We start from the raw sequence: 51,960 nt of genomic DNA on the forward strand, positions 1-51,960 counted from the left end.
CTAAACGACTGATTAGGCAGGGAAGTAATCCTGTTTGTATTGGACAAAAGCAAAAGTGGTTTTTATTGCAACTGGTCTGTGAAGAAGATGATGTCGATTTACTGCATTCGAGTCATCCTGAATTTGACGGTTGGCGCTGGGTTAGTTATTGGTATCCAGTGCGGAATGTGGTTTCTTTCAAGCGGGACGTGTATCGTCGTGTTATGAAAGAATTTTCACCTACTGCTATGCCCGAACATAGTGGACAAAATCAAGGTAACTATCAAAAATCAAAGCGACGCAGGAAGGCTTAACTAAAGCAGAAATACCCAAGAGATAAACAGGTCTTATGTTAACCGAGCTTAAACGTATCGTTCAAGAAGTGAATCAAATTCCTGTATTTGACGATGCATTAAGCTGTTTGGCGACTAGATTGATAGAAGCTTTGAAAGTCGATTCTTGCAGTATTTATTTGGCCGATTACGAACAACAGCATTTTATGATGGTCGCCACCGAAGGATTAGCCAAGGCAGCGGTAGGCCATGTGTCTGTAGGCTTTTCTGAGGGGTTAGTGGGCTTAATTGGTCAACGTGAAGAGCCCCTTAATATTAGCGATGCGCATCGTCACCCTCGTTTTAAACATTACCCAGAAGTGCAAGAAGATAATTACCACGCTTTTTTAGGTGCGCCGATAATTCATCAGCGCAAGGTATTAGGTGTACTCACCCTGCAACAACAAAAAAAAAGGCGCTTTAGTGAGGATGAAGAAGCGTTTTTGGTGACCCTTGCGATGCAGTTGGCGGTTGAAATTGCTAATGCCAAAGCTCGGGGGGCGATTAATGTTTTACAAGATAATATTCCAAAAGACTGGCAAAAATCTTTAAAGGGCGTCCCGGGTTCATCAGGGTTAGCCTGCGGTGTGGGCTATCTGCAAAATATGATGGTGAGCATTCGTAGTCATGTGCCTAAACGTAGTGAAAACCAACAAGTTCAAATTCAAAATTACCGCCACGCAGTAAGGCAAACTCAGGCTGATATGGCTGTGTTGTCTGAGCGAATGCAAGGAGAAGTGCCTGACGATGTACGTGCCATTTTTCAGCTTTATTATCATTTACTCGATGCAAATAGTTTGGGCCGGGACGTTGAAAAAGAGATCAAATTAGGATGGGACGCAGCAACATCATTGAAAATGGTTGTAGATAGTTATATTCGCCAGTTTCAAGCGATGAAGGATCCCTACATGCGTGAACGCGCAGTAGACGTTGAAGATATGGGAAATAGAGTTTTAGCAAACATCTTGGGTATTACCGCCGACGAACACGAAAACCGAGAGATCCCTCAACATAGTATTTTAGTGGCAGAAGAAGTTACAGCTGTGATGTTGGCCGAGTTCCCAAGTGAAAAACTAATGGGCATAGTGTCGATGCGTGGCTCAAATAATTCCCATGCAGCTATAATGGCCAGAGCCATGGGCGTGCCTGCTGTGATGGGATTAACTAATATCCCTATCGCATTATTAAACGACAAAGAAATTTTGCTCGATGGTTATACTGGTGATGTAATTGTGTCACCAAATATCACTATCAGGCGTGAGTTTGAGCAATTATTGCTTGAAGAACAACTGTTGTCTGAGCGTATTCATGCAGAAGACTCATTGCCTGCTATTACCACAGATAATTGTGAAATTCGGTTGTTAACGAATGCAGGCTTATCACTCGAAGCAGAAAAGAATGACAGCCCACATTCTGACGGGGTAGGTCTGTTTCGTACCGAAATTCCATTTATGATGCGCGAGCGTTTTCCAACTGAACTTGAACAAGTTGCCTTATACAAAAGTCTACTTGAAGCTGAGCCCGAAAAGCTATTTACTATGCGTACTTTGGATGTGGGGGGAGATAAACCTCTATCCTATTTTCCGATTTCAGAGGAAAACCCTTTTCTTGGTTGGCGTGGGATCCGTTTAACTCTAGATCATCCTGAGATTTTCTTAGTACAGATCCGCGCCATGTTACGTGCCAGTATTGGTTTGAATAATTTGAGCATCATGCTACCCATGATAACCTCGGTGAGTGAAGTCAGTGAGGCAAAAAGGCTGATTAGACAAGCATTTTACGAGGTTGAAGAAGAGGCGCAAGAGAAGGGTGAAAGCCTAGTGATGCCCCAAATAGGGGTGATGCTTGAAGTACCAGCTGTGCTTTATCAGTTACCTCAATTATCTAAGATTGTTGATTTTTTCTCAGTTGGAAGCAATGACTTAACCCAATATTTATTAGCGGTCGATCGTAACAATGCCCGAGTAGCCAGTTTATACGATAGTTATCATCCAGCAGTGTTGACAGCGCTAAATACTATTGCAAAGCACTCTGACCTGTTGCGAGTGCCAGTTACCGTCTGTGGAGAATTAGCTGGAGAGCCTGGTGGTGTTGTGTTACTAGTTGCTATGGGGTATCGAAAACTTAGTATGAATAATCACAATTTACTTAAAGTTAAATGGATTATTCGCAATATTCAGCGAAGCAGCGCCGAGCAATTATTGGCTAAAGTGTTGACCTTAAACAACCCACAAGATGTGCGTGAAGAAATAAACCTGTATCTTGAATCTGTTGGGTTAGGCGGCTTAGTACGCGCTGGAATTTAATAGTATATTTAAAGAAAAAGAAGTAAGAGATAATAAACAATGCAGCAGTATTTACAGCTCATGCGCCATGTTTTAGAGACGGGTGTGAAAAAAGAAGATCGTACCGGAACAGGTACACTTAGTGTATTTGGCTACCAGATGCGCTTTGACCTAAATGCAGGGTTTCCACTTGTGACCACAAAAAAGTGCCATCTTGGCTCTATCATTCACGAGTTGTTATGGTTTTTAAAAGGTGAAACTAACATAGCCTACCTAAAGGAAAATAATGTCAAAATTTGGGACGAGTGGGCCACAGATGAGGGTGAACTAGGCCCTGTTTATGGCAAGCAGTGGCGCAGTTGGGAAGGCGCCAACGGACAGGTTATCGACCAAATAAGTGAGTTGGTTGCACAAATCAAAACTAATCCAGATTCAAGACGTTTAATAGTCAGTGCATGGAACCCCGCTGTGTTGCCCGATACCGCTTATTCACCAAAAGAGAACGCCGAGCAAGGCAGACAGGCTTTACCACCATGTCATACTATGTTTCAGTTTTATGTTTTAGAAGGCAAACTTTCTTGTCAGTTGTATCAACGCAGTGGTGATATATTTTTAGGGGTGCCATTTAACATTGCCAGTTATGCGCTGTTGACTATGATGTTGGCTCAAGTCTGCAATTTAGAATTAGGTGACTTTGTACATACCTTAGGTGATGCTCATTTGTATGTTAACCATCTAGAACAAGCGAATTTACAGCTTTCGCGTCAACCTTACCCATTACCGAAAATGACAATTAATCCAAACAAAGATGATATCTTTGGTTTCCAATTCAGTGACTTTGAATTAAAAGGCTATCAGTCACATCAACATATCAAAGCACCTGTGGCGATTTAATGTGTATCAATACAAATTAACATTAGGTAATTACCCCTTATGACTACTCCTGTACTTATTTGTGATGATTCGAGTTTTGCTCGTAAGCAAATGCAAAGATCTATTCCAGATGGATGGGACGTTGAGATTAGTTTTGCAGAACATGGACAACAAGCGCTAGAAATGATCCGTGCAGGTAAAGCTGACGTGATGTTTCTTGATTTGAATATGCCGATTATGGACGGCTATCAGACCATGCAAGCCATTAAGGATGAAGATTTACCTACTATGGTGATAGTAGTGTCGGGAGATGTGCAACCTGAAGCTCGGGCGCGTATGTTGGCATTAGGTGCCCTAGAATTTATCCGTAAGCCCACCGACAATGTTAAGTTGGTTGAAATACTTTCGCAATTTGGCTTGTATTCGGGTGAAGCGTCAGCCACAAAACGTGCCGAAACAGTTAAGCCGACCACAAAAAATTCTCGAGCTGAAAAACTCGATGCCTATCGTGAAATGGCCAACGTAGCTATGGGGCAAGCGGGTGAAAGCCTAGCTAAAATGTTAGGTGAGTTTATTGATTTACCTATTCCTAATGTTAATTTAATTACCCAAACTGAATTACATATGGCGATGGCTGATATTCAGCGCAACGAGAGTGTCTCAGCTGTATCTCAGGGATTTATCAGCGCCGGTATCAATGGTGAAGCACTGGTAATTTTCAACGATTCAAACTTTGATAATATGATTAAGCTTCTTAAATACAACAATGAAAAGAGCAGTGCTTCTTTAGAGCTGGAAGCTTTGATGGATGTATCAAATATTCTTATTGGTGCATGTTTACGAGCACTTTCACAGCAATTGCATTCGGTGTTTAGTCATAATCATCCAATTATATTGGGTAGGCATTGTGATTTGGATGAGATTCTCAAAAACACAGTCCAGAGAAAAGAAGATATGTTGGCCATCGAAATTGCTTATTCGATTAAGAGTCAAAATATCAATTTTGACTTATTATTGTTATTTCCCGACAAATCTATCGATTTGGTATTCGATAAACTTGTTACATCCACTTCTTAAGGTTAGGTTTTATGGCAGTTGACAGCAGTTTGGCAGAAATGCATTGGAAACATGACCTGCTTGGGTCAATTGAAGTGGGTATTGTGGTGCTGGACAAAAATTTTGACGTGCAGGTGTGGAACCAGTTTATGGAAAATCACAGCAGCATAGTACCAAGCATGATCCAAGACAAAAACTTGTTTGAGTTTTTTCCTGACATTGACAAAGAGTGGTTTACTCGTAAAGCGGCGCCAGCATTTTCACTGAAAAGCCCAGTGTTTATTATTTGGGAGCAGCGCCCTTATTTATTTCACTTCAAATGTAACCGTCCTATTACTTCTCAAGCCGATTATATGTTCCAAAATATCACTATCTTTCCGCTGGCATCTTTGTCAGGACAAGTGGAGCAGGTATGCTTAGTCATATACGATGTGACAGATGAAGCGGTGAGTCGCATGGGAATGCAGGCACTCAATAGTGAATTAGAAAAGGTGAGTCGTATTGATAGCTTAACAGGGCTCAACAACAGAGGTTTTTGGGAAGAGCAGTTTGTGATGGAGTACAAAAGAAAAGTACGTAGCGATAGCCCTTCATCGCTGTTGATGTTGGATATCGACCATTTCAAAAAAGTGAATGATACTTATGGTCACACTGCGGGTGACGAAGTGATTAAGGCTTTTTCGAATATCATCAAAAAATCCATCCGAGAAACCGATTGTGCCGGGCGTTATGGTGGAGAAGAGTTTGCCATAGTGTTACCCGATACACCTGTGGCTAACGTCGAATTTGTGTCGGAGAGGATTCGCCGGTTAGTTGAAAAATGTACCTTAGTGTATGATGAGGTAGAAATTTCATTTACTGTGAGTATTGGCATTGCAGGTTTTAAAAATACCTTCAAAGATAGTTCCGAATGGTTGAACGCTGCCGACAAGGCATTGTACCAAGCCAAAGAGTCCGGTAGAAATCGCGTTGTATTGGCGCAGTAAAGCTCTGCCAATTGCACACATCCTTTAAATTATACCAATAAAAACAGTACTTTTTCATGACCCACAAAACCTTTAAACAAGCCCTCCTGAATAAACGGATGTTAATTTGCATTATGACGGGCTTTTCCTCTGGCCTTCCCCTGTATTTACTTATTCAATTTGTACCAGCATGGCTGCGTTCTGCCGACATCGACCTGTCAACAATTGGGTTAATTAATTTGGTTTTGTTTCCATACACTTGGAAGTTTTTATGGTCGCCGGTGATGGATCGTTTTGTCTTACCATTTTTTGGACGGCGTCGAGGGTGGATGTTTGTCACCCAAATTATGTTGATAGCACTAATGAGTGCCTTGTCACTATTTGATCCTGCCTCCCAAATGTCTCAGATTATCTTGATTGTTGCGGCAATCGCATTTTTCAGTGCCAGCCAAGATATTGTTATCGATGCTTATCGCCGAGAGATATTACCTGATGATGAATTGGGCGCTGGTAATGCTTTTTATGCCCAAGCTTATAGGTTGTCGTCATTTGTACCGGGTTCTTTGGCCATGATACTAGCGGGATTTTTTCCATGGTCTGTGGCTCATTTGAGCATTGCTGCTTTTATGTTAGTGGGGTTAGTTACCACTTTATTGATAAAAGAATCTTCTAAACCTGGCGATGAACCACAAACTTTACGTATTGCTGTTATCGAACCATTTAAGGAATTTTTTAGGCGCGATGGATGGCAGCAAGCAGTGTGGATCTTGTTGTTCCTTATCCTATATAAGCTTGGTGACAGCATGGCGACAGCGCTAGAAACGCCATTTTTTATGGATATGGGTTTTTCTACCGTTGAAATAGGATCTATTGCAAAAGTATCTAAGACTATAGGCGCGACTGTTGGCACGATTTTAGGTGGACTCGCCATGATTAAGCTTGGTATAAACCGTAGCTTATGGGTGTTTGGCATCTTCCAATTGATATCGATTTTAGGTTATGTGCTGTTGTCTGTGGTGGGTTATAACCATTTTGTGCTGGCATTAGCGAGTGGCTTTGAGTATTTAGGTGTTGGTTTGGGCTCAGTCGCATTAATTGCCTATATGGCTAAGTCTACCAATAAAAACTTCACCGCTACTCAGTTTGCACTGTTTTCTAGTATTGCGGCTATCCCACGTACCTTTGTTAGTGCGGCAACCGGATTTATAATAGAGTCGGTGGGTTACACCCAGTTTTTTATTATTTGCTTTGTTTGCGCCTTGCCTGGCATGTTGATGTTACTAAAAATTGCTCCGTGGAGTGGCAAGCAAGATCAGGAAAATAACAAACAAGAAGGTAACAATGCTGCCTACCCTAAGTAATTATCCCGAGTTCGAGTTAATTAAGGCCTGATACCAATGCAATCTAAAGGAAGTGGGTAGCAACCTTCACTTTCTAAGCAGTCAAGGCAAGTTTCTAATTCACCTCGTAAATAGGGGTCTTCTATTAGTGTGCGGTGAGGCCAATAATGCACTTGATGCAGTATGTGCCAAAAAATTTGTTCTGTTTTTTCGTAAGGCAGGTTTTTGCCTTTTTTAATTTGTGCCCACTCTTCCATGGTATCCCAAAAAAATAGATCCAATTCCGAATAAGGAATTTTTTGATGTAAAAAGCCTCGGACAAAATATGTCAGCTGCTTGGATTTACGATGTACAAAATGACTGACAGTGGACACTAATAAGACCGCCGAAATTTACCCTGATGAATGGGCTCAAGTATAGCTAGAATTTTTATTTTTTCAGAAAATCGCCGTGTTTTTATAAATACACAGGTATTTATCGGTAGCTTTTATACCCATGAAAATATGCAAAGCCAGTTATCATGACTGATGAGCTACCATCCCATATGACTGACCCAGCCATAAATTTCCTTACTAATGTAAGCATTTTGCTGTTTATTCAAATTGAACCCGAGTAACTCTCTTTGGCGATATTGTAGTTTTAGGGATTTGACTGCTGTTATTTCTCTTTGTGAAACGGTGTTTTTTGCCCACCCGTTATCGCTATTACTGTACAAATCTAATACTGGCATAGGTGTGCTGGCAATCCATTGTGGCAGACGCTGGTTATGTTTTCGGTCGGGCCAATAAGGACTAATGGCAACAAAGGCATCTGGTGTACCTAGCTGTTTTTCGGCATAAATTTTACTCAGCCATGCGGCACTTGTACCTTTACTGATAACTAAGAAAAAACCTGGATATTCCTTGGACTTTTCAATAACGGCTTGTAAAAGAGATACCAGTTGTTGTTCGTGTTTTATAAAGGCTTGATCATCTATGGTGGTAACAGCCATCTTGTTAATATTGATGGGTGTAGTGGCCGAACTTTGCGCCCCTAGTTGGGTCTCGGTTGTGGTTTTATTGTCAAGAGGCGTGGTACTGGCTGTTGTTGGGTCATTGTCCGCAATAGATTCTGGTTCAAGAATAGGCAAAAATCCTGCATCCGGAGCGGGCAGTAATATAGTCACCCAGCCAATTTTATTGAGTTCTTTGGCCAAAGTAGCAAAACCTTCTTGGCCTGCTATTGGAATGCCACTATCGGCTACCATAACGGCTACACCACGAGTAATAGCCGTTGTGTTTTCTTCTAATAGATAGATGATTGGCTGATCGTCCACTTCGAAACTTTGATAGCTATCTGCAAATAAGCCACGTTGAATATCCAACTGCCTTAGCAGTTGTTTATCGAGGGCAGCAAAATTGTTGAAACTCAGCCCAGTCAGAAGAATAACAAACAGAAATTTAATAGGGTTCAGCACTCTGAAAATATGTCGCAATTAGGTTATCGGAAAGTATTCAGCAGTTCTTTAATTTTGACTGATTTTTGTTTGGTATAGGTTACAGATGCTGAGTTTAAAAAGGAACGGGCGATTCAAAACTTAGGGTTTGTTCTGTTGCTGGATGGCGAAAACTTAAAAACATAGCATGTAAATTAAGCCTGTTTGCCATATCTAAAGCTTGCTTATGAGCATATAAACGATCACCAATAATAGGGTGTTGCATACTTAGCATATGGACTCTGAGTTGGTGCGAACGCCCGGTAATAGGTTTAAGCTCCATCCGAGTAGTATTGTTTGTGCGTTCTATCACCCGCCACAGCGTCAGTGCTTTTTTGCCCCGTTCATGATCAATCATTTGTTTTGGGCGATTAGGCCAGTCACAAATTAAAGGTAAGTTAACTTCCCCTTTGTCTTGTTGTACTGTATCAAACACTATGGCTTGATAGGTTTTGGCGGTTTCCCTTAGTTCAAACTGCTTAGAAATATGCCTATGGGCTGCCTTATTTAAGGCCATCACCATTAATCCAGAGGTGGCCATATCTAAACGATGCACCACTGTTGCCGTTGGAAATACTCGCTGAGCCCGGCTTTGTAAGCAGTCTGCATGCTCTTTTGCCTTGCCAGGAACACTCAGCAATCCACTGGGTTTGTTTAATACCAAGATGTCGTTATCTTGCGCAACTATATCCAAGTACGGACGAGTAGGTGGATTGTAATTAATAATAGCCATAAGTTGTTACTGTGGGTTGTTCACAACAAGCCTAATGGCTTCGAGGTTTAAACGCGCTTCGCTCATAATCAGTTTAAGGCTCATGATTTGATTCGCCACATGGTCAATTTCCTCATCACGAATTGCGGGGTTCACTTTTTGTAAGTGTTGTAATCTGGCAAGCTCATCGCCCAACAACTCCTGCATCTGATCAATCCGCTGGGTTTTCACTAGTTCAGCTTGCTGTTCGGCCTGTTGCTGGGCATGGCGTAAGCACTTTTCTATTTGAGGTTTGAGAGCGCTAATTAATTGATTGCCCATTTTAGGGAGTACGGCATCTAACTGGATAAAATGCTTATCTACAGGCTGCGAACTGGCATCAATGCAAATCTTTATAGGTGTAGGGGGCAGAAATCGCGATAGTTGTAATCCTTGAGTGCCTTTAGTAGAAAGTACAAATAAGCACTCTAACCAGTAGGCGCCGGCTGGCTTAGTTTGGTCGCGACAAAAGGCCATAGAACTCTTGCCAATAACATCGGTCGTTAACATATCCATGGCATGATGGATCATCGGGTGATCCCAACTTAGAAACGTCACATGTTCTAGTAGGGTGGCAGTGGTGCGCTCATAGGTGACTGTCATGCCTTCTTCGTCTAGGCCTGGAAGTGGGCTGATCATGGTTTCGGTCGGGCGAAGCACATAACAACTTTCGCCATTGTCTTCTTGTAGTAATCCTATTGCATCAAATAGGCGAGTCATAAAGAGTTCCAGTGTAGGAGACTGCTCGGCCTGTAATATTTGCTGTAAAAAGCCGTCAATTCTGCCTTGCCCTGAAGAATTGAGTTCCAGCAGTTTATCTCTGCCTTGCTCTAATTTTAGCTTGAGTTCACGGTGCAAAGTGGCGGTTTGATTAATCAATTGCTCTGACAACGCAGTGTCTTCGGGCGCTTGAATGCAAGCATGTAGCATTTCTTGGGTTTCTTCGTACACAGTCATGCCGGTAGGGCAGGTATGTTCGAATGCGCCTAGGCCTTGGTGGTACCAATCCAGCAATACCTGTTGGGCGCTCATGTCAAAATATGGGACATGAATACACACATCATGCTTTTGACCAATTCTATCGAGGCGACCGATGCGCTGTTCTAAAAGGTCAGGCACTAAAGGTAAATCAAACAATATAAGGTGATGGGCAAATTGGAAATTACGCCCTTCGCTGCCTATTTCGCTGCAGATAAGCACTTGGGCGCCATCTTCAGACTGGGCGAAATAATTGGCCGCTTTATCTCGATCAACAATACTCATACCTTCATGGAACACAGTGGAGCGTGTCCCCGCTTTTACCCGTAAGGCTTCAGATAATTGCAATGCGGTGCTGGCATTGGCGCAGATTGTTAGGACCTTTTCGCCTTTTAAGGATTTTAAATGGTGAATAAACCAGTCGACTCTAGGATCGAAATTCACCCAAGAATTGACAATGTTAGGGTGCCTTTCTGGGGTCAATTGTAGTTGTAAATTGTTTGGGTCGTCAGCGAGTAGCAAGGAATATTCGATTGGTTGCAGTAAGGAATAGCTATAGAGTTTTCTACTTGGAAAGCCACTTACCCCAGCGCGACTGTTTCTAAATAGCAGTCGTCCGGTGCCATGTTGATCTAAAAGTGTATGCAGCAGCTTAGTTTTGGTCTGTGCATCAGAGGCATTGATATCTGTTAACATCTCAGCTTCGGCAAACTGACTGATGGCTTGAACATCCTGATCACTTAGCTTTGCACCGCTCAGTAAGGGGCCAATAGCCGTGGCGAGTTGACTGTATTGATGCTCTTCGGCTACAAAGCTTTGATAATCATGAAAACGAGCGGGATCGAGTAATCGCAATCTGGCAAAGTGGCTTTCATGGCCAAGCTGATCCGGTGTAGCGGTAAGGAGCAATACCCCTTTAGTGGCATTAGCTAAGCCCTCTATTACTTGATATTCCTGAGAAGGCTGGCCTTCAGACCAAATGAGATGATGGGCTTCATCTACCACCATCAGGTCCCACTGAGCTTCCAGTGCTTGTTGATAATAACGACTATTGTGAGTTAAAAAATCCAGGCTACAAATAACTAATTGTTCTGCCTCAAAAGGGTTGCCTGCGTCTTCAGACATAGCTTCACAGCGTTGCTCATCAAATACCGAAAAAGCCAAATTAACCCGGCGTAACATCTCTACTAGCCATTGGTGTACTAAGCTAGAAGGCACCACTATCAATACTCGCTGCGCTCTGGCTGTTAGCAATTGCTGGTGGATAATCAACGCCGCTTCAATGGTTTTACCTAAACCCACTTCATCAGCCAGTAATACTCTAGGGGCATGGCGGCCACCTACTTCAGAGGAAATATGTAATTGATGAGGGATTAAATCGACCCTCGCCCCTACAAACCCCAACAACGATGAGGTGCTATGTGCAAATTGATGTGACAGGCATTGCTCACGAAGGTCGAACCATTTGGGGTGGTCAAATTGGCCATTTAATAAACGTTGTTCTGGTTGATTCAGTTGAAAGTGGTGATCGACGAAAGTTTCTTTTAAGACCACAGCTTGAGTGGTATCGATGCGCTGGCCAATATATGTCAGCTGTTGGTCTTTCTGTTGTACTTGTTCAACCACCATCTCCCAGCCTTCATGGCTTTTTACCGTATCGCCAACCGCAAACTCTATTCGGGTTAAAGGGGCTGTTTGAGCTGCATAAACACGGCTTTCACCTGTGGCGGGAAATAACAGGGTAACTGTGCGAGATTCGATCAGCACTATTGTGCCTAGGCCTAAATCAGTTTCAGTATCACTGAGCCAGCGTTGCCCTAAGGCAAAATATTGTTGCTTAGCCATTTTCTTTTCCTTCGCTGTGTAATGTCTGCTGCAAAACGGGCGCGCATTGTAGCAAAAATTTAATCATCTACTGTTTAAAAGTAGATGATTGTCTACAGAAAGTGTTTTATTGTAATCCTAACGTTAAGTGTGTTTTGGATTCTGCGTTAACTTAGTCAAATGGACTCGAAACATGAATTAGCGGCTAGGTTTGTGATCTAAATCCAAAGAGGAGCGCCGGATGCCCAGAAAAAAAGCACTAAGTTCAAAAGTTTATGTGTTAGATACCAATATTCTGCTGCATGAACCCCTTGCCTTTTTATCCTTTAAAGAAAACGATGTAGTGGTTCCCATGACAGTGCTTGAGGAACTAGATTACATTAAGGACAGTAAAAAAGACGTCGCCCGCGACGCACGAGTTTCCATTAGAGCGATGGAAGATCTGCTTCATGACGCAACACCAGAAGAGCTGATGCAAGGGGTATCTATGCAAGGCTTAGGTGCTGGAGAAGCTGCGCCTACAGGTAAGCTTTCGATTTTTGTCGATCATGGTATGCCTGTATCCCAACAAGTGTTTACCAGCAATGAAAATGATAACCGCATTATCAATAGCGCCCTATATTTACAAAAATCTCATCATCCAAAACAAATAGTTTTGGTGACAAAAGATATCAATATGCGCTTAAAAGCCAAAGGCGCTGGCTTAGCCCACGTAGAAGATTACCGCACCGATCAACTCGTTACAGATATCAAATACTTATCAAAAGGTTATCATCAATTTTCAGGTGAATTTTGGGACATTGTGAAGGCTGTAGACAGTCGTACCGAAGGACGTGACACTATTCATACTATCGATAGAAATGTGCTGCCCGAGGCCTATGTAAACGAATTTTTATTAGACGATAGTCAACATTTCGCCGGTTTAGTGGAATCCATAGATGGCGAGCATTTAGAGGTATTAGATTTAGGTTATGAGCGTTTAATGGGTCGTAAAGCGTGGGGCATTCAACCTAAAAATATTGGTCAAGCTATGGGACTACATGCATTGCTCGACCCCCATATTGATTTAGTCATATTAACTGGCCCTGCTGGCAGTGGTAAGACCTTACTAGCGTTGGCGGCGGCGCTCGAAATGGTGATTGAGAAAAATATGTACGATAAGATCATCGTCACCAGAAGCACCCCTGAAATAGCCGAATCTATAGGCTTTTTGCCCGGTACCGAAGAAGAAAAAATGGCTCCTTGGTTGGCCGCTATTACCGACAGTTTAGAAGTGCTGCACAAAAATGATGAAAACGTAAAAGGATCGATGAGCTACATCATGGAAAAGGCCAACATTCAGTTTAAGTCAGTGAACTTTATGCGTGGTCGAAGTATTCAAAATGCCATAGTGATTTTAGATGAGTCACAAAATCTCACAGCTTCACAATTAAAAACCATTATTACCCGCTGCGGTGAAGGCACTAAGTTGATTTGTAGTGGTAATTTGGCTCAAATCGATAGTAATTACCTAAGCGCAGTGACCTCGGGTTTGACTTACCTAGTTGAGAAATTTAAGAACTTCTCTGGCAGCGCCACAATGACGTTAGACGGAGTGGTACGCAGTCGACTAGCGGAATTTGCCGAAGAGCAATTATAAGCTGACAATAAATAGAATATAAGCAAATGCCGCAAACTTGTGGCTACTGCACTTCCTCCACGCTAAACATATTCCCGGCTATGGCCTGGGCACTGCTAGTGGCAATTTTTCCTAGTGGAATTTTTGCTGGCCCTGTTGGCTCCATCAACAAATATTCAGCCCCGCCGAAATATAAGGTTTGTTCATTGGTTCTAAAAGGCAAAACTATGCCCAGTAAGGCATGGTTGGGCAAGAACACCATGGCCATTTTCACTTCTGGCAAAAGCGAGCGAATTAGGCTTGCCATCAATACCGTTTTACTATCGCAGTCACCTTGATTATTGGCAATCACAGACAAGGGGGGTAAATATCCCGCACCATTAGATGTTAGGCGATTCTCTAACTCATTGTAGGGGATACTTTGTACCCAGCTTAGTACCAAATTTACGTATGAGCGCGTACTACTATTGGTAGGTAGTTTGTTGTACATAGCTTGAGCTACAGGTAATAAGGCTGCTTTATTCTCAGCAATATAACGCAGGTGATCGGGTTTTACCGCTTTTTGGCCTAAGTAGGAGCGAAAGTGGCTGTAGTAATTGTCATCAAGATACTGATCGAATGCTTTTTCTTGGCTTTGATCCATGGAACGTTGCCATTTATCAAAGAGGTTCTGTGATCGGCTCGTAACTTGAATATGAATATTCTCCCCTCTATGCTGAATTTGCACGCGAGCTTCTTTGGGGTTGATTTTTCGAGCGGCTTTATGCAGCTCAATAAAGACATACTGTTGCGCCAATTCGGGAATGAATTTTCTATGGCTTTGCCGGTTTAATGCGAATAGCGGCAACGAAAATGCTAAATCTGTTGCTTGCTCTTGATGATTTGACCAAGTGTAACTGAAGTGGGTCTCTTGGCTTTGTTTAGCTTTATTGAATGTTAACTGTTGGGCATAGCTAGAAATAGGCATGCTGATAACAGCTAATGCAAGCCATCTGAAAGCATTGCGAGGGATTCTGAACATAAATTCTACTTGGACTCACCTGAAGAGAAACACACCTAGACTATCACCAAGTTTGCATTATTGGTAATTTGCCAATGCTATTCTCTATCGGTGGTAGCAATGATATTAAACTTGTCGTGAATGCCGGTGGTGACCACTACCTCAATAGGAGAACAGCAAATGCGACAATCGACAATTTGCTGTTGGTTTAAATCATTTTCTTCATCAATTTCTAGATCATTAGTGACCATACAATAAGGGCAACTGAACTCTGCGCTTGCGGTTAGGCTCATTTTAATCCTTAAAAACCAACAAAAAGGGTAATGTGATTGTAGGTCAATAATTTACTAAATGATCACTTTTTATAAGGGCTAACTCAAACTAGCAATATATTGTTTAAAGGCCACATTGGCGACTTTTCTATCTTCGGCAATTTTCTTGACGTCTTCTCTTTGATTCAATTTGGCCATGAGCTCTTTCGCACCCGGTGCTAAAGCTAATAAATCGAAGTCAAATAACTTACCTGCAACTAAAGCCGCGAGATCGGCGCTGTATAAAAATACTATGTCTGCTGCCGTAAGCTGCTCGCCCGCTAGATACGGACTAAATTGAGCACATCGCGCCATGCCTTCAATGCCTTTGTACAAGGCACGTTTTGCCTGTTTTTTAGTGAGTTCATCGACTTCTTGACCAAAAAATACTGCTGGATGGCAACGCCTGGCAGGTAATTCCAAATAAAGCTCCGCCATTTTAACCATCTCTCTTATCTTGGCCTTTGCAAACGCATCACCAGGATATAAAGGATTGTTAGGATAAGCCTCATCGAGATATTCAAGAATGACATTGGTTTCAGTTAAAACACCTTGCTCGGTTTCTAAAGCAGGTACTTTGCCCATAGGACTTTTATCAAGGTATTCAGACGACTGGTTGGGATATAAAATGACGGTTTTATATTCGATGCCCTTAATTGCGCAGCCTAGTTTGATCATATTAAAGTAGTTACTGACGTCAAAACCATAGAGAGTTAACATTTTTGCACCTTTTGGTGGGTTGTTGAGGTGGGTATCTTGGTATAACTATGTACTGTACTCAACATCGTTTTATTGATGATTTGCCATTAATTTACGCTATAATCCGCCCAATTAAAATTTGGGGAAAATATTATGCGCGTTATAGGTGTTGAATTAAGTGGTAATGATGCCAATGTTTGTTTGTTGTCTTTAGAGGAAGAAGTGTTTCAAATTCCCGATTGTCGTACCCGTAAATTATCTCTACCTAAGAACGCGATCGCCAAGGACCTACGGTATTTTCAAAAGACCGTTGCCCAATTAGTGCAAGACTACAAAGTCGAACAAATCGTGATTCGTCAACGCCCCATGAAAGGCAAATTTGCTGGTGGAGCAATCGGCTTTAAATTAGAAGCGGCCTTAGAGTTGTTAAATGATGTTGAAGTCACAGTATTGTCGCCCACAGAAATCAAAGAATCGTTAAAACGTAATCCTGTATTAGTGCCAATGGCCGAAACCGGTTTAAAGATGTTTCAAGAAGTCGCCTTTAATACCGCCTTTGCTTTTTTGATGAAAGATAAATACGCAGAGTAATACAGCGACGATTTTTAGTATTACTCGCTAGTTTAAAGAAAGTCCAAACACGGCGTTATTTTAATAAATAGCGCCGTTTTCGTTGTTTGTAATGGTCTAATTATTTCCGCTCTGGGATTTTTTCCTGTGGTGTAAACCGCGACCCACTAAATAGATTAATAGAACGGCTACGCTGAAAAATATGCTCCACTTTATGGCTGTGATAAATCCAACAGTATCGGCGATGTGATTATGTTGCTTAGGGTAAGCACTGAGCAGAAAAATTAGGAAGCCGTTCTCAGTTAAATCAAAAAGTACCACAATATAAGGTATCAAAATGATTTTTTGTGGGCATGGAATGGTCAGCTTTTTGATGATTACAGCCATGATCATCGATAACAACGTGCCATAATAAATTGGATAGGCTAAATCGACAGTAAGTAATCCCATAATATATCTAGTGCGAATGGCTTCACCGTATGCGCTTAACATCTGATATAGCGTATCGTGGTTATACCATAAGAGTAAATCGAGAGGCCCTACACTGCCTGAATTAATAACTTGAGGTAAAAGAAGTAGTGGGAATACTAGATAGATCGCGCACATTCCAAGTATCAATCGAAGGTTTGCGACCTTAAAGCACCAAGCAAGCATACTGTCCATTTTTCGCCTTTATTTAATAGGCTAAGCTTCTTCTGCTTTCACCCGCCATTGTCACTTTTAGAAATCTACAGCGATATACCACTCTCTGGCAAATAGTTTATGGCATGGCGAAGAGATTTAGTAATACCGTAAAGCTTGCGCTTTCCCCCAAAAAACGCGATATGAAAATACCGTATAAGCCAAAATACAAGGAATGACGATAACCGCGCCATACAAAATAAAACCTAAGGATTCCGGGGCGCTGGCTGCCTGCCAAATAGTTAGTTTGCCGGGCACCACATAAGGGTAAAAGCTAAAGGTAAGGCCACAGAAACAAAACACATACACCACAACTGTAATTAAAAATGGGAGCCAACAGCCGCTGTCACCTTCTAAGGGTAATTGTTTTAGGACTAGATTGCCTAAGTACAACAAGACAAAACACGCAAAAGGTACTATGGCCATAAAATAGGCGAAAGGCGGGCTAGTCCAGCGCTCAAAAACAAACTGATTGATCAATGGATTGACAATACACACGGCAAGAATCCCTAAGAAACTTACTTTTCCTGCCAGTTTTGCCCATTTAATGGCCTCCAATTGTAACTCGTCGCTGGTTTTTAATATTAACCAGGTACTGCCAATAAGAGCGTAGGCACAAGTGACGCCTATTGCACTTATTGTGGCAAATACATATGCACTCACTGAGTCTTCAAAACCCATCACAAAACTACCTAACATATAACCTTGGCTGGTAGAGGCAATACATGATCCCAATTTAAAGATGCGGTTCCAATGATGTTTATTAACTTGTGCCACCTTAGCCCGAAAGTCAAAAGCCACTCCCCGTAGAATAAGCCCTACCAACATAATGGCTGTTGGAATATATAGTGCTTTTAAAATTACATTGTGGGCGCTGGGAAAAGCGATAAGTAGTAAGCCTACCGCCAATACTAACCAGGTTTCATTGGCATCCCAAAAAGGTCCGATTGAGGCAATCATTTGGTCAGCTTGTTTATCATTGCTAAGGGGTAACAGTATACCTACTCCTAAGTCATAGCCGTCTAAAATGGCATAAACAATGACTGACAGCGCCATAAGCCCAGCAAAAACAATGGGCAAGTTAATGTCGGCGATCATAATGTTGCTCCTTGATTGGTATTCTTTAGGTGATGTCTGCTTTGCCGAGGTTTTTCTTCAGGTTGAATTTCTTCTATTTCCACAGCTTTTCGCGCCATCAAAAATAGCGTATGTAAATAGGCAATCAGTAAAATTACGTATACGGATAAGTACAATATAAAACTAAATACTACGTTTTCTGGTGCAATATTGGTGACAGCATCTGATGTTTTTAACAGACCCGACACCAGATAAGGCTGGCGGCCTATTTCTGTGACATACCAACCCGCCAATGTGGCTATCCACCCAGAAAAACTCATAGCAACAAGGCAATATAGCAGACCTCTACTTAACTGATGTTGACGGAGTAATTTGTAACTACTGATCCATGCAACAATTAGCATCAACATACCCATTGCCACCATAATGCGAAAACCATAAAACACTGGAGCCACGGGCGGATGGAGGCCCTTAAAATCGTTGAGACCTTGAACTTCTCCCTCAGCATCATGGGTCAAGATAACACTGGTCACTTTGGGGATAGCTAGTTCAAAATGGTTAGTGCGGTTTTTCTCATCTGGTATCGCAAACAACAACAGTGGCACACCTTTTTGTGTGTCCCATATCCCTTCCATTGCCGCTATTTTCTGGGGCTGGTGTTGCAGAGTATTTAGGCCATGTAAGTCGCCTACAAATATTTGTACAGGCACCAAGAGTGCTGCCACCAAGATTGCGGTTTTGAGTGCTAACTTAGGAGCTTGTTTATTATCTCCCCTAATGATGCGATAGGCTGAAATCCCGGCAATTAAAAACGAAGCAGTGAGCGCCGACGCCAACAATACATGCGTCAAGCGGTATGGAAAGGAAGGATTAAAAATGACTGCCCACCAGTCAACCGCATGGGCAACGCCATCACGCATTTCAAAACCTGTAGGTGTTTGCATCCAAGAATTTAGTGCAATAATCCAAAAAGATGAAAGGGTGGTGCCTACCGCTACTAATAAGGTGGCTAAGGTATGTAACCAGCCCGGTACACGATGGATACCAAATAACATCACCCCTAGAAATGTGGCTTCTAAGAAGAAGGCGGTCAGCACTTCATAGCCTAAAAGTGGGCCCGCTATATTGCCTACTGTCTCCATATAACCCGGCCAATTTGTACCAAACTGAAATGACATGGTGATACCACTTACCACACCTAAGGCAAAAGTTAGGGCAAACACTTTTACCCAAAAACGGTAGATCCGCATCCACACAGGATGCCCGTTAAGTGAAAAACGTAGTTTGAAATAGAACAGAAACCAGCCTAACGCAATAGTGATACTGGGAAATAAAATATGAAAACTAATATTGGCCGCAAATTGCAGACGAGACAATAGGAAGACGTCAGCCATAGGACACCTCATAAGTTGTGTTAGAAAATTACTATCTTTGGTTTTAAGTTTCTCTTGCGTTATTCATTACTGCGCTTTAGCAGCTTGTCTTTCATATTGAGTACCTTGCCAACACCTGAGCCCAATTTCATCAGCGCATCGAGTTTCTCAGGGCTCAACCGCTGTAACTCGCTTGACCATTTAGTGATGCCTTCTAGTAGATCATGTACTTCTTGGAGTTTTTCCTGAGCATGTTGTTCTTGTTCGTTTGCTGGGGTGTCTAGCAGAATATCCCGCAGTAACGATAGGGTAGGATCCATTTCCCGTTTACGGCGCTCTTCAAATACTCTGTTGGCCATATCCCAAATACTGCCATTGGTTTGAAAATATTCTTTACGATCTCCGGCTTTGTGGTGCATTTGAATAAGGCGCCAAGACTGTAACTCCTTTAAACCCATACTCACGTTACCACGAGAGATACTTAGTGTTTCCGCTATTTCATTGGCGCTCATGGGATCTTCGGTGATCACCAACAAGGCATACATTTGACCAACCGTGCGATTAAACCCCCAGCGGCTACCCATCTCACCAAAATGCATTACGAAGGTTTCGATCATCGGAGTCATATTTATCATTAACCTTTTAAAGTTTCAGTAATTACTGAAACTTTAAAAGGTTTGCTTGGCTGGGTCAAGAGGTATTTACAACTAAACCTAATTATCCGCCTAACTTAAGGGAGAAAAGAAAAATATTAAAGCAGGGCAATGTCGACCATATCAAGCAGATTTCGATTAACAATCAGCTTTTTGGCATCTTCAATGTCGGGTGAAAAATACCTGTCTTTGTCGTAAAAGGGGACTCTAGTGCGCAGCAGTGCTTTCACCGATTTGAGTGTGTCACTGGTTTCAAGGGGGGCTCTAAAGTCTAATCCTTGGCTGGCCGCTAACCATTCGATGGCTAAAATGCCTGCTACGTTGTCAAAAATATCCCCTAAACGTCTGCCCGCAAAGGTTGCCATAGAGACATGATCTTCTTGGTTGGCCGATGTAGGCAGTGAATCTATAGAAGCGGGGTGAGCTAAGGTTTTGTTTTCACTGGCAAGGGCGGCGCTGGTGACTTGGGCAATCATAAAGCCTGAATTAACACCGCCGTTGTCTACCAAAAATGGCGGTAAACCGCTGAGGTGTGAGTCAATCAAGAGCGCCATTCGTCTTTCAGATAAAGCGCCCATTTCTGAAAGTGCAATGGCTAACATGTCGGCTGCCATCGCCACGGTTTCGGCGTGAAAATTGCCTCCAGAGAGAATGTCGCTGCTGTCGGCAAATACTAAGGGGTTATCGGATACGCCATTGGCTTCAATGATTAGGGTCTCGGCAGCAAAGCGCAACTGCTGTAAACATGCACCCAAAACTTGCGGTTGGCAGCGCAATGAGTAGGGGTCTTGAACTTTTTCACAATGATCGTGTGAATGACCAATGCTAGACTCTTTTAACAAAGTCCGATAGGCCGTGGCGACGTCTATTTGTGCTTGATGACCTCTGGCTGCATGAATACGGTTATCAAATGGCACCCGTGAGCCTAAAGCAGCTTCTACACTTAAAGCACCAATAGCAATACTACTGTAGAGTGCATTTTCGGCGCTGAATAATCCCTTCAATGCAAATGCCGTTGACGCTTGCGTACCATTTAGTAAGGCTAAACCTTCTTTTGGGGCGAGGGCAATTTTTTCTAATCCGGCAATGTTTAAGGCGTGTTGTGCAGAGATTTTGGTGCCTTGATAAATCACTTCGCCTTCGCCTAATAACACCGCGCTCATATGTGCCAGCGGCGCTAAATCCCCCGAGGCCCCCACCGAGCCTTTTTCGGGAATAGCCGGATAGACTTCTTTGTTATACAAGGTGATCAAGGCTTGGATAACCTGTAAACGAATTCCTGAGTACCCTCTAGATAGAGAATTGATTTTAAGTAACATTAACAAACGTACTACGTCTTCTGTCATAAAGTCGCCTATACCAGCGGCGTGAGACAGCACGATACTGCGCTGCAGCAATTCGAGCTCAGATACCTCAATTTTGGTATTGGCCAATAAACCAAAACCTGTGTTGATACCATATACAGTACGGCCTTGGGCAATCACGTCTAATACAATTTTCTCAGCCTTATGGATGGCGCTAGAAGCCTCGGGCGACAAGGTAATAGGGATGTGCTGTCGCTGCACGTCGCGCAACTGTGAAAGGCTGAGGTGCCCCGGTTCAATAACAATACTTTGCATTACTTATTTTCCTAAATATCTAACATGGGCAGGTCTAGGTTGTTGTTTTTAGCACAGGTTTTGGCGATATCATAACCGGCATCTGCATGGCGCATCACGCCAGTAGCTGGGTCGTTATGTAACACCCGAGCAATACGTTTATCCGCTTCTTCAGACCCATCACATAAAATAACCACACCAGAATGTTGACTAAAGCCCATACCCACGCCGCCGCCGTGATGCAAACTTACCCAAGTCGCACCGCCCGCTGTGTTGAGCATGGCGTTAAGAATAGGCCAATCTGAGACTGCGTCTGAGCCATCTAGCATAGCTTCGGTTTCACGATTAGGTGAAGCAACAGAGCCTGAATCAAGGTGATCGCGGCCTATGACTATGGGCGCTGATAGTTCACCGGTTCTCACCATTTCATTAAAGGCCAAGCCTAACTTTTGCCTTTCACCTAAGCCCACCCAGCAGATACGGGCGGGCAAACCCTGAAATTGAATGCGCTCTTTGGCCATATCCAACCAGTTATGCAGCTGTGGATTATCGGGTATCAGCTCTTTTACCTTGGCATCGGTTTTATAAATATCTTCAGGATCACCAGACAAAGCCACCCAGCGAAATGGCCCTATGCCTTGGCAAAATAGTGGCCTGATGTAAGCAGGTACAAAGCCAGGAAAATCGAAGGCATTTTTTATACCTTCTTCTAAAGCCATTTGCCTGATGTTGTTGCCGTAATCTAAGGTGACTGCACCTTTAGCTTGCAGTGCTAACATGGCTTTCACTTGTATGGCCATGGATTGTTTGGCTGCTTTTACCACCGCAGATTCGTCTGATAAACGTATGCTGGCGGCCTCTTCTAAACTCCAGCCTTTTGGTAAATAACCGTTTAAGGGATCGTGGGCGCTGGTTTGGTCAGTCACCACATCTGGGATGATATTGCGTGTTACCAATTCAGGAAAAATATCCGCAGCATTAGCAAGTAAACCAACAGAAATAGCTTCACCCGCCAATTTGGCTTGATTGATTAGTTCAATTGCGTGGTCGAGATTGTCGGCTTTTTTATCTAAGTAGCCGGTTTTGATCCGAAAATCGATGCGGCTTTCGTCCACTTCAATGGCTAACATAGAAAACCCTGCCATAGTGGCGGCCAATGGTTGTGCCCCGCCCATGCCACCTAAGCCACCTGTTAATATCCAGCGGCCTTTCGCCTCGCCATCAAAATGTTGTTTGGCCACACTGACAAAGGTTTCATAAGTGCCCTGCACTATGCCTTGAGAACCAATGTAAATCCAAGAGCCTGCAGTCATCTGCCCATACATCATCAGCCCTTGTTTATCTAACTCATTAAAGTGCTCCCAGTTTGCCCAGTGAGGTACTAGATTAGAGTTAGCAATAATCACTCTTGGGGCATTTTCGTGAGTAGGAAACACCCCTACAGGTTTGCCACTTTGTACCAGCAAGGTTTCATCGGTATTGAGGCGTTTTAACACTTCAACTATTTTGTCGTAACTTTGCCAATCTCTGGCTGCCCGACCTATGCCTCCGTATACCACTAAACTCTGTGGGTGTTCGGCCACTTCCGAGTCAAGGTTATTCATTAACATTCTAAGAGGCGCTTCTGTTTGCCAGCTTTTAGCATTGAGTTGTTTGCCTCTAGGTGCCCGAATAATGCGCTTGGGATCATGTCGATTCATAATCATTTCCTAATCTGCGTGATGAAAATCAAGGTGTCCGCCTATGCGGTAGCGGTTACCTGGGTGATATAAACGGGCATAACTCACCACTCCTTTGCTTGAATAGGTGCGACGACTTATCTTCAAACAAGGTTGAGCAATAGGAATGTCCAGTATGTGAGCTAACTCATTGTCGGGCAAAATGGCCTCAACAGAATGATCAGCTTCAGTAAGGGGAGCAATTTTCGTTAAATAATGATTGGCCGTAGTAAGCTTAAAATCTTGTTCAATATATTGCTGCGCCAAAGTGGGGTTAACCAAGCGGTCTTCTAACTGAATGGCAAGGCCGTTTTCTTTATGCACTATCTTAGTTTGAAAGACCACACTATTTGCCTGAACACCTAACCAAACACTTTGTTGTTCAGACGCAAGTACTTTATCTACAGTTAACACTTGGTTGGAATAACTATGTCCACGCTGAACAATTTCGTCATCTATGCTGCGAATTTCAAGGATCGAACTCATAGGCCTGCTATCAGACACAAAAGTACCTAGACCCTGAGAGCGAACTAAAATTCCCTCAGTCACTAATTCGGTCAACGCCCGCCTAGCCGTCATGCGGCTAACGCCAAAGCTTTCTGCTAATTGGTTTTCTGACAGCACTTTGTCTCCAGGGCACATTTCACCGCGCTCTATTTCGTCAAGCAAAGCAGATTTTATTTGTACAAATCTGGCCTGCACTGGGGATTTTTTATTCATCATTAACCGCTCCGCTCAGATGGCGTATAATCTATAGCAACACACTTGTATATACAAGTGTGTGTGAGTAAACTAATTCATATCAAAACGCTAAGAGAATAGTCATGGCTGAATTGTGTGATCTGGTAATAAACAATGTGCGCATTGCTTCAATGCAAAACAATGGACAAGCTTACGGCCAACTTTCTCAATCTTCTGTTGCCATTAAAGACGGCAAAGTGCTGGCTATATTCGATGCTTTAGACGCGACCTATCAAAGCATCAAAAACGTCGATGGCGAAAATAAATGGTTATTGCCTGGTTTTATCGACTGCCACACTCATCTGGTTTATGGTGGCAACAGGGCCAACGAGTTCGAGCAACGTTTGCAAGGCAAAACTTACACGGAAATAGCCCAACAAGGCGGTGGTATATTAGGTACGGTCAATGCCACAAGAGCAGCATCCGAACAAACTCTGCTCAGCCATGCCATTAAACGCGCGGCTAGATTGACTGAAGAAGGTGTGACTTGTATTGAAGTCAAATCAGGCTACGGTTTGGATAGGGATACAGAGCTAAAAATGCTCAAGGTGGCCAAACGCATTGCTGAACATTTGCCTGTGAGTATTGAAACTACCTACCTTGGTGCCCACACTGTGCCGAAAGAATATCGCAGCAACCCAGATGATTATGTACAATTTATTTGTGAGCAAGTGATCCCCGTTGTCGCCAAACAAAAACTTGCCAGTTGTGTCGATGTATTTTGTGAAAGCATAGGCTTCTCAGCCGCACAAAGTCGCAAAATATTTGCAGCAGCAAAAGCTCAGCAACTTAATGTGAAAGCGCACGTTGAACAACTCTCAGATTTAAAAGGGGCCAAATTGGCGGCTGAATTTAATGCACTTTCAGTTGATCATATCGAATATTTAGATCCAAAGGATATTCCCGCAATAAAACAATCTGGCACTGTGGCGGTATTATTACCCGGCGCGTTTTATTATCTAAATGAAAGCCAAAAACCCCCTGTCGCTGCATTAAGAGCCCATAGTATTCCTATGGCAATTGCCACAGATCTCAACCCTGGTAGTTCTCCCATAGCATCCCTGTTAACCATAATGAATATGGCCAGTGTATTGTTTTCTTTAACGCCAGAAGAAGTGCTCTATGGGGTAACTAAAAACGCCGCACAGGCCTTAAGACTTGCCAACAAAGGCCAAATAAAAGCCGGCTTAGATGCAGACTTATGTTTATGGGATATCGAACATCCTGCCGAGCTAGTGTACGGCATTAACCATCATAGACCAGCAGCTAAGTGGTTTGCGGGTAAGGAGTGTTAAACCACATGCAAACATTAGATAAAAGCTACCTATGGCAAGGCCGAGAAGATAGCGAAGAAGGTCAAAACGGCTTACGTTGGCATCAGGTAATGGGTAAAAAGCAGCATAACAAAAGTGTCAGTTTACTTGGTTTTGAATGTGATTTAGGTGTTATCGCCAATAAAGGTAGAGCGGGAGCCGCAAAAGGTCCTACTGCAATACGGAATTCGCTAGCAAACCTAGCTTGGCATGCAGATTGTGATGTATACGATACAGGCAATATACTTGCAGAAACAAGTTTGCCTGCAGCCCAGAAAGCCTATGCTGAGCAAATTGCAAAAGATCTCAGTGAGCATACTCTTGTTATTGGACTGGGAGGCGGACATGAAATTGCGTGGGGCAGTTACCAAGGATTAGTTCACGATCTTGCCACTCAGCCCAACAAAAAAATTGGCATAGTCAATTTTGACGCACATTTTGATCTGCGTAATCCGGCGCAAACAACTAGCTCAGGCACACCTTTTAGACAGATAGCAGAATTTTGCCAAAGTCAGCGCCAGTCGTTTCATTATGCCTGTTTAGGTATAGCTGAATCGTCCAACACCAGTGCACTGTTTAATTATGCCAAACAAACTAAAACCCGTTATTTACTGGATATCGACTGCAATGTTCACGCTGCCACAGCGCTACTAGAACCCCTGTTAAATGAGGTGGATGAAGTCTATGTCACCGTCTGCCTTGACGCTTTCCCTGCAAATCGTGCCCCTGGCGTAAGTGCTCCTAGTGCATTGGGTATTTCAGTTGAGTTTGTGATCCATATGTTGCGCTGGGTTGCTCAGTCACAATCTTCTTTTCATTATAATTGGCGGTTAACAGACATCGCCGAAATGAATCCTTACTATGATATTGATAACAGAACCGCAAAGCTAGCGGCACGCCTAGTGCATGAGATGGTAAGATGCCATGCTCAATAAGAGTAGCCACACCCCTTTAACGATTGCCTCTGAGTGACTAATTGTTAGGATGAATTGGTATAACGCCAATTTAATTTGCTATTCCTTTGATTAGAATGGCATTCCTCAATATATCTGCTAATTCTTTAACTGTACCAATTATGCATTTAAGGAAATATGACTTGGCCTACCAGACTATTGTAAACATTTCATTGAGCTTAGTAAGATGTTAGGCGCAGTTTCAACATCTTTGCTTAATGTCCGCAGTATGCCCACGTCCAGTGGCGCTATTCTTGGCCAACTCACAGAAGGCATGGTGGTGAAAGGCGATGGGCCTTTTGATAATTGGTTGCAACTTGAATATAACAATGCCTTTGGCTTTGTTTCGTCTCATTATCTAAGGCCAGTAAATGACTTGTCTAGGCTGGTTGGCACAGTCAACACCCATAAACTAAATGTACGTCAAGCCCCTTCATCCAGTGGCAAACAACTCGCGACTATCAGTCGTGGTGCATCCGTTAAAACCTTAGGGATCCTAAATCATTGGTTAGAAATCGAATTTAACGGGGCAACGGCTTTTGTGGCGGCTCGCTTTGTTGACTTGGTATATGTATCAAAGGGCTACTATGCAAAAGTGAGTGCAGATATCTTAAATGTGCGTTCGGCGCCACTTTTAAATGCCAATATATTGGGTCAACTCGCTATGGGCGGGAAAATTTGGGTTGAAGCAACGCAGCAAAAATGGAGTCAGATTCGTTTTAATGGCAACCGAGCTTATGTCGCCAGCCGATTCTTGACGCCACTACAGGATTTAGACGACATTCAGGAAGATCCCATTGCTTTATCTGACCATCAAGATGATGTTGTCATCCCCGTTGCCCAGCAAGGCCAAATGCTGTCTCGCCTAACCCCTACTACTATATTAACAGTGACAGGCAGTAGCGAACAGCGCAATGTTGCCGCCACTTGGAATAGATGGGGCGCTTTGTTGACCGATTTAAGTAAACAAAAAAAATTGGATGTAGCCTGCGCTTTAGCCGTTTTGTGCGTAGAAAGTTCAGGTAAAGGCTTTGAGCAAAACAATAGCGACCGCATGATTATTCGTTTTGAAAATCATAAGTTTTGGAAGTTTTGGGGTAAACATAACCCACAACAGTTTCGGCAGCATTTCAGATACAGTAACGATAAAGTATGGCAAGGTCACCAGTGGCGCAAAGAACCCAGTGGCGAGTGGCAAAGGTTTCATGGTCATCAAACCAACGAATGGCAAGTTTTTGAGTTTGCCCGCTTGCTAGATGAAGACGCAGCTATATTGTCTATTAGTATGGGGGCGCCACAAATTATGGGGTTTCATTTTGAGCGCATTGGCTTTCAATCCAAAGTTGAAATGTTTGATACTTTCGCCGCTAGTATTCAAGGTCAAATAAACGGCTTATTCGACTTTTTCTCTCCCAAGATGCTGCAGTATTTGCAAGATTTAGCCTTTGAAGATTTTGCCGGAATGTACAACGGTCAGGGTCAGAAAAAAGTCTACGGCGAGAAAATCAAACAACACTATATGGCATTCAAAAAGATAATGCCGAATATAAAAAACATGCATTCCTAGGGGGGAATATGAACGTTTTTTCTTTTATCAGTAACATTTTTGAACCAGCGGTAAAATTGATTGATGATATCCATACTAGCGATGAAGAAAAGCTGCAACTTCAGGCTCAGATAAAGGCGGTTGAAAATGAATTATTAGCCAAGGTTATTGATTACGAAACTAAACTGCTTGAGGGTAAAACCGCCATCATCACAGCAGAAGCAACGGGGCAATCATGGATACAGCGTAACTGGCGTCCCATTACCATGTTGACATTTTTAGCGTTAGTGGTGCTCGATAGCTTTGGTTGGTTACCTAACCCCCTCGCCAAAGAAGCATGGACCTTGTTGCAAATTGGCTTGGGTGGTTATGTGGCGGGTCGCTCTGCAGAAAAAATGACCCAGCAATACTTAAAAGCCCGCCCCGCCGAAGATAAAAACAGCGGCATGGCCAAAGGTTAACAACACTTAGGGACTTAATGCGCCAATATTATTGGCGCTTCCCTGGGTGATATTGCTCAACCGCTCGTTGCAACACATCTTCTTTGTAATAGGCTACATCTTTAAATTTTCCTTGGGCGTAACGCTTAGCTTGATCGTAAAAATGGGGAGAGGTGGGATCGCCACTCTGACCGCCGGCCAAAAGCGATTTAGCCTTCACCTTGTCACCAAATTCCACCACAGCCACAAAGCTATTGCCTCTATATCCATATAGCTTTTTACTGCCATTTACACTACGAGCACCAAAAGCGGCCAATGCTCCCCAACGTCCTGATGCCATACCGATTGGAATGCTTGGTTGACTGTCGTCTACTGGTAAATCAATATCGCCAGTAAGCCTTTGTAGTCGATTAATGTCTCCCCAAGGTGTTTGCCACTTTCCGAAATCTGCTGTCAATTTTTCAATGGCCTTTTCAAAAATATTGAGTCGCACAGAGCGTAATGAGTCAGTGCCAAAGTGTTCTATGGTTTGCATCAAGCTGTAACCTTCTGGACGCAGGCCGTCTTTTAGGTATTGCATGCCATAATAATGGGCCAGCGACATGGCGACAGAATCTACCGATACGCGATAATCCCATTGGCGCAATTGCTCAATAGGCTCAGCTAATCCTACAGGCGCGCGATGATAAGTATCATAAGCACTGATAAGGCCAGAAATCAGGGATTTGAATCCTGGTAAATAAGGATCGTAGGCAATCTCAATTAGTTTATCTAAGGTAATCTCAGATTGTTCACTGAGTACTTGAACTGCGTGAATTCCTCTAAAATTTTCAGGGTCGGGTGCCATGTAAGTGGGGTAATCCGTAGCACGAGGACTAGACTCACCTGCTGCTGTAAAGGGGGTTGAATTGGCGTTTTGGATCCAGCCGTTAGCAGGATTAACAATGTGAACTGTTTCTTCTACTGAATGAAGACCATTCCAGTCTGTATCTTTAGTAGAGCCAATAACCGGCTGTGAATAATCAAAACTGGGATCTCGCCTTGGAATAAAATTACCATGGTAATAAGCAATAGTACCATCGGCATCCGCGTAAACTGTGTTGTTAGATGAATTGGTTCGCATATCCATCATCTTGCGAAATTCATCATGATTGCTGGTTTTTGTGCGAGTAAAAGACTGCATTAGCGCACTAATTGGAGTCCAATTTATTCTTGTGGTCACCCATTGGCCTTTCTCCATATGGGTGACTGGACCGTGATGAGTACGATAACTTGGGAAGGTTTTATACTTATAGGTGTCTGCGTCACGATACTTTAAGGTGATGTCAGCAGTTTCAACCTTTAATTTGTTGCCATCATATAAGTAATATAATGCATCATCCTGTTCAATAATGGTTTCAAGATATTCATCCATAAAATCTACTTTGGTTGAGGTGTGCATCCAGCCATTTTTGTCATTAAATCCCTGATATACAAAAAACTGGCCCCAAGTTACGGCACCATAGGCATTTAAGCCTTCTTCGCTGACCATATGGACTTCGGGCCGAAAGTAAAAAGAAGTGTGAGGATTGATAAGTAGCATGGCATCACCAGACTGAGTCAACTTACCCGAAATGGCGATGCCATTTGAACCGCTTGGTTCAGCCATATGTGTATCCACTTTGTCTGGGCTAGCCAATCTACTGCCATAAAACGCTTCGATACCCTTAACCGAAATTTGCTCGATATCACCTCCAATTGAACCTTCAGAGAAAAACATCGGCATCCAAGGTTCAAATCGCGTCAAAAGAGCCGGTTTAACGTTTGGGTGGGTGGCAAGGTAATAGTTTAGGCCATCGGCGAAGGCATCACATAGTGCTTTTAATGAAGCGGGCGCATTTTGATAGGCCAATTTTGCCTGAGGGATAGTCATAAACAAACGTGCCCGCAGATCACTGTATAAGGCTTTTTCACCTTCTACTTCTGCAAGTCTCCCAATGGCCCAAATATAGTTTCGTTCAACCCGTTTAAAGTCATCTTCGGCTTGCGCATACAACAACCCAAATACAGCGTCGGCGTCGGTTTTACCATAAATATGCGGTACGCCAAAGTCATCACGAATAATCTCAACCTGTTCTGCTCTTGTGGTTAGCCGCTCGATCTCGCTAATTGGCTTTGGTGGCGGCGGTGGAGACGCACAGGCAGCCATAAAAAATATCGAAAAAACAATTAATTTAAGGTTAGTACTAGAGTTCATAAATAATCCGTCAAAAAGTAACTTGCCTAATCATGCTACCAAGCAGTTATTCGAAGTACAATCAAACCAGCTTGTATAAATAAACACCAATTCAACTCGACTTCAATTCAGTATTTCCGTATGATGCGCGGCCTTTGTTTGCTCGATGGTAAACAATTCAAATTCACTTTACTTTTCTGGACGAGCTACTTTTGATTTCTACCGCAAATATCACTATGCAATTTGGCGCTGAGCCTTTGTTTGAAAACATCTCGGCTAAATTTGGCCATGGCAATCGTTATGGGCTAATTGGTGCTAATGGCTGTGGAAAATCCACCTTTATGAAAATCCTCAGTGGTGAGTTAATACCCAGTGCCGGTAACGTATCTGTTACCCCAGGAGATAAAGTAGGGACATTGAGCCAAGACCAGTTTGCTTTTGAAGAATTTACAGTAGTTGATACTGTGATTATGGGCGACACCAAGCTCTGGGAAGTGAAGCAAGAGCGAGACGCTATTTACTCAAAGCCAGAAATGAGCGAAGCAGATGGGATGCATGTGGCCGAGTTAGAAACCCAATTTGCTGAAATGGATGGCTATACAGCAGAAGCCAGAGCCGGTGAAATACTGTTACAAGCAGGTATCGCCGAGCATTATCATTTTGGATTGATGTCACAAGTCGCACCCGGTTGGAAATTGCGGGTTTTACTGGCCCAAGCGTTGTTTTCAAATCCTGATATTTTGCTTTTAGATGAACCCACCAACAACTTGGATATTTACACTATCAATTGGTTGGGTGAGGTGCTTAATGAACGTAAATGCACCATGATTATCATTTCTCATGACAGGCACTTTTTGAATTCTGTATGTACTCATATGGCCGATATCGATTACGGCGAATTGCGTATTTATCCCGGTAATTATGAGGCCTATCAGGCCGCGTCCTCTTTGATCCAAGAACAATTACACACCGAAAATGCCAAGAAAAGCGCTGAAATTGACGAATTACAAGCCTTTGTTAATCGTTTCTCGGCTAATGCTTCAAAGGCTAAACAAGCATCTTCTCGCGCCAGAAGAATGGAAAAAATCACCTTAGACGAAGTGAAATCCTCAAGCCGTCGCACCCCTAAAATCATCCTTAAACAACATAAAAAGTTACATCGCCAAGCTTTGACACTAGAACAGATGGGCCATGGTTTCGATGATAAACCCCTGTTTAACAACGCTGATTTGATTTTAGAAGCAGGCGCTAAGCTGGCAGTAATAGGAGAAAATGGCGTAGGTAAAACCACATTTTTACGTTGCTTAGTAGACGACCTGCAGGCCAGCGCCGGCGTAGTGAAGTGGTCTGAAAATGCCAGCATTGGTTATTGTCCGCAAGACAGCAGTGCCGACTTTGACAATGATCTTAGCCTATTCGATTGGATGTCGCAGTGGCGCACCCCTAAACACGATGATTTAGCCGTTCGAGGTCTATTGGGCAGTTTATTATTTAGTGCCGACGACTTTAACAAAAAAGCCAAAGTTTGTTCGGGCGGAGAGAAAAACCGCTTGTTATTTGGTAAGTTAATGATGACGGACATCAATGTGCTGATAATGGACGAACCTACCAACCATATGGATATGGAAGCGATTGAAGCCTTAAACAACGCCTTGAAAAAGTTCGATGGAACTTTGATTTTTGTGAGTCATGATAGGCAATTTGTTTCCTCACTAGCCACCCGCGTGATTGAAATTTGTGATCACCAAGTGATTAATTTCCAAGGTACATACAACGAATATCTAGCCAGTAGAGAGGCGGCACTAAAAGTTGCGTAAATAAAATGGACGGACCTTGTGATAGAGATACTAAGACAAGGTCTGCTTTAAATGTAGCGACCCAAGATATATTTTTCTGTCAGGCATCTGGTGATTAGGTGGAGCTGAAATTGCAATCTAGGGAATTATTGTTCAGCGGTAGTCTAAAACGTATTGTGCAGCAATTGCCTAGCATTTTTGTACGGGTACATCGCTCCTATATTGTTAACCTTGATAAAGTGGTCAGCCTTAAACGTGATGGTGAAAGCGGTTATCTTATTTTGACGAACGATACCCACATACCCGTTAGTCGCAGAATGATGCCGCAAGTGAAAGAATCACTCAATGCTTACTAAATTCACCCTCAGCCTAGCCAATCCCGCGCATTTCAAATACATTAATGGTATATAAATTTAGTTCTGGATTGACGAGTGCAAAATCACCAAGCTTCACCATTAAACGATTTTATTGAATATTCATTAGACGACATGCTGGCGCGATCTGAGCAGTTTTATGCCGATATAAAACGCCGCCATAGTATTCGTAGTTTTAGTGACAAAGCGGTACCAAGAGCCATCATAGAAAACTGTATTAAATCGGCAGGCACAGCGCCAAATGGAGCCAATCACCAGCCTTGGCACTTTGTAGCGATTCACTCACAGGATGTTAAGGCGCAAGTACGAGAGCAAGCCGAAGCCCACGAGAGAGGCTTTTATGATGGGCGAGGTGGTGACGAATGGTTAGGTGCTTTAAAACCCTTAGGTACAGATGCCGATAAACCCTATTTAGAAGAAGCTCCGTGGCTGATTGCTATTTTCAGTCAAAAAAATTCTGAAAAAGAAGATGGCAATACACAAACCAATTACTATGTTCACGAATCAGTAGGGATCGCCACAGGCTTTTTGATTAATGCCTTGCATCATTCAGGATTAGTCACCCTAACTCACACCCCAAAACCCATGAGCTTCTTGTCAAAAATATGTGGCCGCCCAGATAACGAACGACCATACATGCTTTTAGTTGTTGGTTATCCCAGCAAAGAAGCCACAGTGCCACACCACGCGAGTAACAAAAAGCCACTCAATGAGATTTTGAGCTTTTTGTAGATAAACTAATCCTTATTCAATAACCCTTTTACTTTATCTTTAAGTTTATCTTGCACTTTCTGCTTGGCTTGTTCCGCTAGGCGTTTTTTAGCTTCGGCTTTGGCGGCTTTAATAACGTTATCAAGCATGGCTTTAACTACTTCTAAACCCACTTGATTGGCTGGCATGCCATTTGGTTGGCCAATTGAGCCAGCACTAAATGTAGGTAAGGTTATTTCGTAAGATTTAGTATCTAGTTTTAGATCCCCTGTAGGCAGTTGTTCAAAATCTAGTTTTAGACGTACCTTACTGATCTCCACCTTTTCGACAATCACTAGCGGGTTGGCGGCTGCTTGCTCTGAGGTTTGTGGCTCACTTTTTGATTCAGAAAGTTTTGCAATTAAATTATTTTTTAATTCTAATAAGTTACCTTCACCTGATTGATTTACTTCATATAGGACTTCGGGGGCATTTATGCTAACTGTCTGGACAACATAAGGTTGGTTGATGATTTTACCCAAATCTAAGGTGATGTTATCGACACTCAATGCATCTTTATCGTTAAATCCCTGAGGATTTTTTATATGCAAGTCGATAATGCTCATACGCCCCTCAGCTAACGAAAGCTCCACTGCGGAAACTGACACAGGTGTTGCCAAGTATTGGCTGCCTTGTTTTTCTATTTGAGCCGCAATAAAATCCCCCGCGCCACTAAATATGTAGTAAATACCACTAGCGATCAGCAAAATAACTAACACAAAAATTCCAAGTACCTTTTTCATAAATATTTCCTACTAAGTTTTAGTTAAACCCGTTCCGGATAGCAACGCCTATAAATAGCGCTATTTTTGCCCTTACCTTAGCCTGCAACCAGTAAAATTCCAACTCATCAAGAGTTTGCCGCTAGTAATTACTTGGCAAAGTACGGATAATTGAGGCTAACTATATTTAGTATATTTATCATAAGGATTTTTCCATGAGCGATTTGCCCCAATGTCCTCAATGCAATTCTGCATTTACCTATGAAGACCGCGATATGTATGTGTGTCCAGAGTGTGCACACGAATGGCCTCAATCGGGTGAAGTAGATGAAGATACAAAAGTTATCAAAGATTCAAACGGCAATGTGTTGACTGATGGCGATACTATTACCGTTATCAAAGATCTTAAAATTAAAGGTTCGTCATCTGTAGTTAAAGTGGGTACTAAAGTTAAAAATATTCGTTTAGTCGATGGTGACCATGATATCGATTGTAAAATCGATGGGATTGGAGCGATGAAACTTAAATCGCAGTTTGTTAAAAAAGTATAAAAATAGCTGCTCGCGACGAGCTTCGAGTGGCTAGCAGGGAGTCAAAAACGCATAAAAAATGTGCTCAGAATATTAGTTTTTAAAACGCATTTTAAGGCATAATTGCGGCCTAGAAAATTGGGTTATTACCCACAACTTAGCAGGGGTCAAATGCAACAGATTACAATCACTACACCAGACGACTGGCATTTACATTTTAGAGACGGCGAGATGCTTGGCGAAACTGTGCCTGCTACTGCTAGGTGTTTTTCTCGGGCGATTGTGATGCCTAATTTAGTGCCTCCTATTGTGAACGCTAAATTGGCAATGGAATATAAAAATCGAATTTTAAATGCCCGTAATGAAGGGAGTCGTTTTGAACCTTTAATGACCTTGTACCTAACCAATCAAACTAGTCAACAAGATATCATCGACGCCAAGCAAGCAAGTGTAGTCGCTGCCAAGTTGTATCCAGCTGGCGCGACCACAAATTCTGCCGAAGCGGTGAGTGGGATTGAAGCTTTATATCCTGTTTTTGAAGAGATGCAAAAGCAAGGAATGTTACTGCTAGTGCATGGTGAAGTAACCGAAAACCATGTAGACATCTTTGATCGTGAAAAAGTTTTTATCGATCAATATATGGCGAAAATAGTCAAAGATTTTCCGGCATTAAAAGTGGTATTTGAACATATTACCACCCGCGATGCGGCAGAGTTTGTCTTAAGCAGTAGTCATAAGGTTGCAGCCACTATCACACCGCAACACTTGTTGTTAAACCGAAATGATTTGCTGGTAGGGGGGATTAGACCTCATAATTATTGTTTGCCCGTATTAAAACGCAGTACCCACCAAAACGCGCTCCGAAAAGCAGTGGCGAGTGGCTCAAAACAATTTTTCTTGGGTACTGATTCTGCCCCCCATGCTAAAATGGCCAAAGAAAACGCTTGTGGCTGTGCTGGGTGTTATAGCGCATGGAGTGCTTTAGAGCTTTATACCCAAGTATTTGACGAGTTGGATGCATTAGACAAGTTAGAAGGATTTGCGAGTTTTCACGGGGCTGACTTTTATGGGTTGCCTCGAAACACATCTAAGCTCACTTTAGTGAAACAACAATGGACAGTGCCAGAAACGGTGACTTTGCCAAATGGAGAGGCAATAGTGCCATTTTTTGCAGGACAAGCAGTGAATTGGAAGTTAGCCTAATATCTGATTTTTTTACTAATAAGTTTAATGTAGAGGCGTAAGTTTGTATAAAATTTCGTTATCCATTCAAAGGCAAAAGTTGTTTGTAGTAGGTGTGATTTTGCTATCAGTCTTTTGGATGACAGAGCTGTGCGCTAAACCTGCTCAGGTGCTACGTGTGGCGGTTCTTTATATAGAAGAGCCACCTTATATATACCCTTCTCCGAATTCAGGTTATCAGGGCATTTTTCCTAGTTTGGCACAAGCATTAAGTCGCGAATTAAATCTTGAATTAGTTTACATCCCAACCGGAAGAAAAGGATTAGAACAGCTAATTATTGATGGTAAAGCTGATTTTACTTGGTTATCACCGGATTGGGTCAAAAATAAAGAACAACTGATATTCTCCGAGTCTGTTTTTTTAACTCGAGAGTTTTTTTATAGTTTACTACCATTTTCTAAAAGTGATGAACCTATAGATTGGTTAAGAAATAAGAGTATTTGTCTTCGCCAAGATTATTTGTATCCAAGCCTAAATCAAATATTAGGAAAAGAAGAGGCCCAAACAACCAGAACTGTCAGGGTGTCTAGTCAAGTTTCTTTAATAAAAATATTGTTAAAAGAACGCTGCGATTTACTTTATACCAATGAATATCGAGCGAGTTGGATGAAAAACAGTTTAGGTATTGAACGTAATATTTGGCGCTCACCTAAACCGCTCGATCAAGCTAAAGTGGCCTTTATGTTTAATAAAAAGTGGGGTTCGAAGATGTCAGAGATTAATCAGGCTTTGAGTAACATTAAACGTACAGGTGAGTTAGACGACATTATAGAAACTCACGTCAACAAAAGAGAATATTTTGAATAAAGAATTTGCGTCATTAGGTCTCAATAATGCCTTGCTCGATAATTTAGAGTCTATGGGCTTCAAAGAAATGACCGAGATCCAAGCTATGAGCTTGCCTGCCATCATTGCAGGCAAAGATGTGGTTGGAAAGGCCAAAACAGGTAGCGGAAAAACTGCTGCTTTTGGTTTAGGTTTATTGCATAACTTAAAAGTGAAACGATTTCGAGTGCAAGCACTCGTTATGTGCCCAACCCGTGAGTTAGCCGAGCAAGTAGCGTTAGAGATCCGTAAATTGGGCCGTGGGATCCACAATATTAAAGTGCTCACTTTGTGTGGTGGTACGCCTATTGGACCACAAATTGGTTCGTTAGAGCATGGCGCACACATTATTGTAGGCACGCCAGGGCGCATCATGGATCACTTATTTCGCCAGCGTTTAGATTTAAGTGAAGTGAATACCTTAGTACTCGACGAAGCCGACAGAATGTTGGATATGGGTTTCGAAGTCGAAATGGCCAAGGTAATTGATGCCGTGCCACTCGACCGCCAAACCTTGTTATTTTCAGCGACTTATCCCGACACTATCGCGCAAATCAGCCGTGACGTGCAGCGTAATCCTTTGGAAGTTAGCGTTGAGGCCACGCACGAAACCAACAGTATCGAACAGCTCTTTTTTGAAGTGGAAGAGCCACATCGCGTCAAAGCAGTAGCGGCCATGTTAAGCCATTACCAAGCCGAATCTGCCATAGTTTTTTGTAATACTAAAATAGCCTGTCAGGAAGTAGCCGATGAACTCACTGCCCTAGGTGTATCAGCATTGGCTTTACATGGTGATCTAGAGCAGCGGGATAGGACTCAAGTGTTAACTCGTTTCTCAAATCGCAGTGTGGCCGTTTTAGTGGCAACAGATGTGGCGTCTCGTGGGTTAGACATTAAAGAAGTCAATGCGGTGATCAGTTATCAGATTACCCCGGATCCCGAAGTACATATTCACCGCATTGGGCGAACTGGCCGCGCCGATGCAAAAGGCTTGGCCTTAACTTTGTGCACGCCCAAAGAAATGCACCGCGCCAATGCCATTGAAGATTATCAAAAAGCCAAAATTAAGTGGACTGGTATACAAGCACTGCGTTTTCACGCCAATCGCCTTATACAGCCTGAGTTTGCCACTATATGTATAGACGGCGGTAAAAAAAGCAAAATCCGCCCTGGTGATATCTTAGGTGCGTTAACCAAAGATGCTGACATTGATGGTAGCGATATAGGTAAAATCAATGTAACCGCAACTCATACTTATGTAGCGGTGAAAACTCGCAGTGTTAAACGAGCACTGAAACAGTTTAACGAAGGCAAATTGAAAGGGCGTAAGTTTAAAGCTAGAAAGTTGAGTTAAAAGCAACTTGGAGCTAATAGCTGCGAGTTTCGAGTAAAAGAAAATGTAGAGAGTTTGTTTCCAATGATTGAATATTCGTGGGGATCCCTCTGGGTCTGAGTCAAATTAACCAATTATCTAACTCTGTTGTTTTTTCTAGATTGTTTCCTTACCTTAGGTGCTATGTAATTGTAATCTGAGTTCTCAATCTGCCTATTTAGGTATAAATACATTTTCTTTCTCTGATCCCACTGCTTTGTCAACCAAAGCCTTATTTATTGGGTTGAGTGTGTCGTATGCTGGATTGTTGAAGGCTTTTTTGGCGTAGGGCCGAGATAAGATGACTGTCATCATAATTTTGATTTAATCCTGCTCTGTTCCCAGTAATCCGTTTAATTTTTGGTAATTCGTTGCTGAAAAAGCGAATGATGTTTTTTTGGCCAGACATGAATGTCACTCTTATTTAGGTTTCTTAGTAGCAGCTCAGATCGAGGAGCAGAAGGTGAAATACTGTTATTAAATTATCTTAATCGGATTTCTTTAAGTACGGACTCAGGATTATTTTTTGCGTTTGAATCTAAGTTGAATAAACCTCAGTAAATCTATCCCCCGCTATCTCCTTGGTGAATTATAGAAGCAACAACTATCTTAAATGTGAGATGACTTGTGATACCTCAGTGGTCACTTCTTTATGCGGAATGGTATGAGTAGCGTATTGCGGATTCAGCAGAAAAGGACACCAAACATCCGTTAAATAGAGAATAATGCCTAGGTACTTAAAATAAAGTTTCCCCATTTTTACTGTTGCACGATAAATGTTGGCAAGATTTTATTAGCTAAATAGTCGTTTTGTAATGGGTTTAAGCAAGAGCGGATTCTATGTATAGTAAATTTTCATTGAGAGGACGTGCTATTTTCTAAGGGCATAAGGTAGCCACTTACAGGAGCAAGTAAGCGTTGTTAACATCACAATATCGAAAGGACATTGATGGGCTGAGAGGCATCGCAGTGCTGTCTATTATCGTGTATCACTTCAATAAAAGCTGGCTTCCTGGCGGGTTTATTGGTGTCGATATCTTTTTCGTTATTTCTGGGTTTCTGATCTCGCAACGCATATTGCAAGAACTTCAAAATCAGACGTTTTCGTTTAGTGGGTTTTATAAACAAAGAATTAGACGGATCATGCCAGCGATGCTGGTTGTTGTGACAACGACATTAATTTTTGCGCAATTCATACTAAGGCCAGAAGATGCAGAAAAAGTTGCTGAATCGTCAATTTGGTCGCTGCTCAGCTTAGCAAATGTTTACTTTTGGTTATTTGAGAATAGCAATTATTTTGCCGCGTCGAGTGAGCAACTCCCCTTACTGCACTTATGGTCATTGGGTGTAGAAGAACAATTTTATTTATTGTGGCCTTTGGCTATGGTTTTGCTGTTCAGCTTAAAATCAGTCCGCTTGTCCCTTAGCCTGTTATTAATCATTGCTTTGTTGTCATTTTTATTGGGCCAATTATTTTTTCATTCTGCCCCATCCTTTACTTATTACATGTTACCCAGCAGGGTGGGGGAGTTGTTGGGAGGGGCGATACTCGCTTGGTTACTATCTGAAAACAGCAAATTAGCTGCTCCTAATGCCTGGACGACGCTCTGTGCATATGCAGGGGGTATTATTCTGGCGGGGTCTTTTGTTTTACTTAATGAGGAAATGATTTTTCCCGGTTTTGCAGCACTACTGCCAACATTAGGCACCGCGCTACTCATCTTTTCGGGTTATGCTGGTGATTCAGTCCCTACAAGGGTGTTGAGCCACAACTATCTGGTTGGGATTGGGTTGATCTCTTACTCTGCATATCTTTGGCATTGGCCGGTATTAGCGTTTTATCGTTATGGGCACCACGAAATATCTGTATTCGTGTCGTTATTATTATTTGCTCTTATCCTGCTATTAGCTTATTTCAGTTACGCTTTTATCGAGCAGCCTTTGAGGCGTAATAATGTATCGCCATCTTCTGTCTTTCGTGGTTATTTGATTTTTCCTTCAGTGGCGATACTCTGTCTGGCTTTACTTTGTATGAAAATTGACGGATTTGGCTTGCGGTGGTTCAGTGATGGTTATAATCAGCAAGTATCTCAATTACGTAGTCAGCGGGCCCCTTCCTATAAATATGAGTATGTATGTCAGCGATCACGCCTAAGCCCAGTAGATCTGAGCAATGCAAACTGTGTTGTAGGGTATCAAAGAAACAACACAATGCCACGTGTGTTGTTATGGGGAGATTCTATGGCAAGTCATTATGTAGGTACCCTTGCTTCATTGGCAATAGAAGATAAGTTTGCATTCAAAAATTTACAGGTTGGAGCTTGCCCTCCAGTGTTTGGCGATGAGTCCCGCTTTACTCAGCCACAACGTTTAGCGGATTGCCAAGCTTCTAAAGTTATTATGCAGCAGGAGGTGAAAAAGTATGATGTAATTATTATTTCTGCTGCTTGGTCGTTTTATATGTGGAAGTCAGATACCTTCATCGATGTTTTCACTGAAACACTTCATTTGCTAGCCGAAAACGATAAAATAATTATTTTATTAGGAGAAATTGCCGCTTTTCCTTCCTTTGACCGTTGGTGCGAGGAAAAATCCCTTAGCTATCCTTTTATAAATTGTAATGTTGAAGCTGTCGAGTTAAGTCAAGAAGCACAAGATATTAATGCAACGTTGAGACGATTGGCACAGCAATACCCTAATGTCGAGTATGCAGATTTCAATGATTACCTCTGTAAAGACGGGGTATGCAAGGCCCAAGATAATGAAAACGTCGTATTGTATTTCGATAAGTATCACCTATCCATGCCCGGTTCTTGGAAGTTGGGTCGGAATATATTGGATGAGACCGGAGTATTCGCACCGTTTTCGTTTATCAAAAAAAGAATTAACCCATTAAAGGACTAAAAATTCAATAAATTGACTGTCCTTATAATTCGCTCACTTAAATTAAGCACGGAGTTTGTTTCAAATGTTTGATTACATTCAACAAATGTGGGAATTGGCTTTGCAAGGCAAAACTCAAGGTGTTTGGTTTTGGGCGGCGTTTTATACTTTTACTTTGTGTAGCTATTCAGTCATATTTCAATTACTAGTGCGTACTTGGCCTTCTACAACTGGGCAGTTAATTCACTCTGGTGTGGAAAAGTTAGGTGCTGCGGTCGTTTTGTCTGACCAGAATTACCAAGCCGGTGTGCTTTATTCTTATCAAGTACAGGGTAAAACTTATCAAGGAAAACGCATTTCACCTTGGGTAATAGTTGCCAGTCATAACGCCCAGTTTGTATTAAAAAAGCAACTTTCTAAAATTGATGTCACATCTGATGGTCGTTTATCTATTTATTACAAACCGTCTAATCCGGAAAAAAGTTGGCTTATTTTACCCAGCAAATTGGGTGTTTTTGTGACAGTTTTAATCGGTTTACTTCCCGCATTTGGTTTTTGGTTAGAATTTTATGGATAAAGCAGTACCTGTTCTTTATATTTTTTCTGGGCTACCTGGAGTCGGTAAAAGTACTTTGGCTTCTGCTTTAGCTAAACAAGTTGGTGCCACATATTTGCGGGTCGATGTTTTGGAACAAGGACTTAGAGATCTTTATCAAACCGAGGTTTATGACCAAGGGTATCAACTGGCATTCAAACTGGCGAATGACAACTTAGAACACGGTTTGTCGGTAGTTGCAGATTCGTGTAATTCAGTCGCGGAATCAAGAATAGCATGGCAACAAGTAGCGTTAGGACTTAGTCTTAATTTTGTTGATATTGAAATAATCTGTTCTGATAAAGACGAGCATCAACGTAGAGTCGAGACTCGTCAATCCAGTATTTCAAATTTAATTTTACCTTCATGGAAGCAAGTTCTAGAACGGGAATATCAGAGTTGGGATCATAAGGTCACTACAATAGATACTGCCGCTCAAAACAGGCATCAATCTATAGACAAGTTGTTTGAACTACTTGCTATCAAATATTGATGACAAGTAGTCAAAGATATGAAATTGAGATTTATTACTTGGCAAACTTATCAATAAATCTGTCGGTTCTGCCTTGTGTTGTTTGGCGCAAACACATTTTTATTTAGACTGAATTAACGTTAGTACCTAAGGCTGCATCACCAAAATATCTGTTTTTAATAAGGCTAAAACACTTTCGGCGGTATTTCCCATGAGTTTAGCTTTTAAGCCTTTGCGCCCGATACTACCCATAATGACCAAGCCAGCGGCATGTTTTGAGGCGATACTCGGTATTACTTTAGCAGCGTCGCCCGCTTTGATATGAATGTTCTGTTTGGGAAGAGCATAGTCTCCCAGCATTTTTTGAATTGCGGGGAGATATTTTGCTTTGGCATCTTTAACGGCGGCTTTGGTATCAATGATCCCTAAATCCTTTAATACAGGTGAAATAGGTAGGCTATAACAGATATGCAAAGGCATATCGGCACTGTTAGCAAAACTTATCCCTGCATCGAGTAATTTTTGATTGAGTGCTTGCTTAGATTTAACGCGAGTGCCTAAATCAAGTGACACCATTATGGATTGCTTCTTACGCCACTTTTTCTCGGCAACCAGTAAGGTTGGTACTAGATTATTGCGCATTAGATGCCAGTCGGTGGGCACATAGAATGACTCTTCGCTGCGGTGTCCTGTCTTTATGATCAGATCGTAACTGTGAGAGGCACAGTGTTTTATAACCCATGAGAAAATATCCTTTTCCCACACCACTTCACTGCTTGATTGTGATTGTAGGCTGAAAGTGGCAATTTGCTCATTTAGCCAAGTGTGTCCTGAAGCAAGAATTTTATCTTGAATATCAAGCTGTTCTGTATCACTTAAATCAGCATTGAGCCGAGCAAGACTTTCATGATGAAAAGCGACAACGTGGAGTTTAGCTTCATAACGCTCTACCAAGGACTTGGCATGAGCTAAGGCGCTTTGTTTCTTGTCTTGTTGGTCGGCAATGACCAAGATATTCTTAATTTCCATCTGTGCCTCTTAAAGTGTGCTTGCAACTGAATACTACGCATTCTAAGCAGGAAGGCATTGATCTACAACAATAATCGGTAGAAGGGAAATAATACCAAATCACATATATGGGACTATTAAAAGAAAGCTTTAGTAAAAGATAAGAAGACTGAAGAAAGTAGTTATTTACATTCTTCAGTCTTGCCAAGCGATAAATTTATAGTTCGCCTAATCTTGCATCTTTAGAAGGCGAAGTGATCCACTGGCTTACGTCGCGAGCCATGGATTTAACGTCGCGGCCAAGTAACGAACAGGTTCCCTTAAAAGCACCAAAAGCACCGCCAGATGAGGTGCGCTGTACCGCGAATGAACCAATAACCTTGCTATTTTCGGTAAGTTTGCCAACGGCATGAACCATTTTTCCGCCTGTCCAGCCACCGCCACCCGCACCATGCACTCGGTCTATTTCTACATGCAAACGTTTGCTGACTTTTTTAGCTTCATCTGAACTGGCTCTGACCACTGTCATGCCTGCATCAGAGATATATTGGTCAAGAAAATTGGCAAACTTATCTTCCAAATTGCATTCATTTCTGACCGCTGATTTTACATTAGCGTTTTTTGCAAACCCTACTTCATCATCAATCACTACTGAATCTGCAAATACTTGACCACATAAAAGTATCCCGATTATTGGCGTTTTGAGTAAATGTTTAGCGTACATCGTGCTTCCTTATTTCAATTACATTCAAGGCAATTCAAATGAATAAAAATCAGAATTGCCATAACATTTAGCTGTTCATTGTTGCTAAAGGGTACTTTTCGTTAACGAAATTCCCAAATTTGAACAGGTTAATATTAAGTTAAAGCATCAGGATGTAAATAGCAGTGCAAAATTAATAAGAACCTGATAATAGCGTCCTCAAATTAGGTATTTAATAATTCAGATTTAAAACCATTGAGTAATTCCTTTCGGGAGTTAAAACGGAAGACTTCTGAAATAAAATTCTAAAGCGAAAGTCACTATATAAAATCTTCAACGGACATTCTGAATTGAATTCTTTAACTATTTGTATATTACATTGATGCTCGCTAAAGCAGTAAAATATTCAGCTAAAGCCGCTTTTGAGACGCTACCAAACTGATAACTTAAGCGGTCGTGTATTTCAGTTAGACTGCGTTTTCCGTTTATCAAATTTAATGCTTCATAGCTCTTTTCATAGCCATTAGTCTGTTTGGGTAGCTTTAAGTTGGCGTAAATTTGGTGGTCAAGTTTGTCTTTGAGGTAGGAATATCCAAATCCATTCATGGTACCTTTGATAGACTTGTTACGCCTATAGATGATTGTGTTAGGTGTTGAATGACCTAATTTGAGAAACGGCTTTAATGTATTTAGGTCACTATGAAGTGTTGTAAGGTCAGTCAATTGAGAATAAGTGCTAATTGAATTGATTATTTGCTTTTCATTCGACAAATAACCTCGACTAATAGCAGCCTGTAAACTTTCATTTTTTCTTGACTTAGATAATAACTCGACAACATTTCCCGCACGTTTAATAAGGTTCGCCCTTAATGTTTCAATTAACGCTTTCTCATTGTTAGCTCCAAGATTAGCTAGAATAGTGGCTTGAACTAGACCAATAAAGGCTGCGCGTTTAAGTTTAGTTGGGTCAATATTTGCGGCCAAATCTTTAGTAGTATGGATGTAGCGATCTGGCCAGTCATGCATATATGTAATGGGTATAGCCCAGCTACCTGATGCAAAAACATCATGATCACTGCCTACCGAGAGCCATTCCTTTTGTGCTAGTAAAGGTTCTCTACCTCCTGTAGATGAGATGAGTTTAAAAGGTGTATCTACACCACCTGCAAAATCTAGCGTGTGTTTATTCACAAAGTCGATGATAGAAAAAGCAATGTCGCCGCTAATATCTGCAACACTTGATGGACCTCGAGAAAGTCTAAAAACAGCTTTAGTTACTGGTCCTCCGCCAACCATATCCATGTGAACTACATGTTTAAATTGCTTTGCGAGGTCGGGTTTAGCATTCAACAGAATAAGACTGGCTTCAATTTCAGCTGGCCAAATAAATCGAATACTTCTTCTAGGAGGGGGAATTCTACCTGAATCAATGAGTACTTTTAATGTCCTTGCTACTTCAAGGATTGCCACACAGCCACTAGCATTGTCATTGGCTCCAGGTCGAGGGTGATCAAGGTGACAACTAAAGACAATTTCTTCTTTGGTTAATTGAGGGTCGCTACCATCAATACGGGCATTAACAATTTGGTACTCACCAACCTCTCGTCGCGCCTTAATTTTCGCGTGGAAACGGATTTTTTCACCTTTTCCCAATCTTGATTTAAGTCTTCTGGCTTCCCCTAAGGTGGTCATAAACCCGAAGGTTGGGTAATCTCTAAATGAAGATAAATGCCCCCATCTAACTAAGTTGTCATCTAGTTGCCACCAAGCAGATTTTTGATTAGCTGCATAGGAAAGTACACCAACAGCTCCATATTTAACGATAGCCAATGCCTCAACAGCAGCTGGTTGGCTAGATGTTAAGACTATTTTCCCTTTAATCTTTTTGTCTTGGTAATCAGACTCTGAAGTCCCTTCTCCAATATCAACTAAGTAAGCTTCAGTATCGACACTGTCGCTATCTTGAACAAGAGTAAGGGGGCGAGCAGACCAGTCGGCCATTTTTATTGAAGGGTGCCATTTCTCATCTCTTTTTTCTAACTCCCAGAGTTCTGCAAAACTAACATTCCAAGCAAGTCGAGACTTTTGGGTACCAAATAAAGTCTTTCCATCAGCGGGAAAAGTGAGCAAGTTCGCATCTTTGTAGCCATAACTGCGTAGTTGTTTTAGTACGTGGTCAGCTGCCAAATTAAATTCTTTACTGCCTCTCATTCGGTGGAAAAGGGTCATTTGATCGAGATTGCGTTTAGCATGAGATCCTGATACTTCTCTAGCAATGTCTATTAGGGATTGTTCTTTGATTAAGCTGGAAAGATCATTTGCAAAAAGTTTTGCACTCATTGAACAAAGGATTAAAAGAATAAATAATCGACGCATATAAAATTCCTGTAATAATGATTTTGTAAAACAATCAAAGTATTAACCTAAACCTTTGATAGATGAAATGAAATGAAAATGTAATATATTAATAAGATCCTTTGGCACGAGAAGATCTTTAGATATTGTAATACTCTGATGAAAATGAAGAGCGAAACTGATATTTGGCAGTTTAAAGACGATACTTATTATTGCTAATTAGTGTTTATTTTTTGAATGGTTCAAACTGAGTTTATATGTATGAGGGAAGTAAATGCCTAAAAATAGTCTACCTAATCTCGACGAAATATTGGCCGTGTCGACATGTGAATATGCTGAAGGGTTATCTCGGGATCAGTTTGTGAATCCAGAAATCTATCCACTTTGGTCGCAGATCCCTAGAATTGCGGGCCCTGCTTTTACTGTGAAATGTGGAAAAGACGACCATTTAAGCTTACATGCCGCTATCTATCGGGCTAAGCCCGGTGACGTATTAGTAGTACAAGCAGGCTCTGAGTTTGCCAGTGCGGGTGGTAATGTATGCGCTGTGGCACAAAAGCGTGGCATTGTAGCTATGGTGATTGATGGCATGGTCAGAGATATTGCTGAGATTCGAGATAACCAATTTCCAGTGTACGCCAGGGGCGTGATCCCAAAGCCAGCAGGTAAGAGACAAATCTACCCTTTTAATCAGACAATTGAGTGCGGCGGTGTAACAATTAGTGGTGGTGATTTTATTGTGGCAGATGAAGACGGCATTGCGGTAATTCCTAAAGATAAGTTGCAAGAGGTGTATGACTTAGCTAAAGCGCGTACTGATAAAGATGCCGCGATGAATTTAAGCGAATGGCAAGCGCAACATTCGAAAAAAATTGAATCGAAATTACAAGAATTAGGGTATTCTGGTTAGCTTAATTTAGAAAACGCCTGTTAGATATTGAGATTAACAGGCGGCGTAATTCCAAGGTCAATATTCTGCATGTTTTCATTTTTTGAACGGTTAACTAATCCGTTTCCCGTTGAGCATCCTAAGCAACCTCCAAAAACCATTTTTGCTTTTTGTCGATATTACTCGAAAGGCATGTGGCCAGTTATTTTTATGGTGTCGATTTTATCCGCCGTCATTGCGATCCTTGAAGTGTCGTTGTTTGGGTTTCTTGGGCAACTTGTCGATTTATTGGCTCAAAGTGATAAAGAAACTTTTTTACAACTGCAGTCGGGCAATCTTATTTGGATGGGGGTGTTGGTGTTAGTGGTGTTGCCAGTATTGGTGATCACCCAATCATTTTTGTCCCATCAAGGGTTAATGGGCAATTATCCTATGCAAATTCGTTGGCAAGCTCATCGTTATATGATGGGGCAAAGTCTAGGTTTTTTTCAGAATGAGTTTGCAGGACGCATTGCCACTAAAGTGATGCAAACGGCGTTGGCCGTTCGTGAAGCAGTGATGAAAACATTGGATATTTTGGTATACGTGGGTGTGTACTTTATCAGTATACTATTTTTAGTTTTTTCCGCTGATTGGCGTTTAAGCGCGCCGTTATTGATTTGGTTGGTTGTGTATTTAGTGGTGTTACGCATTCTTATACCAAAACTCAAGCGGGTATCGCAACGTCAAGCCGATGCGCGGTCAATGATGACGGGCCGTATTGTCGATAGTTACACCAATATCACCACAGTAAAGTTGTTTGCCCACACCAGCCGTGAAGAAGACTATGCTAAAGAGGGCATGTTTGGCTTCTTAAAGAGTGTTTATCCGCAAATGCGCCTAGTAACTGTGTTGTATGCTTGTGTGTGGTTTAGCAATGCCCTGTTGGTTTTTTGTATTTCTGCACTAGCGATATATCTTTGGATGCTTGACTTAGTTACGCCAGGAGAAATCGCCATTACCATAAGTTTGTGTTTGCGTCTTAATGGCATGTCGCAATGGGTGATGTGGGAAGTCTCTTCGTTGTTTGAGAACATAGGTACTGTACAAGATGGGATCAATAGCTTGGCTTTGCCTGTTGAGGTGCAAGATACACCTACCGCTAAAACGTTAGAAGTCAGTGGAGGGGCGATTCATTTCGACAAGGTAAACTTTGGTTACTCGGGCGCAAATAATCGCCCTATTACTGTTTTTAATGATCTTGATATTAAAATTAAAGCAGGTGAAAAAGTTGGGTTGGTAGGGCGTTCAGGTGCAGGTAAGTCAACCTTAGTGAATCTATTACTGCGTTTTTACGATATTCAAAGCGGCCGTATCACCATAGACGGACAGGACATCAGCAAAGTAAAGCAAGAAACCTTGCGCGCCAATATTAGTATGGTGACTCAAGATACCTCTTTGTTACATCGCTCTGTACGCGACAACATATTGTACGGGCGTTTGCATGCTAGTGACGAGGATATGCTTAAAGCTGCAAAGCAGGCTGAATCCCATGATTTCATACAATCATTAACTGATATGCAGGGTAGAACCGGCTACGATGCCCATGTGGGCGAGCGTGGGGTGAAACTTTCTGGAGGGCAACGACAACGTATCGCTATCGCCCGTGTTATGTTAAAAGATGCACCTATTTTGATTTTAGATGAAGCCACATCGGCTCTTGATTCAGAAGTAGAAGTGGCGATTCAACATTGCTTAAATAAAGTGATGGAGAATAAAACGGTGTTGGCTATTGCCCATAGGTTATCAACCATTGCACAAATGGACCGATTACTAGTACTAGACCAAGGTAAAATTGTCGAATCAGGTACACACGCAGAGTTGATTAACCAAAACGGTATTTATGCCAAATTGTGGGCCCATCAAACTGGCGGTTTTATTGGTTTGGAATAAAAAATATTATTGAGTATAGGTGGTGGGTTTGAAAGCGAACTCTACAAAATATCTACTATGCTGCGTTTTCTTCGTTAGCTATTTTTTACATACTAGCGTTAATGCACAGGATAAACCTAAGCATTTGACCTTTTCTTATATTGATCACCCTGTGATCATAAAGGATATTATTCCTATAATAGAGCGAACTTATTTGGAATTAGGTATTCCTATTGATCTGATGATGTTCCCCACGCACCGTAACTTAATGGCGGTGGAGTCTGAAGAGGTTGATGGCGATGTCGGCTTCAGTGAATTAGGTTTGAGAGGTTACGACACCTTAATTAAAATAGAGCCATCAATGGTGACTGCCTCTTTTGTGCTGCTATGCCTTCCTGATGTTGTATGTAGTGAAGAGGTTTTGTTTGATGATACCAATGCCATTGTTACCACAGATACACTGCTAAAGAGTTTGAACACTTTCTATTCTAAACCTTTGAGCGACGCTTTTTATAAAATCAACAATTTGTCTGTTATTGCCAATCTTATACTCGGAAAACGTTTTCAGTATGGTGTTTACGTTGCGGGAGAAAATCAGGATTTGGGCGCTGAGATGCAACATCTTAAAGTTATCGAGTTGTTCAAGGCGCAAACTTTCCATACAGTCCACAAAAAATATGCCTTTATGAAGAATGAAATTAGTGCTGCATTGAAGCGTTCGCTAAAAATTGCCCAAGTACAGCATAATTAAATTGAGTGAGGATCTTAAGTTAATGGAAGTGAGTTTGTGATAAGTATACTGGTGCAGGGGTTCTTGATTTCAGGTGGCTTGATAGTTGCCATAGGTGCGCAAAACGCCTTTATCTTAAGACAAGGATTACTTGGGGAGAAAGTATTCTATGTATGTGCGCTATGCTTTTTCTGTGATGCGGCATTAATCAGCCTAGGTGTGTTAGGGGTGGGTTCGGTTTTACAACAGTCACCATTCTTTCTTAACGCCTTAGCAATATTTGGCGCGGCATTTTTATATTGGTATGGCTGCCAATCTTTTTATAGAGCGTATAGAGGAAATAGTCATTTACATATTGGGCACCAAGGCAGTAAACAGCAAACCCTCACTAAACTGCTATTAACAACACTGGCCATCACGTTACTTAATCCTCATGTATATTTGGATACCTTAGTGATCATAGGTGGCATAGGCGCTACATTAGGCGGCGAAGAGAAACGCTGGTTTCTAGTGGGCTCATTATTCGCATCATTTGTATGGTTCTTTGGTCTTGGCTATGCCTCGAAAAAGCTGATCCCTTACTTTGAAAGCAGTAGAACTTGGGTGGTATTAGATTCAATCATTGGCGTGGTGATGTGCTGGATTGCCACAGGTTTGGCCGCCTTTGTTTATCAGAACCTAGCTTCCTAACTCGATGGTGAATTCATCGATTATTGACAATTTTGTTGCACCAAAATGTTTTGAAGAGATCCAGATACTTTTTGAAGATGAATTTTTGTTGGTTATTAATAAACCCAGCGGGCTATTGAGTCTATCGGGTAAAAATCCTCTGAATAAAGATTCGGTTCACTATAGATTAGCGCAGCAGTACCCTGAAATTAGGCTAGTTCATCGACTGGATTTAGGCACATCAGGGATATTGTTATTAGCTAAAGACAAAGTAACAAATGCCAAACTTACTAAGCAATTTCAAACCCAAACAGTAGTAAAACGTTATGTGAGTGTTCTAGCGGGAAAATTGCTGACTAACCAAGGTTTGATTGATTTGCCCATTGCCAAGGATGCGACACTTTTTCCTCGGCTTAAAATTTGCCATCAAGAGGGCAAACCATCGCAAACTCAATATAGTGTTCTTGAACGGTATGCTAATCCAAGTCGCACTAAGGTTTTATTCACACCTTTGACTGGAAGAACCCATCAACTGCGCCTTCATAGCCAAGCAATTGGCCATGCTATTTTAGGTTGCGACTTGTATGGTACTGCCGCAACGCAAGCTATGGCCTCTAGGCTGTTGTTACATGCTTTGGACATTAGATTTGAACACCCGCATTTGCATCAACCTATTACTTTGACCAGTCCATGTCCCTTCTAATGTGCTTTGCTAAAAATTGAGTAAAGCCGCTAATAATCCTATTAAACCACCAAATACTCCGCCCCAGACGACTAACCAACCTAAATGTTGTTTAATCATGGCTTGAATAATTTCCTTGACCATTTTTGGTGTCAGTTCATCTAGACGTTGCTCAACAATTTGACTGATTTTATGATGAAGATCGTGTTGCACGTCGGGTTGGGTTAACTCCTCTTGGAGCAGCAAAGCAAACTCAGGATTTTGAGTAATATGCTGTAGCGCAGCGCCCATTTTATCGACAAAAGGTTGGCGCATGGGCTCTAAGGCTTCCTCTCCACCAAACATGCCTAGCATCTGGCCAAATGACGATGCTTTGATCACTTCAACTAAAGAATCGAAGGTGGGGGCTAAGTCCACTTTTTTTATAATTGGTGCTAAATCTAACTGCACCGGCTTTTTATTCTCAGTTAAAAACCTCTGAATGTTTGTTTCGCTAAAAAACTGCTCCATGACTAAAGTACGAATGCCTTTTTTGAAATCCTCAAAACGTTGTGGTATTACGCCAGAACCATATAAGCCAGGCACTTTTTCAAACAACATATGGACTGCTAGCCAATTAGTGAGGGCGCCAGATACAGCAAATAAACCGATACTTTTGATCACAACATTTTCTAATATAAAACCCACTAACATAAGGGCAAAGGCCAGCCCGTTGGTAATAATACTTTTGTTCAAAGAAACGACTCCAAAATTTTAAAATTATAAAGAGGTTTATATCAGTAAAAAGCAAGCTGTCAAACTACCATATGGTAAAGGTGTTACTTTAATTCCTTTTGGTTAATCTTCTTTAATTTTTCTGCTTGTATCCCATGTGCCAATAAGTATAATACGCCTCCCTCCTTGATAGTGATTCAGCATTTTTCCCGAAAAATTGATGATTTAACAAGGCTGGTGTAACTAAAATTTGCGGATTAGATGGTAATTTAAATCTGATTATCGCACCAAAGTTTTAGGGGTGTAGTTCCAATTGGTAGAACAGCGGTCTCCAAAACCGATGGCTGGGGGTTCGAATCCCTCCACCCCTGCCA

Annotated in this window: 47 protein-coding genes, 1 tRNA gene and 1 pseudogene; 28 read left to right on the forward strand and 21 right to left on the reverse strand. The window is 41.9% G+C overall.

All coding sequences use genetic code 11. The annotated features are described in order from the left end of the window. The 6 genes and pseudogenes from Q0688_RS26240 to Q0688_RS26265 form a co-directional block, all read left to right on the forward strand. Nucleotides 1–293 (forward strand): annotated as a pseudogene (locus Q0688_RS26240) (RNA pyrophosphohydrolase); the annotation flags it as partial. 35 nt (nucleotides 294–328) lie between these two features. Beyond that, nucleotides 329–2,617 (forward strand): phosphoenolpyruvate--protein phosphotransferase, encoded by a 2,289-nt coding sequence (gene ptsP, locus Q0688_RS26245; RefSeq protein WP_299084606.1) that lies wholly within the window; start codon nucleotides 329–331, stop codon nucleotides 2,615–2,617. Between the two features lie 39 nt (nucleotides 2,618–2,656). Beyond that, a complete protein-coding gene (locus Q0688_RS26250) occupies nucleotides 2,657–3,490 on the forward strand; it encodes a thymidylate synthase (RefSeq protein ID WP_299084609.1) in 834 nt (277 codons plus the stop codon). Nucleotides 3,491–3,529: 39 nt separating this feature from the next. Then, nucleotides 3,530–4,546, forward strand: a complete 1,017-nt coding sequence (locus tag Q0688_RS26255) for a response regulator (RefSeq protein WP_299084612.1) — start codon at nucleotides 3,530–3,532, stop codon at nucleotides 4,544–4,546. Between the two features lie 11 nt (nucleotides 4,547–4,557). Then, nucleotides 4,558–5,511 carry a GGDEF domain-containing protein gene (locus Q0688_RS26260; RefSeq protein WP_299084615.1) on the forward strand — a complete coding sequence of 318 codons (954 nt, stop codon included), beginning with the start codon at nucleotides 4,558–4,560 and terminating at the stop codon, nucleotides 5,509–5,511. Nucleotides 5,512–5,567: 56 nt separating this feature from the next. Continuing rightward, nucleotides 5,568–6,851, forward strand: a complete 1,284-nt coding sequence (locus Q0688_RS26265) for an AmpG family muropeptide MFS transporter (RefSeq protein WP_299084618.1) — start codon at nucleotides 5,568–5,570, stop codon at nucleotides 6,849–6,851. Nucleotides 6,852–6,871: 20 nt separating this feature from the next. Here Q0688_RS26265 and Q0688_RS26270 read toward each other — a convergent pair whose 3' ends face one another. From Q0688_RS26270 to rapA, 4 genes are all read right to left on the reverse strand, one after another. After that, nucleotides 6,872–7,204 carry a hypothetical protein gene (locus tag Q0688_RS26270; protein ID WP_299084620.1) on the reverse strand — a complete coding sequence of 111 codons (333 nt, stop codon included), beginning with the start codon at nucleotides 7,202–7,204 and terminating at the stop codon, nucleotides 6,872–6,874. A gap of 158 nt (nucleotides 7,205–7,362) precedes the next feature. After that, nucleotides 7,363–8,304, reverse strand: a complete 942-nt coding sequence (locus Q0688_RS26275; protein ID WP_299084623.1) for a DUF3530 family protein — start codon at nucleotides 8,302–8,304, stop codon at nucleotides 7,363–7,365. A gap of 76 nt (nucleotides 8,305–8,380) precedes the next feature. Beyond that, complete coding sequence (locus tag Q0688_RS26280) at nucleotides 8,381–9,037, reverse strand: RluA family pseudouridine synthase (RefSeq protein ID WP_299084626.1); 657 nt, start codon at nucleotides 9,035–9,037, stop codon at nucleotides 8,381–8,383. Nucleotides 9,038–9,043: 6 nt separating this feature from the next. Further along, nucleotides 9,044–11,878 carry an RNA polymerase-associated protein RapA gene (rapA, locus tag Q0688_RS26285; protein WP_299084628.1) on the reverse strand — a complete coding sequence of 945 codons (2,835 nt, stop codon included), beginning with the start codon at nucleotides 11,876–11,878 and terminating at the stop codon, nucleotides 9,044–9,046. A gap of 220 nt (nucleotides 11,879–12,098) precedes the next feature. On the opposite strand from rapA, the gene Q0688_RS26290 reads away from it, so the two are divergent. After that, nucleotides 12,099–13,496 (forward strand): PhoH family protein, encoded by a 1,398-nt coding sequence (locus Q0688_RS26290; protein WP_299084630.1) that lies wholly within the window; start codon nucleotides 12,099–12,101, stop codon nucleotides 13,494–13,496. Between the two features lie 43 nt (nucleotides 13,497–13,539). On the opposite strand, the gene Q0688_RS26295 is transcribed toward Q0688_RS26290, so the two are convergent. From Q0688_RS26295 to Q0688_RS26305, 3 genes are all read right to left on the reverse strand, one after another. Further along, nucleotides 13,540–14,496: a hypothetical protein gene (locus Q0688_RS26295; protein ID WP_299084632.1), complete on the reverse strand. Its 957-nt coding sequence runs from the start codon at nucleotides 14,494–14,496 to the stop codon at nucleotides 13,540–13,542. Between the two features lie 77 nt (nucleotides 14,497–14,573). Continuing rightward, complete coding sequence (locus Q0688_RS26300) at nucleotides 14,574–14,768, reverse strand: CPXCG motif-containing cysteine-rich protein (protein ID WP_299084635.1); 195 nt, start codon at nucleotides 14,766–14,768, stop codon at nucleotides 14,574–14,576. Between the two features lie 78 nt (nucleotides 14,769–14,846). Continuing rightward, nucleotides 14,847–15,506, reverse strand: a complete 660-nt coding sequence (locus Q0688_RS26305) for a glutathione S-transferase (RefSeq protein ID WP_299084638.1) — start codon at nucleotides 15,504–15,506, stop codon at nucleotides 14,847–14,849. Nucleotides 15,507–15,638: 132 nt separating this feature from the next. Between Q0688_RS26305 and Q0688_RS26310 the strand changes: the two genes are divergently transcribed. Continuing rightward, nucleotides 15,639–16,076: a DUF3010 family protein gene (locus tag Q0688_RS26310; protein WP_299084641.1), complete on the forward strand. Its 438-nt coding sequence runs from the start codon at nucleotides 15,639–15,641 to the stop codon at nucleotides 16,074–16,076. A gap of 96 nt (nucleotides 16,077–16,172) precedes the next feature. On the opposite strand, the gene Q0688_RS26315 is transcribed toward Q0688_RS26310, so the two are convergent. From Q0688_RS26315 to hutC, 7 genes are all read right to left on the reverse strand, one after another. Further along, on the reverse strand, nucleotides 16,173–16,718 hold the full coding sequence (locus Q0688_RS26315; RefSeq protein WP_299084645.1) for a hypothetical protein: 546 nt from the start codon (nucleotides 16,716–16,718) through the stop codon (nucleotides 16,173–16,175). Between the two features lie 117 nt (nucleotides 16,719–16,835). Beyond that, nucleotides 16,836–17,834, reverse strand: coding sequence for a cytochrome d ubiquinol oxidase subunit II (locus Q0688_RS26320; protein ID WP_299084648.1), 999 nt, complete (start codon nucleotides 17,832–17,834; stop codon nucleotides 16,836–16,838). After that, the gene (locus Q0688_RS26325) at nucleotides 17,831–19,207 is read right to left on the reverse strand and encodes a cytochrome ubiquinol oxidase subunit I (RefSeq protein ID WP_299084652.1); all 1,377 of its coding nucleotides are present in this window, start codon (nucleotides 19,205–19,207) and stop codon (nucleotides 17,831–17,833) included. The genes Q0688_RS26320 and Q0688_RS26325 overlap by 4 nt, the downstream gene beginning before the upstream one ends. A gap of 59 nt (nucleotides 19,208–19,266) precedes the next feature. Then, on the reverse strand, nucleotides 19,267–19,818 hold the full coding sequence (locus Q0688_RS26330) for a MarR family transcriptional regulator (protein ID WP_299084740.1): 552 nt from the start codon (nucleotides 19,816–19,818) through the stop codon (nucleotides 19,267–19,269). A gap of 119 nt (nucleotides 19,819–19,937) precedes the next feature. Further along, entirely contained in the window at nucleotides 19,938–21,458 is a 1,521-nt protein-coding gene (hutH, locus tag Q0688_RS26335; protein WP_299084654.1) for a histidine ammonia-lyase, read from the reverse strand. An 11-nt stretch (nucleotides 21,459–21,469) separates the two neighbouring features. Continuing rightward, entirely contained in the window at nucleotides 21,470–23,137 is a 1,668-nt protein-coding gene (gene hutU / locus Q0688_RS26340; RefSeq protein WP_299084657.1) for a urocanate hydratase, read from the reverse strand. Between the two features lie 9 nt (nucleotides 23,138–23,146). Beyond that, entirely contained in the window at nucleotides 23,147–23,878 is a 732-nt protein-coding gene (gene hutC, locus Q0688_RS26345) for a histidine utilization repressor (RefSeq protein WP_299084660.1), read from the reverse strand. Nucleotides 23,879–23,979: 101 nt separating this feature from the next. Between hutC and hutI the strand changes: the two genes are divergently transcribed. From hutI to Q0688_RS26365, 4 genes are all read left to right on the forward strand, one after another. Further along, nucleotides 23,980–25,191 (forward strand): imidazolonepropionase, encoded by a 1,212-nt coding sequence (gene hutI / locus Q0688_RS26350; protein ID WP_299084663.1) that lies wholly within the window; start codon nucleotides 23,980–23,982, stop codon nucleotides 25,189–25,191. A 5-nt stretch (nucleotides 25,192–25,196) separates the two neighbouring features. Continuing rightward, a complete protein-coding gene (hutG, locus tag Q0688_RS26355; RefSeq protein WP_299084667.1) occupies nucleotides 25,197–26,144 on the forward strand; it encodes a formimidoylglutamase in 948 nt (315 codons plus the stop codon). A gap of 205 nt (nucleotides 26,145–26,349) precedes the next feature. Further along, nucleotides 26,350–27,729: an N-acetylmuramidase domain-containing protein gene (locus Q0688_RS26360; protein WP_299084670.1), complete on the forward strand. Its 1,380-nt coding sequence runs from the start codon at nucleotides 26,350–26,352 to the stop codon at nucleotides 27,727–27,729. 8 nt (nucleotides 27,730–27,737) lie between these two features. After that, nucleotides 27,738–28,169: a 3TM-type holin gene (locus Q0688_RS26365; RefSeq protein WP_299084673.1), complete on the forward strand. Its 432-nt coding sequence runs from the start codon at nucleotides 27,738–27,740 to the stop codon at nucleotides 28,167–28,169. Between the two features lie 28 nt (nucleotides 28,170–28,197). Here the strand turns inward: Q0688_RS26365 and Q0688_RS26370 are convergent, their stop codons facing one another. Beyond that, complete coding sequence (locus Q0688_RS26370; RefSeq protein ID WP_299084677.1) at nucleotides 28,198–30,384, reverse strand: acylase; 2,187 nt, start codon at nucleotides 30,382–30,384, stop codon at nucleotides 28,198–28,200. A 191-nt stretch (nucleotides 30,385–30,575) separates the two neighbouring features. Here Q0688_RS26370 and Q0688_RS26375 point away from each other — a divergent pair, with 191 nt between their 5' ends. From Q0688_RS26375 to Q0688_RS26385, 3 genes are all read left to right on the forward strand, one after another. Beyond that, entirely contained in the window at nucleotides 30,576–32,180 is a 1,605-nt protein-coding gene (locus tag Q0688_RS26375; RefSeq protein ID WP_299084679.1) for an ABC-F family ATPase, read from the forward strand. 110 nt (nucleotides 32,181–32,290) lie between these two features. Beyond that, nucleotides 32,291–32,515, forward strand: a complete 225-nt coding sequence (locus tag Q0688_RS26380; RefSeq protein WP_299084682.1) for a LytTR family DNA-binding domain-containing protein — start codon at nucleotides 32,291–32,293, stop codon at nucleotides 32,513–32,515. 75 nt (nucleotides 32,516–32,590) lie between these two features. Beyond that, nucleotides 32,591–33,265, forward strand: coding sequence for a nitroreductase family protein (locus tag Q0688_RS26385; RefSeq protein WP_299084685.1), 675 nt, complete (start codon nucleotides 32,591–32,593; stop codon nucleotides 33,263–33,265). 5 nt (nucleotides 33,266–33,270) lie between these two features. On the opposite strand, the gene Q0688_RS26390 is transcribed toward Q0688_RS26385, so the two are convergent. Then, complete coding sequence (locus tag Q0688_RS26390) at nucleotides 33,271–34,026, reverse strand: hypothetical protein (protein ID WP_299084688.1); 756 nt, start codon at nucleotides 34,024–34,026, stop codon at nucleotides 33,271–33,273. A 194-nt stretch (nucleotides 34,027–34,220) separates the two neighbouring features. Between Q0688_RS26390 and Q0688_RS26395 the strand changes: the two genes are divergently transcribed. The 4 genes from Q0688_RS26395 to dbpA all read left to right on the forward strand — a co-directional run bounded on the left by Q0688_RS26395 (nucleotide 34,221) and on the right by dbpA (nucleotide 37,957). Beyond that, nucleotides 34,221–34,556: a zinc ribbon domain-containing protein YjdM gene (locus Q0688_RS26395; RefSeq protein ID WP_299084691.1), complete on the forward strand. Its 336-nt coding sequence runs from the start codon at nucleotides 34,221–34,223 to the stop codon at nucleotides 34,554–34,556. A gap of 150 nt (nucleotides 34,557–34,706) precedes the next feature. After that, the gene (gene pyrC / locus Q0688_RS26400; protein ID WP_299084694.1) at nucleotides 34,707–35,738 is read left to right on the forward strand and encodes a dihydroorotase; all 1,032 of its coding nucleotides are present in this window, start codon (nucleotides 34,707–34,709) and stop codon (nucleotides 35,736–35,738) included. Between the two features lie 43 nt (nucleotides 35,739–35,781). Then, a complete protein-coding gene (locus tag Q0688_RS26405) occupies nucleotides 35,782–36,585 on the forward strand; it encodes an ABC transporter substrate-binding protein (RefSeq protein WP_299084697.1) in 804 nt (267 codons plus the stop codon). Continuing rightward, nucleotides 36,578–37,957 (forward strand): ATP-dependent RNA helicase DbpA, encoded by a 1,380-nt coding sequence (gene dbpA, locus Q0688_RS26410; protein ID WP_299084700.1) that lies wholly within the window; start codon nucleotides 36,578–36,580, stop codon nucleotides 37,955–37,957. The genes Q0688_RS26405 and dbpA overlap by 8 nt, the downstream gene beginning before the upstream one ends. A gap of 192 nt (nucleotides 37,958–38,149) precedes the next feature. On the opposite strand, the gene Q0688_RS26415 is transcribed toward dbpA, so the two are convergent. Then, nucleotides 38,150–38,290 (reverse strand): hypothetical protein, encoded by a 141-nt coding sequence (locus tag Q0688_RS26415; protein WP_299084703.1) that lies wholly within the window; start codon nucleotides 38,288–38,290, stop codon nucleotides 38,150–38,152. A 603-nt stretch (nucleotides 38,291–38,893) separates the two neighbouring features. On the opposite strand from Q0688_RS26415, the gene Q0688_RS26420 reads away from it, so the two are divergent. The 3 genes from Q0688_RS26420 (at nucleotide 38,894) to Q0688_RS26430 (ending at nucleotide 41,946) form a co-directional block, all read left to right on the forward strand. Continuing rightward, complete coding sequence (locus tag Q0688_RS26420) at nucleotides 38,894–40,879, forward strand: acyltransferase family protein (RefSeq protein ID WP_299084706.1); 1,986 nt, start codon at nucleotides 38,894–38,896, stop codon at nucleotides 40,877–40,879. A gap of 64 nt (nucleotides 40,880–40,943) precedes the next feature. Then, the gene (locus Q0688_RS26425; RefSeq protein WP_299084709.1) at nucleotides 40,944–41,435 is read left to right on the forward strand and encodes a DUF3592 domain-containing protein; all 492 of its coding nucleotides are present in this window, start codon (nucleotides 40,944–40,946) and stop codon (nucleotides 41,433–41,435) included. Then, a complete protein-coding gene (locus tag Q0688_RS26430; RefSeq protein ID WP_299084712.1) occupies nucleotides 41,428–41,946 on the forward strand; it encodes an AAA family ATPase in 519 nt (172 codons plus the stop codon). Before Q0688_RS26425 ends, Q0688_RS26430 begins: the two co-directional genes overlap by 8 nt. 126 nt (nucleotides 41,947–42,072) lie before the next feature. Here Q0688_RS26430 and Q0688_RS26435 read toward each other — a convergent pair whose 3' ends face one another. From Q0688_RS26435 to Q0688_RS26445, 3 genes are all read right to left on the reverse strand, one after another. Then, nucleotides 42,073–42,954 (reverse strand): universal stress protein, encoded by an 882-nt coding sequence (locus Q0688_RS26435; RefSeq protein WP_299084715.1) that lies wholly within the window; start codon nucleotides 42,952–42,954, stop codon nucleotides 42,073–42,075. 196 nt (nucleotides 42,955–43,150) lie between these two features. Continuing rightward, the gene (locus Q0688_RS26440) at nucleotides 43,151–43,657 is read right to left on the reverse strand and encodes a hypothetical protein (RefSeq protein WP_299084717.1); all 507 of its coding nucleotides are present in this window, start codon (nucleotides 43,655–43,657) and stop codon (nucleotides 43,151–43,153) included. Between the two features lie 342 nt (nucleotides 43,658–43,999). Next, entirely contained in the window at nucleotides 44,000–46,012 is a 2,013-nt protein-coding gene (locus Q0688_RS26445) for a M28 family peptidase (RefSeq protein WP_299084720.1), read from the reverse strand. 253 nt (nucleotides 46,013–46,265) lie between these two features. Here Q0688_RS26445 and Q0688_RS26450 point away from each other — a divergent pair, with 253 nt between their 5' ends. From Q0688_RS26450 to Q0688_RS26470, 5 genes are all read left to right on the forward strand, one after another. Further along, complete coding sequence (locus tag Q0688_RS26450) at nucleotides 46,266–46,901, forward strand: RraA family protein (protein ID WP_299084725.1); 636 nt, start codon at nucleotides 46,266–46,268, stop codon at nucleotides 46,899–46,901. 69 nt (nucleotides 46,902–46,970) lie between these two features. Further along, nucleotides 46,971–48,812, forward strand: a complete 1,842-nt coding sequence (locus Q0688_RS26455) for an ABC transporter ATP-binding protein (RefSeq protein ID WP_299084727.1) — start codon at nucleotides 46,971–46,973, stop codon at nucleotides 48,810–48,812. 28 nt (nucleotides 48,813–48,840) lie between these two features. Next, nucleotides 48,841–49,542, forward strand: coding sequence for a hypothetical protein (locus tag Q0688_RS26460; protein ID WP_299084730.1), 702 nt, complete (start codon nucleotides 48,841–48,843; stop codon nucleotides 49,540–49,542). A gap of 36 nt (nucleotides 49,543–49,578) precedes the next feature. Next, nucleotides 49,579–50,211 carry a LysE/ArgO family amino acid transporter gene (locus Q0688_RS26465; RefSeq protein WP_299084732.1) on the forward strand — a complete coding sequence of 211 codons (633 nt, stop codon included), beginning with the start codon at nucleotides 49,579–49,581 and terminating at the stop codon, nucleotides 50,209–50,211. A 4-nt stretch (nucleotides 50,212–50,215) separates the two neighbouring features. Then, nucleotides 50,216–50,893, forward strand: a complete 678-nt coding sequence (locus Q0688_RS26470; RefSeq protein WP_299084734.1) for a pseudouridine synthase — start codon at nucleotides 50,216–50,218, stop codon at nucleotides 50,891–50,893. 9 nt (nucleotides 50,894–50,902) lie between these two features. On the opposite strand, the gene Q0688_RS26475 is transcribed toward Q0688_RS26470, so the two are convergent. Next, on the reverse strand, nucleotides 50,903–51,607 hold the full coding sequence (locus Q0688_RS26475) for a DUF445 family protein (RefSeq protein WP_299084737.1): 705 nt from the start codon (nucleotides 51,605–51,607) through the stop codon (nucleotides 50,903–50,905). A gap of 276 nt (nucleotides 51,608–51,883) precedes the next feature. On the opposite strand from Q0688_RS26475, the gene Q0688_RS26480 reads away from it, so the two are divergent. After that, a tRNA-Trp gene (locus tag Q0688_RS26480) sits at nucleotides 51,884–51,960 on the forward strand.

This window comes from uncultured Paraglaciecola sp., from assembly GCF_937123705.1.
Taxonomy (GTDB): domain Bacteria; phylum Pseudomonadota; class Gammaproteobacteria; order Enterobacterales; family Alteromonadaceae; genus Paraglaciecola.

Bases quoted from the DNA above. Each gene is read 5' to 3' on its own strand.
- Q0688_RS26450 (WP_299084725.1), top strand. From the start codon at position 46,266: ATGCCTAAAAATAGTCTACCTAATCTCGACGAAATATTGGCCGTGTCG.
- rapA (WP_299084628.1), bottom strand. From the start codon at position 11,878: ATGGCTAAGCAACAATATTTTGCCTTAGGGCAACGCTGGCTCAGTGAT.
- ptsP (WP_299084606.1), top strand. From the start codon at position 329: ATGTTAACCGAGCTTAAACGTATCGTTCAAGAAGTGAATCAAATTCCT.
- Q0688_RS26415 (WP_299084703.1), bottom strand. From the start codon at position 38,290: ATGATGACAGTCATCTTATCTCGGCCCTACGCCAAAAAAGCCTTCAAC.
- Q0688_RS26260 (WP_299084615.1), top strand. From the start codon at position 4,558: ATGGCAGTTGACAGCAGTTTGGCAGAAATGCATTGGAAACATGACCTG.
- Q0688_RS26325 (WP_299084652.1), bottom strand. From the start codon at position 19,207: ATGGCTGACGTCTTCCTATTGTCTCGTCTGCAATTTGCGGCCAATATT.
- Q0688_RS26470 (WP_299084734.1), top strand. From the start codon at position 50,216: ATGGTGAATTCATCGATTATTGACAATTTTGTTGCACCAAAATGTTTT.
- Q0688_RS26255 (WP_299084612.1), top strand. From the start codon at position 3,530: ATGACTACTCCTGTACTTATTTGTGATGATTCGAGTTTTGCTCGTAAG.
- Q0688_RS26425 (WP_299084709.1), top strand. From the start codon at position 40,944: ATGTTTGATTACATTCAACAAATGTGGGAATTGGCTTTGCAAGGCAAA.
- pyrC (WP_299084694.1), top strand. From the start codon at position 34,707: ATGCAACAGATTACAATCACTACACCAGACGACTGGCATTTACATTTT.
- Q0688_RS26300 (WP_299084635.1), bottom strand. From the start codon at position 14,768: ATGAGCCTAACCGCAAGCGCAGAGTTCAGTTGCCCTTATTGTATGGTC.
- Q0688_RS26320 (WP_299084648.1), bottom strand. From the start codon at position 17,834: ATGATCGCCGACATTAACTTGCCCATTGTTTTTGCTGGGCTTATGGCG.
- Q0688_RS26290 (WP_299084630.1), top strand. From the start codon at position 12,099: ATGCCCAGAAAAAAAGCACTAAGTTCAAAAGTTTATGTGTTAGATACC.
- Q0688_RS26315 (WP_299084645.1), bottom strand. From the start codon at position 16,718: ATGGACAGTATGCTTGCTTGGTGCTTTAAGGTCGCAAACCTTCGATTG.
- Q0688_RS26390 (WP_299084688.1), bottom strand. From the start codon at position 34,026: ATGAAAAAGGTACTTGGAATTTTTGTGTTAGTTATTTTGCTGATCGCT.
- hutU (WP_299084657.1), bottom strand. From the start codon at position 23,137: ATGAATCGACATGATCCCAAGCGCATTATTCGGGCACCTAGAGGCAAA.
- Q0688_RS26430 (WP_299084712.1), top strand. From the start codon at position 41,428: ATGGATAAAGCAGTACCTGTTCTTTATATTTTTTCTGGGCTACCTGGA.
- Q0688_RS26455 (WP_299084727.1), top strand. From the start codon at position 46,971: ATGTTTTCATTTTTTGAACGGTTAACTAATCCGTTTCCCGTTGAGCAT.
- Q0688_RS26435 (WP_299084715.1), bottom strand. From the start codon at position 42,954: ATGGAAATTAAGAATATCTTGGTCATTGCCGACCAACAAGACAAGAAA.
- Q0688_RS26310 (WP_299084641.1), top strand. From the start codon at position 15,639: ATGCGCGTTATAGGTGTTGAATTAAGTGGTAATGATGCCAATGTTTGT.
- Q0688_RS26440 (WP_299084717.1), bottom strand. From the start codon at position 43,657: ATGTACGCTAAACATTTACTCAAAACGCCAATAATCGGGATACTTTTA.
- Q0688_RS26280 (WP_299084626.1), bottom strand. From the start codon at position 9,037: ATGGCTATTATTAATTACAATCCACCTACTCGTCCGTACTTGGATATA.
- Q0688_RS26360 (WP_299084670.1), top strand. From the start codon at position 26,350: ATGTTAGGCGCAGTTTCAACATCTTTGCTTAATGTCCGCAGTATGCCC.
- Q0688_RS26265 (WP_299084618.1), top strand. From the start codon at position 5,568: ATGACCCACAAAACCTTTAAACAAGCCCTCCTGAATAAACGGATGTTA.
- Q0688_RS26305 (WP_299084638.1), bottom strand. From the start codon at position 15,506: ATGTTAACTCTCTATGGTTTTGACGTCAGTAACTACTTTAATATGATC.
- Q0688_RS26370 (WP_299084677.1), bottom strand. From the start codon at position 30,384: ATGAACTCTAGTACTAACCTTAAATTAATTGTTTTTTCGATATTTTTT.
- hutH (WP_299084654.1), bottom strand. From the start codon at position 21,458: ATGCAAAGTATTGTTATTGAACCGGGGCACCTCAGCCTTTCACAGTTG.
- Q0688_RS26365 (WP_299084673.1), top strand. From the start codon at position 27,738: ATGAACGTTTTTTCTTTTATCAGTAACATTTTTGAACCAGCGGTAAAA.
- hutG (WP_299084667.1), top strand. From the start codon at position 25,197: ATGCAAACATTAGATAAAAGCTACCTATGGCAAGGCCGAGAAGATAGC.
- Q0688_RS26250 (WP_299084609.1), top strand. From the start codon at position 2,657: ATGCAGCAGTATTTACAGCTCATGCGCCATGTTTTAGAGACGGGTGTG.
- hutI (WP_299084663.1), top strand. From the start codon at position 23,980: ATGGCTGAATTGTGTGATCTGGTAATAAACAATGTGCGCATTGCTTCA.
- Q0688_RS26395 (WP_299084691.1), top strand. From the start codon at position 34,221: ATGAGCGATTTGCCCCAATGTCCTCAATGCAATTCTGCATTTACCTAT.
- Q0688_RS26445 (WP_299084720.1), bottom strand. From the start codon at position 46,012: ATGCGTCGATTATTTATTCTTTTAATCCTTTGTTCAATGAGTGCAAAA.
- Q0688_RS26295 (WP_299084632.1), bottom strand. From the start codon at position 14,496: ATGTTCAGAATCCCTCGCAATGCTTTCAGATGGCTTGCATTAGCTGTT.
- hutC (WP_299084660.1), bottom strand. From the start codon at position 23,878: ATGATGAATAAAAAATCCCCAGTGCAGGCCAGATTTGTACAAATAAAA.